The following is a 57671-nucleotide window of genomic DNA, read 5'->3' on the forward strand; positions in this document are numbered from 1 at the left end:
CCGGGAACGACCCCGGCAGCCATCGCCAGTGAGTTGATTCCGTCGACCGGGCCGGGAAGTCCGTTGCCGGTCGAGACGAACAGTGCTGTGCCGCGCAGTTTCTCGGCGTTGATCAGCGGGTCGTGCGCAGCCCACTGCGGGCTACCCCACGGCCCCCACATGTTGCCTGCGTTTCCGCCGCCGAGGATCTCGACCATCGAACGCACCGCTGCCTGACCGAGCGGGTCGCCGGCGCGCGGGCAGCCGCTGTACGAGCCGACGGCGCGGTAGGTGCCGGGCGACTGGATCGCGAGGTCCAGGACCGGCCCACCAGCCATCGACACACCACCGAGCGCGTTGACGCCGGTCGTGTTGTACCGAGCGTTGACTGCAGCCGGTAGTTCCTTGGTGAGGTACGTCTGCCATTTGTTGCGCCCGAGTACCGGATCGTCGGCGTTCCAGTCGGTGTACATGCTGAACTTGCCGCCGACCGGCATGACCACGTTGACGTGCTTGTCGTTGAAGAAGTCACGGACTCCGGTGTTGTTGAACCACGAGATTCCGTCCTCACCGCCGCCGACGCCGGTCAACAGATAGAACGTCGGGGCAGCGCCGCCGCCGGCCGGGGAGATCACGTCGTTGGCGATCCAACGGTCCATCGAGGGTGAGTAGACGTCGATGCGACTGACCACGGAATCCGCGCTCGCAGTCGGCGCACTGAGGCCGAGAAAGCCGGCAGCCATTGCCACCGCCATCGTCAGCCGAACCGTGAAACGACGTGTCTTCATATTTCCCCCCAGGCGCAAGCCGGACAGCGTATTCGTGCCTTCCAACAGTGGCACAATGCGAAGAAGAGTGACGAATGTCCGGGTAACAGTCCGATAAGAAGATGGAGACAATTGCGTGGGATCGCAGTCGCACCACCCCGAATCCGACGTGATTCGGCTGGCCTTCGGGCTGGCTGCGATCACGGCCGGTGCGGCGCGCAGAACCGCTGGTCTCGCCCTTGATTCGGTGCAGCGGATCCCCGTAGTCGGTGGCACTCTCGACGATGCGATCACCCAGGTCACCACCCGCGGCACGGACGCGATTCGCTCGACCGCGGAGTTCGCCGACTCCACCCTGCGGACGGTGATCAAAGCTGTCGTCGACGCTGCTCTGGCCGAAGTCGACATCACGAAAATCGTCGTCGACCACGTGGACATCGACAAGATCGCCGAAAACATCGACGTGGACAAGATTGCCGAGCGGGTCTCGCTCGAACCGATCATCGACCGGGTCGACGTGGACGAGATCGCAAGTCGCCTCGACGTCAAAGCGGTGATCGATCGCCTCGATCTCGACGGGATAGTCGACACCGTCGACCTCGAACGCCAGGTCAACCGCATCGACCTCGTCAAGATCGCCGACCAGGTCATCGAGGGCGTCGACCTCCCACAGATGATTCGCGAATCGACCGGCTCACTCTCCACGGAAGCCGTGCACGGAGCTCGGGTGCAGGGCATGCAGGCGGACGACGCCGTAGCCGGGTTCGTCGGGCGACTTTTCGGCCGCGATAACGCACCGTCACCAGAAAAGCCGTCACCAGAAAAACCGTCACCAGAGACCGATCCGGACACGAACGCAGGCGAACGCTAGTGGCCCAGGAGAGTTCCGGCCCCGCCGGCATCGTCACCCGTGGACTTGCCGGACTGATCGATCTGGGCGTCGTCCTGCTCCTGATGGGTTCCGTGTACGTGGGCTTCGCCTTCGTCCGACTGCTCTTCTCACCGCAGAGTTTCACGTTCGCGGAACCGGGAATCTTTCTGTCCACGACGGCATTTCTCGGTGTCTCGGTGGCGTATCTGACTGCCTGCTGGGCGACCACCGGTCGAACCGTCGGCTCCCTCGTGATGGGGCTCAGGGTGATCACGTCCGGGCATCGCCTCGTGCGCTGGCCGTTGGCGTTCGTCCGCGCGGTGCTCTGCGTACTCTTCGCCTTCGGGTTGCTGTGGTCGGCGGTCGATCGACGACGACGATCGTTGCAGGACATCGTTCTACGCACCGAGGTCGTCTACGACTGGCGTCAGGACCCGGATCTGGTGGCACCGCACGGAGGTGAGCACGCATGAGCGAACCCAACCGCCCGGACGAGCGCTTCACTCTCGCCAGTGAACGCACCTTTCTCGCCTGGATGCGCAGCTCACTTGCCTTGCTGGCGGGCGGCATCGCCGTCGTCCAGTTGGTGCCGGAGTGGAGCACAGGGTGGGTCCGCACGGCGCTCGGTCTGATCTTGATCGCACTCTCGGCGGCAGCCGCACTGGTAGGTATGCGACGCTGGCTACAGGTGAAGAAGGCGCTCGAGGACGGAGCCGCGATGCCGGAACCGCACGCACTGTGGCTGTTTGCCCTGGCATTGGCGGGGGTTGCCGTGGCAGCCGGTATCGCGACGGTGGTCACCAGCCTCGCTCGCTGAGATACGCAGAGAAGTCCTTGCGGTGTCTGGATAGTCTGCAAAGAACGAGAAGCATGTCAGAGAAGTAAACGAAACAGACGACAAGGGAGTGCACGGTGGCGCAGGAACTCAAGCTCGGATACAAGGCTTCGGCTGAGCAATTCGGCCCTCGCGAACTGGTAGAGCTGGCAGTTCTGGCAGAGCAGCACGGCATGGATTCCGTTGCGGTGAGCGATCATTTCCAGCCGTGGCGCCACAACGGTGGACACGCGCCGTTCTCGCTCGCCTGGATGACGGCCGTCGGTGAGCGCACCGAGCGCGTGCAGATCGGCACGTCCGTGATGACGCCGACGTTCCGCTACAACCCGGCGGTCATCGCTCAGGCGTTCGCGACGATGGGATGTCTCTACCCGGGCCGCATCATGCTCGGCGTCGGCAGCGGCGAGGCACTCAACGAGATCGCGACCGGCTTCCAGGGTGAGTGGCCCGAGTTCAAGGAACGGTTCGCGCGCCTGCGTGAGTCCGTGCGGTTGATGCGTGAGCTGTGGCTCGGCGATCGCGTCGACTTCGAAGGTGAATACTTCACCACTCGCGGCGCCTCGATCTACGACGTTCCCGAGGGTGGGATTCCCGTCTACATCGCGGCCGGTGGACCGGTTGTCGCCCGGTACGCGGGACGGGCCGGCGACGGCTTCATCTGCACCTCGGGCAAGGGCATGGAGCTCTACACCGAGAAGCTGCTTCCGGCGGTCGCCGAGGGTGCAGCCAAGGCCGAGCGCGACGTCGCAGACATCGACAAGATGATCGAGATCAAGATCAGCTACGACACCGATCCGGAGGCTGCGCTCGAGAACACGCGCTTCTGGGCGCCGCTGTCCCTGACTCCGGAGCAGAAGCACAGCATCGAAGATCCGATCGAAATGGAAGCTGCTGCCGACGCTCTGCCCATCGAGCAGGTGGCCAAGCGCTGGATCGTCGCTTCCGATCCCGACGACGCTGTCGAGCAGGTCAAGGCCTACGTCGACGCCGGCCTGAACCACCTGGTGTTCCACGCACCGGGCCATGATCAGCGCCGGTTCCTCGAACTGTTCGAGCGCGACCTCGCGCCGCGCCTGCGCGCTCTGGGCTGATCCTCGAGATCAACTGAACGGTGTCTGCCACTCGACGTGTGGCAGGCACCGTTCGACTTTCTCGTAGCTGCCGGTTATCGGCACGAGCGTGAGCGTGGCCACGATCAGTGGCAAGGTGGGCGGCGGCCCACACTAGGCTGTTGGGCATGCCAGAAGCGCCCGCTGCCGTGTCGAGTGTCTACGTCGCCTCTCCTGAAGGTGACACCGGAAAATCCACCATCGCGCTCGGCGTGCTGCAGATGCTGTGCGCGACCGTTGCTCGGGTCGGTGTCTTCCGCCCGATTGCTCGCTCGACCGAGGAAACCGACTACATCCTCGAACTGCTGCTCGAGCACACCACTGCCGATCTCTCCTACGCCGACGCACTCGGCGTCACCTACGAGCAGGTTCACGCCGACCCTGAAGCCGCGCTGGCCGACATCGTCGCGAAGTACCACACCGTGGCAGAGCAGTGCGACGCCGTCGTCATCATCGGCAGTGACTACACCGACGTCGCCAGCCCCAGCGAACTGAGCTTCAACGCCCGCATCGCCGTGAACCTCGGCGCCCCGGTTCTATTGGCGGTACGCGGCGCCCGGCGCAGCGTCGAGGAGGTCGCTCAGCTCGCGCACCTGTGCGCCGCCGAGTTGGCCGCCAACCACGCTCATCTGCTCGCCGTCGTCGCCAACCGTTGCGATCCCGACAAGCTCGACCAGGTCACCGCAGCGCTGTCCGACATCGGTGTTCCGACGTGGAGCCTGCCGGAGATTCCGCTACTCGTCTCACCCACGATGGCCGAGTTGATGGAAGCCACCGGCGGCGAGTTGTATTCGGGTGACCCGGAACTGCTGCACCGTGAGGCACTGAAGGTGATGGTGGGCGGCATGACCGCCGAGCACATCCTCGAGCGTCTCGTCGAGGGCATGGTCGTGATCGCACCGGGTGACCGCTCGGACGTCCTGCTCGCGTTGCTCAATGCTCATGAGGCGGAGGGTTTTCCGTCGCTCGCGGGCATCATCATGAACGGCGGGATCACACCGCACCCGGCCATCGCGGCGTTGATGGCCGGCCTCAAACAGCGTCTTCCGATCTTGACGACAACCCTCGGAACTTTCGACACAGCAAGCGCTGCAGCCCAAACCCGCGGACGCGTGGCAGTCGGTTCGCAGCGCAAGGTCGACACTGCCCTGAGCTTGATGGAACAGCGCGTTGACGCCGACGTCCTGATGGACCGACTGGCGCTGCCGATCCCGTCGGTCGTGACCCCACAGATGTTCGAGTACAAGCTGATCGACCGCGCTCGACGCGACCGCAAGCACATCGTCCTCCCGGAGGGTGACGACGACCGGATCCTGCGCGCTGCCGGTCGACTGCTGCAACGCCAGGTTGCCGACCTGACGATCCTCGGCGACGAACCCAGTGTGCGTCGACGCGCAGCGGAACTCGGTGTGGACATCAGCGGCGCACAGGTACTCGCACCGGCGCAGTCCGAGTACACCGAGCGATTCGCACAGGAATACACCGCGCTGCGTGCACACAAGGGCATGACCATCGAGCGAGCCCGCGAGGTGATCGCCGACATCTCGTACTTCGGAACGATGATGGTGCACTTGGGTATTGCCGACGGCATGGTCTCCGGCGCCGCCCACACCACCGCACACACGATCCGACCCTCCTTCGAAATCATCAAGACTGCCCCCGGCGTCTCGACGGTCTCGAGCATCTTCCTGATGTGCCTGGCCGACCGCGTTCTCTCCTACGGCGACTGCGCCGTGGTTCCGGATCCGACGTCGGAGCAGTTGGCGGACATCGCGATCTCGTCGGCGCAGACGGCGTCGCAGTTCGGGATCGATCCTCGTATCGCGATGCTCTCGTACTCCACCGGCGATTCGGGCAGCGGAGCAGACGTCGACAAGGTTCGTAGCGCGACGGCGCTGGTGCGCGAGCGTCGCCCGGACCTGTTGGTGGAAGGTCCCATTCAGTACGACGCCGCTGTCGAGCAGAGTGTCGCCGACAAGAAGATGCCGGATTCGTTGGTGGCGGGCAAAGCCACGGTGTTCGTGTTCCCGGACCTGAACACCGGCAACAACACCTACAAGGCAGTGCAGCGCAGCGCCGGTGCTATCGCCGTCGGCCCGGTACTGCAGGGACTGAACAAGCCGGTCAACGACCTCTCGCGTGGAGCGTTGGTCCAGGACATCGTCAACACCGTGGCTATCACGGCAATTCAGGCACAGGGAGCGTAAGAGTGAGCGACGGCACCGTACTGGTCATCAATTCCGGCTCGTCATCCATCAAATTTCAACTCGTGCATCCGGATACCGCGGAATCGGTGGCGCATGGCCTGATCGAACGCATCGGTGAACCCGACGGACACATCGTCTACAACCACCGCACCGGAGTCGAAGATCGAAGCCTTCCCATCGCCGATCACCGCGCGGGCCTGAAGATGGTGCTCGACATCGTCGCCGAGGTCGGGCGGCCGCTCAGCGAGGCCGGAATCATCGCCGTCGGTCACCGCGTCGTGCACGGTGGTGACATCTTCTATTCGCCGACGCTCATCGACGACGGCGTCGTGAAAGCTATCGCGGATCTGTCGAACCTTGCGCCGCTGCACAATCCGGCCAACGTGATCGGTATCGAGGTGGCACGCGAAGAACTGCCCGACGTTCCGCACGTAGCCGTCTTCGACACCGCGTTCTTCCATACGCTGCCCGCGGCAGCATCGACCTACGCGATCGATCGGGACGTGGCCAAGGCCAACCAGATTCGCCGGTACGGCTTCCACGGGACCTCACACGAATACGTGTCGGGCCGCGTCGCGGACTTCCTCGGCAAGGATCCGGCCGAACTGAATCAGATAGTTCTGCACCTCGGAAACGGCGCTTCGGCCTCGGCGATCAAGGGCGGCAAGGCGATCGACACCACGATGGGCCTCACCCCGCTCGAGGGTCTTGTCATGGGCACTCGCAGCGGCGACATCGATCCAGGCATCATCTTGCACCTCAACCGCAACTCGGGAATGAAGGTCGACGAGATCGACGACCTCCTCAACCGTCGTTCCGGTTTGAAGGGACTCTCCGGAGTCAACGATTTCCGCGCTCTGCTCGCACTGATCGAGGGCGGCGACGAAGACGCAAAACTCGCGTACGACGTCTACGTGCACATGCTCCGTAAGTACATCGGTGCCTTCATCGTTCAACTCGGCGGCGTCGACGTCATCACTTTCACCGGCGGCGTCGGGGAGAACAACATCGACGTGCGACGCGACAGCCTGGCCGGCCTTTCCCGTCTCGGTATCGAGGTCGACACGGCTCTCAACGAGGCGAAGAGTCGCAACGAGCGTCGTATCTCCGCATCGTCCTCGGCCGTCGAGGTACTCGTGGTTCCCACGAACGAGGAATTGGCGATCGCCCGTGCGGCAAAGGCTTTGGTGGCCGCACTGTAATTCTTGGGCGTCCGTCAGAAATTGCTGCGTGGACGTACCGCATTCGCCCGGTCCACGAGGGCGTAGCGGTGCGTGCGGGAAGTCGTTGCGCGGGCAAGGGCGCGAAGGCAGGCCTCGGCTCCCGTACGCAGACCCTGCTCGGTGAAGGGTAGATCGAGGATGGGTTCGAGTTCGGTGTGCGAGCGGTTGCCGTAGCGAATCCAGTCGAGTGCCGTGCCCAACACCAGCGTTCGCATTTGCAGGCTTCGGCTCTCCTCGGCCGGTAGCGCCCGAACGCGACGGGCGGCTTCCCGCAGAGTCGATTCGTCGAGTTCGGCGATCGGAACGCCGGACAGCATCGTCAACGCGCTCGACATCCGTGCGACGTTGTAGTGCCGGGAGGATGTGGGCACTTCGTCGAGGGCGGCGATGGCGGCCTTCTTGTTGCCGTGATCGGCGAGTTGGCGAGCGAGCCCGAATGCTGCGCTCACGTAGTTCCGTTCGGTCCGCCAGACGGTGCGGTAGTACTTCTCGGAGAAGCGGCACCATTGGTCCGGGTCGTCGCTCTCCCAGTGCTGGAGAATCAGTTCAGCCGTCGCTGCCAACGCCAGCTTGGGGGCAGCCTCGCCGGGCAGTGCGGTGAGAACTGTCTCGAAGTGACTGAAAGCGGGCTCGAATCGGCCTGATTGCAACGCCGCAAGTCCTCGATACCACTCGATCTTCCAGTGGTCCCCGATGTTCTGCTGGAGTTCGCCCAGAACTGTCAGTGCGGTTTCCGGATCACCGAGATCGAGATGAGCCTTGGCCTCCGCCAGTCGAACCTCGCCCGAGACGGAGGCCGCGGGTGTGCCCGATGTTCGGTCGATTCCGTTCTCACGGGCGTGTTTCAACGCATCGAGAGTCTGCGACGGCTCACTGTGAACGGCTGCCGCCAACAACGGCGCACTGGGATCGGTGGGGTCCACCAGCGGAATAGGAAGTGCATGCGCGACTTCGCGCGGATCGAGAGCGGCGTCGTGGCTGACGCCGTCGACGTACACATCGGTTTGCCCGACCAACTCGTCAGTGCCGAAAGACGTTCGCTGCCTGCTGAACACGAGCGAGAGTCCGGGGTTCTCCTGCCCGGTCTGTTCCGCGAGGATTTCTCGCAGAACGCCGGTGAGCTGGCCCGCGATCTCCTCGGCGGACTGAAATCGCTTCTTCGGGTCCGGGTCGGTGGCGCGCAACAGTAGGCGATGGAAGAACTCGTGGTCTCGGAGCAGTGGTTCGTCCTCGGGTTCGGGGAGGCCGTCGAGATACCGTCCGTGCTTCGCGGGCATGTCGAGGGTGAGAACCGCGAGTGTTCTTCCGACGGTGAAGATGTCGGACGCGATGGTCGGACCGGTCTCGATGATCTCCGGTGCTTGATATCCGGCAGTGCCGTACAGGTATCCGTAGTCTTCGATTCCGGACACGGCGCCGAGGTCGATCAGCTTCAACTGATCCTCTGTGACCATCACGTTCTCGGGTTTGAGGTCGTTGTACGCCAGGCCGGTGGAATGCAGATAGCTCAGCGCCGGAAGGATTTCCAACACGTAGCCGATCGCCTGCTCGATCGGCATGTGCTTGCCGTCCGGGAATTCGGCCAGCACCTCGCGCAACGATCGCCCACCCACGTACTCCATGACGATGTACCCCATGGGTGTCCCGTCCGGGCGCGGATGCTCGACGAAATTGAAGATCTTGACGATGCTGGGGTTGGCGACCTCGGCGAGGAACTGACGCTCGGCCACCGCGACGGCTTGCGCTTCGGAATCACCGAAATGCAAGAGTCCCTTGAGAACAACCCACCTGTCGCTGACATTGCGATCGATCGCGAGGTAGATCCATCCCAGGCCGCCGTGCGCGATCGGTCCCTGGACCTCGTACTGACCCGACACCAGTTCGCCCTCTTCGAGCAGTGGGCGGAAGTCGAAGGTGGAACCACACTTCGGGCAGGTTCCGTGCTGAGTTGCCTTGGTGCTTGCACTCTTACGGCCGACCGGCTCGTTGCACTTCCAACAGAAGCGTTTGCGCTCGGGGACCGTCGGGTCACTCATCACCGCGGATGCCGGGTCGATCTGCGGGACGGGGGGAACCTCGACCAGGCCGCCGCCGAGGCGCAGCTTGCGCCCCGACCTGCTGCGGCGGGATCGAGTGGAGCGGCCGGTGGGGGAGGAGGACGCGGACGGCGTGGTTCCCCGTATCTGCGCCGACGTCGGTTCTAGGCGCTCGTAGGCGCCGGTGGCTTCAGGTTCGGGACGCTCGTAGGCGCCGGTGGCTTCGGGCTCGGGACGTAGGGCCGCCTGGGTGGCGTCGGGCTCGGGGCCGGTTTCTTCGGTCATGTCGGCCTCAATCCCGGTAGACGGCCGGCGGGGGACCGGGTGACGGACCGAGGACACTGAGCCAGCGGTCGTAGATGCGGTTCCAGGTCCCGTCGCCCCTGATCCGATCCAGTGTTCCGTTGACGAATCGGACCAGATCGGGGTTGTCCTTGTTGACGCCGATTCCGTAGGGTTCGACGCCCAGTGATCCGCCGACCATCATCAGGTAGGGATCTTGCGAGGCGAGCCCGGCGAGAATCGTGTCGTCGGTGCTGATCGCGTCCACCTGCCCCTGCTGCAGGACGACCAGGCAGTCGGACCACATCGGGACGGTCACGACGGTGGCTTCCGGTTGGAGTTGCTGGATGCGAGTGGCCGACGTCGTTCCCCGGGCAGCGCAGACCCGTTTGCCTGCGAGGTCGTCGATGCCGCGGACGGGAGACCCCTGCAAGACCTGAATTCGTTGTTCAGCGGAGAAGTACTGCGTCGAGAAGTCGACCTTCTCGCGCCGGTCACACGTGATGGTCATGGTTTTGACGACCACGTCGACCATCGATTCCTGCAGCGCAGCGATCCGGTCGTCCGACGTCAGGATCCGATACTCGATCTTCTCCGGGTCGCCGAGCAGATCACGGGCGATCTCGCGGGCGATGTCGACGTCGAAACCTTCGAGGCGTCCGGTGGCCGGATCGCGAAAGCTCATGAGATTGGAGCCGGTGTCCAGGCCCACGATCAGACGTCCGCGCGCTCGGATGGCGTCGAGGCTCGGGGTGGGTGGCCGCGGAGATGCGTCCGCGGGGGTCGGCCGCAGGCTTGCGGTGAGGTTGGTGCACGAGGTGGTGGTCGTCGGCGTCGGACTGGGAGCGATCGTGGCTTCGGCGGGTAGCGGCGGTTCCGTGTACGACGTCACGGCTGCGTTGTTCAGGTCTTCGACTCGTCCCGCACCGCACCCAGCGAGGAGCAGCACGGCCGCCGCGAGCATCGCGATGCACGCAACCGAGTGCTTCCGCTGTAACCCTGTTCTTCCAGTCACTGGTACTCCCGCAGTCGGGGCCAGAATCCGATGAAAATTCCGGCTACACCGAGAACTGCCAATACAGTCATGCCCGGTGCGGAGGCCGCCAACACACGTGAGGCGTACGAGACGTCCGATCGAAGATTTGTACGCGAATCCACGATTCCCTGCCAGAGTTCGTGGTCGAGCCTTCCGTACTCCGCGGCCGAATCCTGTTCTCCGGCGCCGATGGTGATGGCTGCGGCGGACGTGAAGTCGCCGTTTCCGAGACGGTCGTACATGCGCGTGTGCGCAGCCACCCACTGCTGGCGCGAGTCGAGTGCGGCGGTCAGCACTTCGCTGTTCACTCGGGCGCGATCATCGTCTTGCAGGCGCTCGAGAATGTCGCGCAAAGCGTCGACCTTGCGGGTGAACGTCACGTTGTCCTCGGCGGTTGAATCCCGCCTCGCCAAGGTGAGAGTTTCGACGGTGCGTGCTTGCTGCGCCATGATTCGTGCTTCGGTCAGTTCGTGCAGTGGCTCGGCGCCCGCGTCGAGAGCGCGCCCGGTTGCCAGCGCGGAGACCAGTCCGACTGTGAGCAGCCACAGCAGCGCTGCCGCGACCGCGAGCGAGGCGAGGATCAACCCGAGATTGAAGCGTCGGCGACTCTTGCGGGAGAAGTACACCTGCACCGCGACCAACGCACACAGGACAAGGACGAACGCCACGATCGGCCACCACGGTGGAGTCTCGAAATCGCGCTGTACCTGGGAAACCAAAGTCTCCTGCGACGCGTGCAGTTGCTGAGCCATCGGCAACAACGAGGTTTGCATCAACTGCGAGGCCTCGCTCAAATACGCTGCCCCGACGGGGTTTCCGACACGATTGTTTGCCCGTGCGGTTTCGACCAGCCCGGTGTAGACGGACAGGTCGGTCGAGATGGTGGTCAACGCGCTGTGGCCGGCAAGATCCGTCGAGTCGAGGCCGGCCGATGCCTGCACGATCTCCGCCGACGCTTCACCGATCGACTGCGTGTATCGGTCACGTACGTCGGCGGGTTCGAGGCCGCCGGAGATGAAGGCAGTGGCCGCGGCGGCGTCTGCCAACGACAGCGCGCTGTAGAGATTCTGGGCAGAGTTGGCGAGAGGTTCGGTTTCGACGAGGAGGAGGTCGAGATTTGCCTGACGGTTCTCGATCGCTGCAGTGGCGAGAAGTCCGGCGATCAGGGTGATCGCGATCAGGATCAGTCCGACGACGGTCAGCCGACCAGGTGTGGACGACATGAATGCCTGGAGTTCGCGCCGCAGAAGTGCCCGCTCGTCCTCCGCCGACACTGTCGTGGCCTCGGAGGGCGGCAGCGACCGGGGTTCGATGGACGGGACGACACGGTCGACCATCGAGCACCTCACTTCGCTGCTGTACGCGGGCTACCGAGAAATGATGTCGCCGAGAAATGATTCAGGGCATCTTCGCGAGCATATAAGCATCACCTACACCTGGAGCAGATTGAAACGGTTAGTGTGGGACAACGGCGAGAGCAGGCGGAGCGAGGTAGTCGATGCGTGGTGACGGTGACGGTTGGTCCATCGGGTCGGACGGTACGCGGCATTGGGGTAAACACGGTGCCGCCGGGCTGCTCTTGCGCGCCCCCGATTCGGACGGATCGCCCATGGTCCTGCTGCAGCATCGTGCGGCGTGGAGCCATCAGGGCGGAACGTGGGCACTGCCCGGCGGAGCGCGGGACTCACACGAGAGCACGACGCACGCCGCGGTCCGGGAGGCTCACGAAGAAGCAGGTATCGCCGAGGACGCCGTCCGCGTTCGCGGAGAGGTAGTCACCATGCGCGCCGAGAGCGGGTGGACTTACACCACCGTCGTAGCTGACGCGGCGCATCCACTCTCGACGGTTGCCAACGGTGAGAGCACCGAGTTGCGGTGGGTCCGTGAAGCCGACGTCGACTCGCTGCCACTGCATCCGGGATTCGGTTCCTCGTGGCCCGAACTCCGGACTGCGCCGGTTGTGTCGGTGGACGCCGATCCGCACACCGTCGTGCTCGAGGACGGCGGATTCGGATGGTTGTCGGGTAGTTCCCCCGAAGACAGCGCCCACGAAGACAGCGACCAGAACCTGTCCGAGGCGAGCAGGACGGCGAGCAGTACCCAGTCGTAACAACTCGAGTATTGACAGTTCGTACACAGCAGAAGGGCCGGACTCCTCGGGAGTCCGGCCCTTCTGTGTTTCGGTCGTCGACCGAAACGAGGCTCAGCTGAGCGAGTTCAGCGCCGTGATGAAGCTGACCGCGGTGATACCGAGCTTGAGCAGCTCGCTGATCTTGCCGAGATTCAGGTCTTCGAGCGATTCGGTGCTGAGCGAGCCGGTGTCGAGGGATCCCATTTAGTGCTCCTAGGTTTCAGTTAGTAACTGGGAGTAAACTACAACAAACCGAATGGGATGCGACACGCAATCGAACTAACTGTGATGAAGATCACTTAATCCGACTTTTCGGACATCCAATCGCACCTAGGAACTGGGGATTTGTTGTCTAATTGGACAACTTCCATTCACGTTTCGCGTCAGGCGTGCTGACCCGTAACTGTGTGGGAACGGCCCGGCTAACAGTCGACGGTCGCCAGTTACCGGTTTTCAGCGCCCGGCGACGGCCGCGGCAAGGCGTTGCGCGGCGGCCTGGGGATCCGATGCTTGCGTGATTGCACGCACGACGACGATGCGAGTGGCACCGGCATCGAGAAGCTCTGGCAGGCGTTCCTCGTCGATGCCGCCGATCGCGAACCAGGGTCGCGGCGGTGCGGCGTCGGCAGTCGATCGAACAAGTTCCAGGCCGGAAGCACTTCGATTCGGTTTGGTCGGTGTAGCCCAGACCGGCCCGGTGCAGAAGTAGTCGACGCCCTCTTCGATGGCGGCAAGACTCGCCTGCGCGCGGCTGCTCGTCGAACGGCCGATGACGACGTCTTCGCCGACGACAGTTCGCGCGTAGGGGACGGGGATGTCGTTCTGGCCGAGGTGGAGGATGTCGGCACCGGAAGCCATTGCGAGATCCGCGCGGTCGTTGACGGCCAACAATGCGCCGTGACGCCGCGCTGCAGTTGCGAGAATGCCCAGCGCTACCAGTTCGTCTTTGGCCTCGAGCGGGCCGAACTCGCGCTCACCGGCAGAGCCCTTGTCGCGCAATTGGATGATGTCGACTCCGCCGGACAATGCTGCCTCGGCGAACTGCGCGAGGTCGCCTTTCTCGCGGCGCGCGTCGGTGCACAGGTACAGCCGTGCTGCTGCCAGGCGCTCGCGCCGGTCGATGACGTTACTGGGATGTGTGGGGTGCACGGAGCAAACGGTAGCCTCTAGGGAGCAAGGTTCGACACGGGAGTCCTGAAACGTCGTCGTCACTTTTTGTCGTGACTGCGAGGTTCGTAGGGCTGAGAGGGGATCGCGACCAGATCCCGACCGTCAGACCTGACCCGGATCATGCCGGCGCAGGAAGTGGAGGTGGAGTTTCGTGAATACACACGCTCGTACGGTGTCGGTGGTCGGCGGCGGTGTCATCGGTCTCGCCATAGCGTGGCGCGCAGCCCGCGACGGTTGGACTGTTCGGTTGTACGACCCGTCCATCGGATCAGGGGCTTCGTGGGTGGCGGGCGGAATGCTTGCCCCAATGTCCGAAGGCTGGCCGGGCGAGGAAACAGCGTTGACCGTCGGCGCGGCCTCCCTGGAGCGGTGGCCGACGTTCGGTGAAGAGCTCGGAAAATTCGGTCCCTCGGTCTTCACTGCGGACAGCTCGCTGACGGTCGCTCTCGATGCTGCCGACGCGCAGGACCTGCAGACCATCGCCGAATGGGTGAGCTCGCAGGGCCATGAACTCGAAATCCTCGGTCGCGCCCGCATCCGTGAACTCGAACCGATGCTCGGCCGCGGCATCCGGTCGGGACTCATGGCTGTCGGTGAGTCCGCCGTCGACAACAGACTTCTGCTGGAGGCCTTGCAGAAGGCTTGTGCGGAATCCGGCGTCGAATTGATCGCGCGTGCCGTCGACGACCTTGCCGAACTCGATACCGATCAGATAGTGCTCACCGCCGGTATCGCGTCACCCAAGCTGTGGCCCGGACTGCCGGTGCGGCCGGTCAAGGGTGAGATCCTTCGCCTGCGCGGCAGGCCGGGAGTCACCCCGGCGCCCAGTCGCACAATCCGCGGAAGCGTCCACGGGCGACCCGCGTATCTCGTCCCGCGCGGCGACGGAATCGTTGTCGGCGCAACACAATACGAGTCCGGTGAAGACACACAGGTCACCATGGCGGGAGTGCGGGACCTGATCAACGACGCCGAGGCGCTGATGCCCGCGATCGGCGAATACGAACTCTATGAATGCGCGGCAGGTCTGCGTCCGATGACGCCGGACAACCTGCCGTTGATCGGGCGCGTGTCCGATCGTGTTGTCGTCTCCACCGGGCACGGCCGCAACGGCGTTCTACTGACGCCCGTCACCGCCGATGCAACGCTCGCGTTGTTGAACGGCACATCTTTGGTCGAGGTAAAAGGAACCGAACCCGAGCGGTTCGCAGTAGTTAAGGAAAATTCATGAGTGAGCAGATCCCGATCGGGATCACCGTCAACGGCGAAGATCTCGAGTTCGATCGAGCAGTCACGGTGACCGAACTACTGACGCACCTCGAGTTGCCCAGCAAGGGCATCGCCGTCGCCGTCGACGGTGCACTGTTTCCGCGCGGGCGTTGGGACGAATCCGTCGGACGTGGTTGGGAAATCGAGATCCTCACGGCGGTGCAGGGTGGCTGAGCAGGATCTTCTCACCATTGCGGGCCGTAGTTTCGGTTCCCGGCTCATCACCGGCACAGGTGGCGCCGCCAACCTCGCGGTGCTCGAAGAAGCTCTGGTGGCCTCGGGCACCGAACTGACCACCGTCGCGATGCGGCGAGTCGACGCGGCCGGCGGCACCGGGGTACTGGACCTGCTCCGCCGCCTCGGAATCGAACCGCTCCCGAACACCGCCGGTTGTCGCGGCGCCGCCGAAGCAGTGCTGACGGCGCAGCTGGCACGGGAAGCGCTCGAGACGAACTGGGTGAAACTCGAAGTCATCGCCGACGAGCGGACCCTGCTGCCCGATGCGATCGAACTGGTCTCCGCCGCAGAACAATTGGTGGACGACGGCTTCACCGTCCTGCCGTACACCACGGACGATCCGGTTCTGGCGCTTCGCCTCGAAGAGGTCGGCTGCGCGGCAGTCATGCCGCTCGGTTCACCCATCGGCACCGGGCTTGGTATCGCGAATCCGCACAACATCGAGATGATCGTCGAGCGCGCCGGCGTGCCCGTCATCCTCGACGCCGGAATCGGAACGGCCAGCGACGCCACCCTTGCCATGGAGTTGGGCTGCGACGCAGTCCTACTTGCGACAGCAGTGACGCGCGCCAAGAATCCCGCACTGATGGCGTCGGCGATGCGGCACGCAGTTGTAGCCGGTTTCGAGGCGCGTCACGCCGGCCGGATTCCCAAGCGGTTCTGGGCCCAAGCATCGTCCTGACGGACCATTTCCGGGTGTTTTCTCAGGGTTATGCCCGGATTGTCTGGCTTGGTGTCCTACCTGAGTACCACTCGGAACTAGACCTGTGGCCGATGTGCTGGTCATTGCCGGTAGGGCAAAGTTCTCCTCATGATTGAACTGAGGGGATTGACCAAGGTTTACGGACCGACGAAAGCGGTGGACGATTTGTCGTTCACGGTCAAGCCGGGCATCGTGACGGGCTTTCTGGGCCCGAACGGTGCGGGCAAGTCGACGACGATGCGGATGATCCTGGGTTTGGATCAGCCGACGTCGGGTGCGGCGTTGATCGACGGCAAGCCGTACCGCGAGCTCAAGACGCCGTTGCGGACGGTGGGCGCGTTGCTGGATGCGAAGTGGGTGCACCCCAATCGCAGTGCGCGGGCGCATCTGCAGTGGATGGCTGCCTCGAACGGGATCCCGAAGTCCCGCGTCGACGAGGTGCTCGGGTTGGTCGGGTTGTCCGAGGTGGCGGGCAAGAAGGCCGGCGGGTTCTCGCTCGGTATGTCGCAGCGTCTCGGGTTGGCGGGAGCGTTGTTGGGTGATCCGAAGGTGTTGTTGTTCGACGAGCCGGTCAACGGTCTCGATCCGGAGGGCATCGTCTGGATTCGTAAGTTCATGCAGCGGTTGGCGGCGGAGGGCCGCACGGTGCTGGTGTCGAGTCACCTTCTGTCGGAGATGGCGTTGACGGCGGAGCAGTTGGTGGTGATCGGTCGGGGTCGGTTGATTTCGGATTCGACGGTGGCGGAGTTCGTGGATCGTTCGTCGGAGTCGACGGTGCGGGTGCGTAGTCCTCAGCTCGATGCGTTGCGCAGTGTGTTGCTCTCGCAGGGGCTGACGGTGCGTGAAGACGGTTCCGGTGTTGCGCCGGCATTGGTGGTGGTGGATTCGACCACTGATGTGATCGGTGGTTTGGCTGGTTCACAGGGAATCGTGTTGTACGAGTTGGCGTCTCAGCAGGGGTCGCTCGAGGATGCGTTCATGAAGTTGACCGGAGACGATGTCCAATACCACGCGTCCGGTATCGATCCGGGCGCTGGAGCCCACCAAGCAAATGCACACCAGGCAAACACACAGCAGGCTATGGGAGGTGCACTGTAATGGCTGTTCTCAGTGCTGAACGAATCAAGATCACCACGACCAAGTCGCCGCTGTGGTGCTCGGTCATCATCATCGTGCTCGCTCTCGGCTTCGCGGCCATCATGGGCGCCGTTGCCAAGTCGGCTCTGACGTCTTCGGACGTCCAGGGGGCACCCGACCTCGACACCGCCGTCGCCACGGCCGGCATCTCCGGTTTCGGAATCATGGTTCTCATGATCATGGCGGCCCTCGCGGTCACCAGTGAGTACCGCTTCGGGACCATCCGCACCACCTTCCAGGCAGTTCCGAACCGCGCCTCGGTGCTCATCGCCAAAGCCGGCCTCATCGGTGCCTTCGGGGCGGTGCTGACGTTTGTCCTCGCTTTCGGGTCCTACGCGGTGGCCAAGGCCATGGCCGGTTCCGAGGCCAGCACGGGTCTGACCCTGTCGACCGGCGATGACTGGCGTGCGATCTACGGCATCCCGGTTTACGCCTTCCTGTGTGTGATCCTCGCCGTCGGCGTCGGATCGATCATCCGTCAGTCGGCCGGCGCTATTGCGTTGCTCCTGCTCTGGCCGCTGCTCATCGAGAGCCTGTTCGGACTGTTCGGCAGTGTCGGCGAGAAGATCACTCCGTTCCTGCCGTTCGCGAATGCAAACCACTTCCTCAGCCCTGGCGGCGGAAGCCTTGATTTCCACTGGGGACCCTGGGGCAGCCTGATTTACTTCGCGGCCTTCGTTCTGGTGATTTTCGGAGCAAGTATCGTCATCGTGAATCGTCGCGACGCCTGATCTTGTCGCTCCCTCGGTAGGTGTTGTCGGGAGACCTACCGAGAACCAGGAGTGACAGCAGAGTAGGGACCCAGTACGAAAAACCATTCGTACTGGGTCCCTTTCCTGTGCTTCGGCCGATATCCTCCGAAGATGAGACTCTTCGGTGTGGTTGTGGTCGCAATGGCTGGAGCACTCGTGGTGAGTGGATGCTCGTCGGGAAGTGAAGCGGCCGTCCCGACAGACCCGGTCGCATTCTCCGAGACCGTCACGGTCGACGCCGTGACCGGGCATCTGGAGCAACTCGAGAAGATCGCCGCTAACAACGACGGCAATCGATCGGCCGGAACCCCCGGTTACGACGCCAGTGTCGACTACGTGGCAAACCTGCTCGAAGACAAGGGTTTCGACGTCAGCACCCCGGAATTCGATTTCAGCTCCTTCGATCCCGGGACCGAATCCCTGAAAGCCGCTGACGGCTCCGATGTTCCGGTGCGGGCGTTGACGTATTCGACGTCCACGGGACCGACCGGAATCACGGCGCGTCTGGTGGCGATTCCCGCCGACGAGACCCCCGGTTGCGAGGCCACCGACTACGACGGCCGCGACGTGAACGGTGCCATCGTGCTGGTCACCCGTGGAGTGTGCCCGTTCGGCGACAAGCAGAAGATCGCCGCAGAGCGCGGCGCGGCAGCGTTGCTGGTTGCGAACAACGAGGACGCAATGCTGGGCGGGGCTACCTTGGGTGAACCCGAAGACGCCCGCATCCCGACGGGCGGGGTGAGTAAGGCGTCGGGCGAGGCTCTTGCCGCAGCGCCCGGAGACCTCACGCTGATTCTCGACACGTCGACGGAAACGACGAAGTCGCGCAACGTGATTGCGCAGACCAAGACCGGCGCGACCGACAACGTGGTTGTCGTGGGCGCCCACCTCGACAGCGTGCCGGAAGGTCCCGGAATCAACGACAACGGAAGCGGTACCGCAGCCGTACTGGAAACCGCGTTGCAGATGGGCAGCTCACCGAGCATCGAAAATGCCGTGCGCTTCGCATTCTGGGGAGCGGAAGAAGTGGGATTGGTCGGCTCCACTCGCTACGTCGAGGGCCTGAGCGATCAGGAACGGGCCGACATCGCCCTGTACCTGAATTTCGACATGCTCGGTTCGCCCAACGCCGGATACCTGGCTTACGACGGCGACAACTCGGATGCCGTGGGGGAGGGGCCCGGGCCCGAGGGCTCGGCAGGCATTGAGCGCACTTTCGTCGATTTTCTCGCCGGGCGGGGGATTGCGGCGGACGGAACGGACTTCGACGGGCGCTCCGACTACGGCCCGTTCATCGAGATCGGGATCCCGGCGGGTGGAGTGTTCAGCGGCGCCGACGAGCGCAAGACGCCGGCACAGGCGGAGAAGTGGGGCGGAGAAGCGGAGGAGACCTTCGACCCGAATTACCACAGTGCCCAGGACAACCTCGCGAACATCGATCGCGAAGCGCTCGCTGCCAATGCTTCTGCAGTAGCCTTCGGAGTTGCGACGTATGCCCAGGACTTGAGCGGGCCCAACGGAGTGCCCGTCGGCGATGCCCGGACACAGGCCAGAACCGAATGATCGACTGACCGAATGATCGACTACTCGATTGCGCGAGCGACCAGGAGGCCACTGTGCGAGAACCGCGGCAGCACACTGTCTGTAACTCTGAGTTACGCTTGAGTTATGGCTGATCTGTCCCCGGAGAGCACCGACACGACAGGTGCTTCTTCCTCCTCGGTTCGAGGCGTCGTCGACGTCGTCTTGAACTCTGCGGCAGAACTGAACCGTCGGCAGCAGCTCATCGACGCGCTACGGCGGCTCAGGCGGGCATTACCCGGCGATCCGGGGTTCGGGGATCCGCTCTCGCTCGCCGGCCCAGGTGGTGCTCGCGCCGTGGCCCGCGTCGCTGACAGATTGCTCGATCAGAAGCCGGCAGCCACTCGCGAAGTGAGCCTCGGAGCACTGCAGGTATGGCAGGCAGCGCTGGAAAAGATGGGCCGCGGCCGCGGAGATCAAGAACTGACCATCGTCTTCACCGATCTGGTCGGCTTCTCCACGTGGTCGCTCGAAGCCGGTGACGGCGCCACGCTGACACTTCTGCGCGCGGTGGCGCAGGCCGTGGAAACCCCGATCACCGACAACGGCGGACACGTCGTCAAACGGATGGGCGACGGCCTGATGGCGGTGTTCATTCGCCCGGATGCGGCCTTGAAAGCGGTGTTCAACGCACAGGACGCGCTCGCGGGAGTCGATCTCGACGGATACACCCCACGCATGCGCGTCGGCCTCCACACGGGAACTCCGCGTCAGATCGGCGACGACTGGCTCGGTGTCGACGTAACCATTGCCGCCCGGATGATGGGCTTGGGCGGCGACGGCAACATCATGATGTCGGCGACCACCCTCGAGGAACTCGAAGCCGGCACCCTCGAGGATCTCGATCTCACGATCCGGCCGTGGCGGCGAGGGTTTTTCGCCACCACGCCCAACGGAGTTCCCGTCGATCTGGGAATCTGGCGCGTACGACGGAACTAGCTAAACCTCGAAGGCTAGACCTGGAGTCGCCAGAGAGGGGACACCGGACCGTGGCCGGCGCCCAGGTCGTACGACGCCTCGAGGCACTTGGTCACCCACTCCTTGCCGAATGCCACTGCATCCGGAACGGAATAGCCGTGTGCGAGTGCGCAAGTGATCGCAGCAGCCAGTGTGTCGCCACCGCCGTGATCGTTGCCGGTGTCGATCCGGGCACTGCTGAATTCGAGGAAACGGTCGCCGTCGAACAGCAGGTCGGTGGACAACTCCGACGTACGAAGGTGACCGCCCTTGACGATGGACCACTGAGCGCCGAGGGCATGCAGCGCTTCTGCCGCCTGGCGGGCGCTCTTGTCGTCGACGACCTCGATACCAGTGATCAAGCGGACCTCGTCGAGGTTCGGAGTGACCACAGTGGCGGCCGGAATCAAGGTGTTGCGGACCGCGTCGAGCGCTTCTTCGTGCAGCAGCGGATCGCCGTGCATCGATGCGCACACCGGGTCGACCACGAGCGGAATCGGTCGATCGCGCCCGATCCCCACCTCGGCGGCCACCGCGGCCACGGCTTCGATGATCGTCGTCGATGCCAGCATTCCCGTCTTCGCCGCGCCGACACCGATGTCCGAGACCACGACGCGTACCTGGTCGGCGACGATCTCGGGCGGAATCTCGTGGAAACCGCTGACGCCCACCGAATTCTGGACCGTCACAGCGGCGACGGCCACGCAGGCGTGCACTCCGCACATCGCCATCGTGCGGGAATCGGCTTGAATGCCGGCTCCGCCACCGGAGTCGGTTCCGGCGATGGTCAATGCCCGAATCGGGGTCTGTCCGGCGGGGGTCAGGGGCAGCAGCTTCACGACGACGAGCCTACCGATCGGACCTGGGGAAACGGCAGCTCGGTCCACCCCTTGCACGAACGACGGTACAAACGACCGCACGAACGGCCGCGCGAACTGCGATTGCCATCCGGTCGCTTCCGGTGCAAAAATTGGTCGAATCCGGGACAGCGTCGTCGGTAGCTGATTCTATGAGTGGCATGGATCACAGTTATGGAGAGCGTGCGAACGCAGCTGTCGCCGATCGCGCAGGTGCACATCGTGCCGTGGAGGTCGCCGCAATGAACGACATCGAAAACTCGAAAACCGGAACCTCACCGGAAGTGACGCTCGTGGACAATCCGTCGCACGATCGATTCGAACTGCTCTCCGGTGACGAGTTGGTCGGCATCCTCGGATACCGCGACGAGGACGAGATTTCGGGCAACGGAGCCGAAGCCGGCGACGTGGTCGCGTACATGCACACCGTGGTCAAGGAAGAGTACGGCGGGCAGGGGCTGGCAGCGGTACTCGTGCAGTTCGCGATGGACTGTGCCCGTGACCGTGAATGGTCGGTACGGCCCGTGTGCACCTACGTTCAGCGGTACCTCGGCGAGCATCCCGAGTATCTGGAACTGCTCGTCGAAGACTGACCGCCGGCAACTACGTACAGACGATCAGGCTCCGAGATCGACGCTTACCCGAGATTTACGATCACCGGAGCGTGATCGCTGGCGCCCTTGCCTTTTCGCTCGTTCCGATCGATCTCGGCCGCCTCGACGCGCGCTGCGAATGCCGGTGAACCGAGGATGAAGTCGATGCGCATGCCCTGCTTCTTCGGGAAGCGAAGCTGCGTGTAGTCCCAGTACGTGTACACACCGGGGCCGGGGGTGTACGGGCGGACTACGTCCGCGAACCCGGACTCGGTGAAGGCGGTGAACGCAGCTCGTTCCGGCTCCGACGTGTGGGTCTTGCCCTCGAAGAAAGCGGGATCCCACACGTCGTCGTCCGTGGGAGCGACGTTCCAGTCGCCGACCAGGGCGATTTGCGCGTCGGGATCCTGCTTGAGCCAGCCCTCCGCGTCGTCGCGCAGCTTGGCCAGCCAATCCAGCTTGTAGGCGTAATGCGGGTCTTCGAGCTCACGGCCGTTGGGGACGTACAGGCTCCACACCCGCACACCGCCGCAGGTCGCACCGATCGCACGTGCCTCGCGGACCGGATCGGCCTCCGGGTCCTTGTCGAAGCCGGGCTGATCCTCGAAGCCGATCTGCACGTCTTCCAGGCCGACGCGGGAAGCGATCGCGACACCGTTCCACTGGCTCAACCCGACGTGGGCGACCTCGTAGCCGATCTCCTTGAAACGCTCGTACGGAAACTGCTCGTCCTTGCACTTGGTTTCCTGCATTGCCAGGACGTCGACGTCGGATCGACCGAGCCAGTCGATGATCCGGTCGGTACGGGCACGGACGGAGTTGACGTTCCAAGTAGCGATGCGCACGAGGGCAAGCCTAGCGTCAGCCGCCGACAGGATCGGTGGCGTATCGGTAGCGGTGGTGTTCGACGAACCCGAGCCGCTCGTAGAGCGCGATCGCCGCGGAGTTCCCGGCCGAAACCTGAAGGTACGCGTGCGTCGCACCGTTCTCGCGACCCCAGGAGAGTAGATCCCCGCAGATCAGCGACCCGATTCCGTGACGACGGTGTTCAGGGGCGACGTGAATGCCGGTCAGCCCTACCCAGCGTCTGTGGTCGGGTGCCTCGGTGAGCGCAGCGCGCCCGATGGCAAGCGTGGTGTCTGTGTTTCCGATCGCGCCGAAAGTTGCAGTGCCCACGACAGCCGTGAGGACCGCCTCGACGTACGCCGGGTTGCCGTGGGCGTCGTGAATCGACAGCCAGATGTGGTCGGGGCGGTCGGCGAACGAGGTGACCGGAGGACCGAGCGGCAGCGTGACATTGCCCAGATCGGCGGCCATCACGATGGTTTCCTTCTCGCTGGTCCACCCGTCCGGAGCGGTGCCGAGTCGATCGGGGAGGAGCAGCAGGGTCGGCAGTCCGCGGTCACCGAACCACTGGCGTATCCGCTCGATTGTGCTCGCGTCGAAGCCGGCAACCGCCCCCGCACCGCCGAGCGGCAAAGCGGAATTGGCGCGGCCGGTGACACCGTGACCGGCGCGCAGCAACCAACCGTCGATCCACGCCTGCTCGACCCCCGGCCACGCCGCCGCAGCAGCCGTTTCGAGGTTTCGAATCTCGCCGATGCGAATCGGGCGGGCCGAGAGACTCTTGAGCGCGATCACCTGATCGGCGGAGACCTGGACCAGCCGACCGTCGCCGGCGCGGACGGCGATGGGATCGGCGCCCTCGAGGATGCCGATGACGTCGGTCATGGGATGCGAATAGCCGGGTGGGAGCTTGTATCGCAAAACCACCCGGCTACCGATCGAAATGTTGCCGTTCAGAGCAGAATTCTCAGTCTTCGTAATCGTCGTCGTCGTGACCGAACGGATCGTCGACGGTCCCCGGCGTCCACGTCAGACCGGGCTTGCCCCAACCGGAACGCTTGATGATCTTCTTGGCGGCGCGCGCGTTGCGGCCGATCAGCACGTCTGTGTAGAGGAAGCCGTCGAGATGGCCCGTCTCGTGTTGGAGCATCCGTGCGAAGAATCCGGTGCCCTCGACCTCGATCGGGTTGCCGTCGGCGTCGGTGCCGGTGACCTTCGCCCAATCGGCGCGGCCCGTCGGGAACTGCTCGCCGGGGACGGACAGGCAACCCTCGAAGTCTTCGTCCGGGTCGGGCATCGTCTGGGGGATTTCGGAGGTCTCGAGTACCGGATTGACGACGACACCGCGTCGACGCTCGCTGGTGCGGTCGTCACCGGGGCAGTCGTAGACGAAGACTCGGAGTGAAACACCGACCTGATTGGCCGCCAGACCGACGCCGTTGGCGGCGTCCATCGTCTCGTACATGTCTGCGATCAGTTCGGCGATCTCGGCCGGGGACTGAGTGACCGGCTCTGTCGCCTTGTGCAGTACCGGGTCGCCGACGATTCGGATGGGGAGGATAGCCATGCGGACAAGGATAGTGCGGCGCGCCCGCGTAGTTATCACGGCCCGCACACTCGATCATGGTTCAATGGTTGCTGAAGAACAGCGATGTAATTCGTTGCTCGGTCGGAACGTGGGCCGCGGGGGAAATTGTGAGTTACCTTCGGGCCAGGGGACCGGGAAACTCACGGCCGCGAGAATTCGGTCAGAAAAAGAACACCGGGCATACGAGTCTCGCTGACGCCGAGCACAGCAGTCGAGGAGTGACATGGACGGCGCAACCGCGCGTAGTCGGAACCAGTCCGAAGGCACTGGCGCCGACGATTCGGTAGTAGATACAGCAGGCATGCACGAGGTCGGCGACGACGGCCTCACCCGCCGGGAACACGACATCCTCTCCTTCGAGCGCCAGTGGTGGAAGTACGCCGGTGCGAAGGAAGAGGCCATCAAGGAGTTGTTCGACATGTCGGCAACCCGCTACTACCAGGTTCTCAATGCCTTGGTCGATCGCCCCGAATCCTTGGCGGCTGATCCCATGCTGGTCAAGCGCTTGCGTCGTCTGCGTGCCAGCCGTCAGAAGGCCAGGGCCGCCCGTCGCCTCGGCTTCGAGGTCACCTGAATCACGCGCACATATGAGCGGGCTGTCCACGTACTGGCGATAAGGTCGACATCGTGAGTACCCCGAAAGAGCAGCCGTCCGGACCTCCGCTTCGCGCAATCGCCATGGTGTTGATCGCTCTCGCGATCGTGTTCATCGGTCTCGGAGCAGCCTCGCTCGGTGGATCGGGCGACGGTGGATCGGGCGACGAGAACACTGCAGCAGAGCAGACCGAATCTTCGGCGCCTGCCACGACGAGTGCTCCCGCGGCGGCCCCTGCCACCTCCAAGCCGGCAGCGACGACGCAACCCGCTTCGGGCGATACCACCACCACGTCGCGACCTTCGGGAACTGCGACGACCACGACTTCCGGCTCCGCGAGCGGCACCGACACGTCGAATGTCAGCGTGCGAGTTCTCAACAACAGCACCGTCTCCGGTCTGGCAGCAGGCACTGCCGAGGAGTTGACGGCAGCAGGTTGGAACGTCGAGGAGACGGGTAACTACAGCGAGGGCACCGTCAGTACGACGACGGTGTACTACGGATCGTCCGCGGCGGAGAAGGCAGCGGCGCAGAAGATCGCAGCTGAACTCGGAGTCACCGCAGAACCTCGATTCGCCGGCATCGCGAACGCGTCACCTGGCGTGATCGTGATCGTGACCTCCAACTGACCGGTCGTGAAGGTGGAACTGACCCGTCGGTTCCAGCTACTACACGCGCCGTTATGATCAGAAGCACTTTCTCGCCACCTCAAAGGAGCGGTTCGATGGCCCCCAGCAGCACCCGGCGTATGTCCTGGCGCGTCGTTGCCCCTGTAGTCGCGATTGCCGCTTTCGGCTTGACCGCTTGCAGTAACAGCGAAGAGCCCAGCAGCGTCCCCGGCACGACTCCTCCGGTGTGGACCGGTGCAGCCGATCCCAGCGCGCACGAAAGCGCGGGCGGCCACGGTTCCGAGACGGCTCACGCCGGCGCGTCTGCCGAGACGGTCACCGCAACGCTGAACGGCACCGACGGCGCCAAGGTCGGAACGGTCACGTTCGCGCAGGAAGGTAGCGACGTCAAGGTCACCCTCGACGCCAAGGGCCTGACCCCCGGGTTCCACGGATTCCACGTCCACCAGGTTGCCAAGTGCGAGACCAATTCCGTAGCTCCCAGCGGTGGAGAGCCGGGTAACTTCCTCTCGGCAGGCGGACACTTCCAGGCCGAGGGCCACACGGGCCATCCGGCCAGCGGCGACCTCACTTCGGTTCAGGTCCTCGAAGACGGCACTGCCACGCTGGTCACCACGACAGACGCATTCACCGTCGACGAACTGATCGCGAACGGCGGAACTTCCGTCATGATCCATGCCGGTGCGGACAACTTCGGCAACATCCCGACGCGTTACGCGCCGGCACCGGATCAGCAGACCCTCGACACCGGTGACGCAGGCGGACGCGTTGCTTGCGGTGTCATCACCAAGAGCTGAACAACTCACCTGAGTTTTGCATCACTTCCGGCGACTACCACGCAGTAGCCAGCACGGTGTTTTTACCGACACTGTGATTGGATTCTCTGCGTGGTAGTTCCATTTCCAGGTTCGCCGCGCCCGACGCTGGGCGTGGAGTGGGAGATCGCGCTGGTCGATCGCAAGACCAGAGATCTCTCCAATACAGCAGCCGAGGTGTTTTCGGCGGTCGAAGAGCTTGCCGGCTCCGAGACCCCGCACATCACCAAGGAACTACTGCGAAATACCGTCGAACTCGTCACGGGTATTCACTCGACGGTCGGCGAGGCGATGAGTGATCTCGACAGGTCACTGGATCTGCTGCGTCGCGCGGCGAATCCGCTCGGCGTCGACCTCATCAGTGCGGGCACGCACCCGTTCGCGCAATGGTCGACGCAGTTGGTCACGCGGACGCCCGACTACGACGAACTCATCGAACGCACGCAGTGGTGGGGCCGGCAGATGCTGATCTGGGGCGTGCACGTTCACGTGGGTGTCTCGTCCGCGGACCGCGTGTTCCCCATCATCAACGCACTGCTGCAGCGCTATCCGCACCTGCTGGCACTGTCGGCTTCCTCGCCGATGTGGGCCGGTGTGGATACGGGATATGCGTCCAATCGCGCATTGATGTTCCAGCAGCTGCCCACCGCAGGCCTTCCGTACCAGTTCGAGAACTGGGCCGAATACGAGTCGTTCATCGACGACCAGATGAAGACCGGTGTGATCACCAAGATCGGTGGCATGCACTGGGACATCCGCCCCGCACCGAAGTGGGGAACCATCGAGGTCCGGGTGTTTGACGGCGTCTCGACGCGCGCAGAACTGGGTGCACTGGTTGCTCTGGTCCACTGCCTCATCGTCGACCTGGACCGCAGACTGAGCGCCGGTGAGACTCTGCCGAACATGCAGCCGTGGCACGTCAAGGAAAACAAGTGGCGCGCAGCGAGATACGGGCTGGACGCCGAGATCATCCTCGACTCCGACGCGAACGAGTGCCTCGTCACTGACGATCTGGATCGCCTGCTCGACGACCTGGCGCCGATTGCGGTCTCACTCGGGTGCGCGGACGAGCTGGCGTCGGTAGCGGACATTCCCCGTCGTGGCGCGTCCTACCAGCGTCAACGCCGTGTCGCGGAAGCGACGGGCGGCGATCTGGTGGCGGTCGTCGACGCCCTGGTCGCAGAGTTGGGCACCTAGCAGGCTCAACGCGCGAGGGGCTGTTTCGTGGGCTGGAAATTCGGGCATACCAACCGTTTGTCCAGTGGGTGTCCATATTCGGTTCACACGCCGTTTACTATTGTCCGGTGTTGATAGACAGTTGGTCCCAACGAGGGGACGCACCCGGACAGTCGGATCGTTCGTGGTCGAGTTCTCATCGAGTCCTTCTGATCGGCACAGCAGCATTGACCGTGCTGGTCCTGGGCGTGCAGGCGTTCGCGTCGTACAAGGGCTATCTCGGTCCGGTGGAAAGCCTGTTCGGTGACTACTTCCTCGTTCCCCGCTCCGCGACGATGCCCTGGGTTGGCCTCGCTCTCGCACTGGTCGGACTGAACAACAAGGAGCGCATCTACGCGGTATCCGCGGCCGTCGTGATCGACGTGGTCGTCGGCGCGATCCGCTGGTTCTCCGGTGGGCCGCTGACGATGGGCACCGGCGGCACCTGGGTGCTGACGGCCATCGCGGTGTACGCGGTGTGGAAGTTGTCCGGTGAGCGTCGACTCAGCGTTCTGCACGGCGTTGCGCTGGGCGCGTTGCTCATCATCGCGGCCAAGGTTGCCGAGACGTGGCTGGAGATCACCATTCTCGTCGGCACCGATGTGTGGGACGAGTACGTCTTCCTCGCAGACCAGGCTCTCGGGAACCCGTCGTGGGTGATGGGCCAGATCGTCGACGCCATGGGCCCCGTCGGCGCCGCAGCGCTCGACTGGATCTACGTCGAACTGCCGGTAGCGGTGATCGTGGTCGCGCTCTATCAAGTACGCAAGGGATGGCCGTCGCATCACCTGCTGCGTACGTTCCTGCTCATCGGGTTGATCGGCCCGATCTTCTACGTCCTGTTCCCGGTGGTCGGTCCGGTGTTCGCCTTCGGTCCGCGTGGTTTCGGATTCCAGATCGGTGACTACTGGCCGAACATCGTGCCCAACTTCGACTTCGCGTCACCGTCGTCGCTGCCGTTCGACGACGCCGCGCCACGAAACTGCATGCCGAGCCTGCACACCGCGTGGGCAGTCGCGTTGTTCATCCACTCTCGCAGCGGGCCGTGGTGGATTCGCAGCCTGGGATCGTTCTGGCTCGTCGCGACCCTGACGGCGACGCTCGGTTTCGGATTCCACTACGGCGTCGACCTCATTGCCGGTGCGGTTCTGTGCTTGACCCTCGATGCGGCGCTGCGGGATCCGGAGCGCGGCTGGGGTTGGTTCCGAGTACGTCTGTTGCTCGGTGGCTCGGCACTGCTCGCGGGGTTGTTGCTCTCCTACAGATTCGCTTCGGTGCAGATGGCCGAGTACCCGGCGATCTTCGGTCCGCTCCTGCTCGCCGTTCTGGTTCTCATGTCGGTGGCGTACTTCGCCACCTTCTTCGCCCGCCCCGGCACCGCTCTTGCAGTGTGGGGCGAGCGCGACGATGGGTGGGATGTCGCTACCGGAGAGAGTCCGGGTCTTCCAGTTCGTTGATCTTCATGAGGTCGTCCTCCTCGCGCTGTTCGCGGTAGGCGACCCGTCCGACGCTGTGTGCGATGACCGGCGCGGTCAGCAACGTGAAGATGCCGACCAGTACCAGCATCCAGATGTCGACGCTCCCACGAAGCAGGAACACGGCACCCATCAGAACAAGGATGAGCCCGACCACCTGAGGCTTGGTGGCCGCGTGCATACGGCGCAGGGTGTCGGGGAAGCGAACGATTCCCACTGCGGCGGTCAGCGCGAGCAGCGCGCCCAGGAAGATGGAGATTGCCCCGATCGTGTCGAGGATGTTGCCGATCACTGGTCACTCACCCGGAAGCGTGCAACGGACACCGAACCGATGAAGCCGACCAGTGCCAGCGCGACGATCGCGGGAACGATGGTCGTGTCTTTGCTGTACGCGGCCCAGACCGCGAGCCCACACATCGAGACCGCAATGATCGTGTCCAGGGCGACGAGGCGGTCGAGTGAGCTCGGCCCGTCGAGCAATCGGAACGTGGTCAGTACGGCGGCGATCAGGAGAATCACTCCCGAAATGATCAAGATCGTGGTGATGAACCCGTTCATGGTCGGTCCTCCTGCCGGGGTGCATCGAATTCGTAGTCGCGCTGGTGCCACGGGCTGGGCTGCCAGTCCGAATCACGTTCGAACGACGCGATGAACAACCGCTCGAGATCCTCCACCGAGCGGTAGAACGCGCTGACGGCTTTCTGCGAACCGACGTCGAGCACGTGGACGTAGACGATGCGCCGGTTCTGGTCGATCTCGAGAACCATCGTGCCCGGGATCAGGTTCAGAACGTCGATGCACAGCGTGAGAACCAGGTCCGACTTGATCCCGAGTTGGTACCGCAGAACTCCGGTGACCGGCGGCGGCGACGGACGGATCGCCAGCCAGGCGACCTGGATACTCGACTGGATCGCGTAGTACACGATCATCCACAGCAGACGCAGGATCGAGAGCAGATGGACCCGGCCCTCCACCGGTACGCGGGGGAGGGGAAGCAGGACCATGATGATCAGGCCGACGGCGAGTCCGCCGAAGATGTTGCCGAAGCTGATGTTGCCCCACAACAGGATCCACACGACCATCAGCCACAGCAGGATCCCGACGCGGAGTACCTGTTCGCGTTTCATCGCGGAGCCTCCTCGGTGTTCGGGGCCTCGGTGTTCGGGGCATCGGTACTGGGCGCTTTTGCCGGGTCGTCTGCAGCGACGGGGGCTTCGTCGACCGGAACGGGTCGGTGGTTGCCGAGAACCGCGTCGATGTAGATGGACCGGTCCTGCAGATCCTTCGCCGCTCGGTCGCTGATGTCGATGATCCGGCCCGCGAACACAGTCAGCCCCAGGCCGACGATGACGAGCCCGACCGTCGGAATCAGCATGAAGATCGGAATCTTGCCGACGTCTTCGCGGTCGACGAACGCGATGTCCTCTTCGGATTCGTCGATCAACGCTGACGGGCTGACGTCGGCGAGGTCACCTTCGGGCGCGTCGGCGCGGGCTCGCCAGAATGCCTTTGTCCACACGCGGGCGACCGCGTAGAGCGTCAGCAAGCTGGTGATCGTGCCGCCGGCGACGAGGATCCAGGCCAGCGCGCTCGCGTCGGACGCACCGGCTTGCAGGAGTGCGACCTTGCCGATGAAGCCCGAGAACGGTGGGATACCACCGAGGTTCAGGGCCGGGATCAGGAAGACGATTGCGAGGATCGGGCTGGCCGCCGCGAGACCACCGAGACGACGCAGCGACGACGACCCGGCTTGTCGTTCGATCAGACCCACCACGAGGAAGAGCGTCGTCTGCACGATGATGTGGTGGGCGACGTAGTAGATCGCGCCGGACAGCCCGGACGTCGTGGACAACGCGATACCGAAGATCATGTAACCGATATGGCTGACCAGGGTGAACGAGAGCAGACGTTTGATGTCGCTCTGCGCGATGGCACCCATGATGCCGACCACCATCGTCAGCAGGCCACACACCATCAATACGTTGTCGAGTTCTCCTTGCGGGAACAGCAGCGAGTGCGCCCGGATGATCGCGTACACACCGACCTTGGTGAGCAACCCCGCGAAGACGGCGGTAATCGGTGCGGGCGCGGTCGGATACGAGTCCGGGAGCCACGCCGACAGCGGGAAGACCGCAGCCTTGATGCCGAACGCCACGAGGAGGACACCGAAGATGGCGGTGCGTGTTCCTGGCGGAATGTTGTCGAAGCGCAGGGCCATGTCGGCCATGTTGAGGGTGCCGGTCGCCGCGTAGGCGAAGGCGATGCCTGCCAGGAAGATCAGCGAAGACACCATCGAGACCATCACGTACGAGATGCCGGCCCGGACGCGGTCGGCGCTGGCACCGAGCGTCAGGAGAACGAAACTCGCGGCGAGCAGGACCTCGAAACCGACGTACAGGTTGAAGAGGTCACCGGCGAGGAACGCGTTGGAGATACCAGCAGTCAACGCCAGATAGGTCGGCAGGAAGATCGAGACCGGCTGGGCCTCGCTGCCGTCGCGAATACCCTGACCGATCGCGTAGATCATGACGGCGAGCAGTACCACCGACGAGACCACGAGCATCATCGCCGAGAGACGGTCGACCACGAGTGTGATGCCGATGGGCGAATCCCAGCCGCCGACCTGAACCGCGGTCGTACCGTCGCGGTCTGCGAGGTAGAGAAGCAGGCCCGACACCGCGACGACGCCGACGAGCGCGATCAGTGTGATCACACGCTGGAAGCGCGGGCGTCGGCCGACGACCAGCGTCGCGGCTGCGGCCAGCATCGGGATCAGGACAGGCAGGGGCGCAAGGGCTCCCATCAGGTTGTCCGAGATGGTCATGCGCCTCCACCTCCCTCGATCTTGGTCTGGCGAGCGTCTTTGCGCCGCTTCTCGGATTCCTTCTTACGAGCAAGGTCGGTGGCCCAGTCGGGTACCGGTTCGTCCTCGAAGTCGCCGTCGTGGAGGTCGTCGTAGCATTCGATGTCCTCGAGGTTGACCAGTTGTTCGAGGGGAATGGGGTTGCCGTCCTTGTCGAATGCGTCGCCGCCGATGCTCGGGGCACCGGTGAGCGGGTCGTCGGAGCGGTCGTGGTCGGGAGCGTCGGCGGGCAGGCGACGCTTGAGAACCTTGGTGTCCTCGGGATCGTCCTCGACGGCGTCGGCGGTGTTGATCTTGTAAGACCGGTACGCCAGTGCCAGAACGAAGCCGGCGATACCCATCGTGATCACGATCGCCGTCAGGATCATGCCCTGGGCGAGCGGATCCGCTATCTCCTCGTGGACCGAATCTCGGCCGACGATGGGCGGATTCCCGTCCGATCCACCGACGGTCAGGATCAAGAGGTTGATGGCGTTACCGAACAGGAGCAAGCCGAGGAGCATCCGGGTGATGCTTCGTTCGATCAGGAGGTAGACACCGGCCGACGTGAGGACGCCGATCAGGATCAGCATTCCGATGTTTGCGCTCATGGTGCTTTCACCTCGATTTCTGCGTCGAGGCGGGCGCCGAGACTTCGGAGTACGTCCAGGACCAGGCCGACCACGATGAGGTAGACGCCCAGGTCGAAGAACAGTGCGGTGACCAGTTTGACGTGGCCGATGAGCGGGAGGGTGAACTCGAAGACGGCCGACGAGAGTGCCGGGGCGCCGAGGAACAGCGACACCAGGGCGGTGCCCGCGGCCAGCGCCAAACCGAGGCCGAGAATCTTGCCCGCGTCGATGGGTACGGCTTCACCGAGTTCGTAGCGGCCACCGGCGAGGTAGCGAAGTACCAGTGCCAGGCCCGCCGTCAGGCCGCCGGCGAAACCGCCGCCGGGGGCATTGTGGCCGGAGAAGAAGAAGTAGATCGACAACACCATGATGGTCGGGAAGATCAACCTCGTGGTGACCTCCAGAACCAGCGAACGGTGTCGCGGATCGATCAGGTCTCCGCCGCGCAACCACGTCGTGTCAGAGTTGGCGGCCGCCTTGTCGACGATGACGGAGGGTGCGTCTGCGACGCGAGGCGCAATGCCGAAGCGGCGGTTGCGGAACACGAGGCTGGCGACGCCGGTTGCCGCGACCAGCAGCACCGAGATCTCACCGAGGGTGTCCCATGCGCGGATGTCGACGAGTAGGACGTTGACGACGTTCTTGCCGTTGCCCAGGTCGTAGGCCGCGTCGGGAAGCAGTTCGTAGATCGGACGAGTGTTTCGGGCATTGGTCGCGAAGGCCGCGATGGTGGTGACGGTGATACCGACGGCGACGGCGAGTGCGGCACGCGGCCACTTGAAGCCGATCGCCTTGCTCTCGTCGACTTCGGCGGGGAACTTCCGGAGCACGAGCACGAAGATCACCAGTGTCAGCGTCTCGACGAGGAACTGGGTCAGCGCGAGGTCGGGTGCACCGTGCAGCGCGAACAACACGCCGCAGCCGTAACCGGTGAGTCCGACCAGGATGACGCTGGCGAGGCGGTTGCGCATCAGCGTCGCGGCGATGGCGGCCGAGATCATCATCAGCGCGATCGTGAACTGGATGGGCGAATCCCACATCCGAAGGTCGACTCCGCCACCCTTGGTGTCGATGATCAGCAGGAACAGCGGCACCACGACCAGCGTCGCGAGAATCGTCGACTGCGTGCGGGGGAGCGAACCACGCTGAGTGGCGCCGGTCAGGCGCATCGAGATCGTGTCCATGCCGCGCAGGGTCGCGTCGTAGATACGGTCGGCGTTGCCGAGCGGCGGGTGCTCGAAGTGCAGTCGGCTGATCTGACGCTGCGCGATGTAGAGCGCGACACCGCCGGCGATGACGATGCAGGTGAGCAGCAGCGGAGTGTTGAATCCGTGCCACAGCGCGAGGTGGTAATCGGCGTGCGGTCCGGGAGCCAGCGTGGTGGAGTACGGCGTCAGCAGCTTCTCGAGTTGGGGCGAGAGAATGCCTGCGGCCAGACCGAGAACAGCGAGCAGGCCGGGCGCGAACAAGAACAGCCAACCAGGCTTGTGCATCTTGCTCACGGCCGGACTTGGCTTGCTCAGGGTCTTGCGTCCGAAGGCGCCCCAGATGAAGCGGACGCTGTAGCCGACCGTCAGGATCGAGCCCAACACGATCACCGTGACGACGGCGATGGACGACCAGTGGCCGAGCGCGTTCGTTTCGAGCACCGATTCGAGTGCGGCTTCCTTGCCGACGAATCCGAGGAGTGGTGGCAGACCGGCCATGCTGGCGGCAGCGAGGCTCGCGATGATCGCGAGAGCGGGTGCCGCTTTACCCAGGTGAGCAAGTTTGCGCAGGTCACGGGTGCCGGTCGTGTGATCGATGATGCCAACGACCATGAAGAGTGCGGCCTTGAACATCGCGTGCGCCACGACCATCGTCATGCCGGCCAGGGCGGCGTCACGCGTGCCGATGCCGACCAGGACCATCATGAAGCCGAGTTGGCTGACCGTTCCGAAGGCGAGGACGAGTTTGAGGTCGTACGCGCGCATGGCTCGCCAACCGGCGAGGATCATCGACAGCAGACCCAAACTGATGATGGTGATGCGCCACGGCGGCGAATCGGCGTACCCGGGAGCCAGGCGCGCGACGAGGTAGATACCGGCCTTGACCATTGCAGCAGCGTGAAGATAACCGCTGACAGGGGTTGGCGCGGCCATTGCACCGGGAAGCCAGAAGTGCAGGGGCACGATTGCCGATTTGGAGAGCGCACCGATCAGGATCAGGACGATCGCGACGGACGGGAGCCACCCCGTCGGCGGGTTCGCGACCAGTTCGGACAGGTTGTAGCTGCCGCCGACCTGGCCGAGGATGATCATGCCGACCAACATCGCCAGACCACCCGCGGTGGTGACCAGCAGTGCCTGGGTCGCGGCGCGGCGGCTGGTGGCGCGTTCGGCGTAGTGACCCACGAGCAGGAACGACAGGACCGTCGTCAGTTCCCAGAACACGTAGAGAAGCAGCATGTTGTCGCTGGTCACTAGCCCGAACATGGCACCCGCGAAGGCGACCATCTCGGCGGCGAAGATACCGAGTCGAGGTTCGTCGTCGGTGAAATAGCGGGCGCAGTAGACCAGGATGAGCGTGCCGACACCCAGGACGAGCACGGCCATGATGGCCGAAAGCGCGTCGAACCTGAAGTCGATGTCCATCGACAGCCCTGGAACCCAGGTGATGTGCAGCGTCTCGACGGTGCCCCATTTGTCGATGACCCAGCCGAGGCCGGCGAGGGGGACTATCGCGAGGGGGAAGAAGCCGTTTCGCCCTAACCTGCGCACCACAAGCGGAGCCAAGAGGGCGGCAACGGCATGGGCAAGCAAGATAGCGAGCAAAAGGCACTCCGTCGTGTTGTCAGCGGGCGGCGGGGTGTCCGAACAAAATCGAACCTATCGGATTAACGAGACAATTCACCTTGTCGGAGAGGTTGTCTTTGCGTACATATTACCGGGCGTGGCAGTTTCGATGTGCAGCGAGTCGATTCGGACATCTTCAGCACTCGCTGATACACGTAGGTTGGACGACGTGAATTCGTCCACTCCCTCCACGATCATCCGTACCGCTGCCCTCGCGCACATTCGCGATCGCAAGCTGATCCAGACCCGCTCCGTGGGCAAGACCGCGTTCTACATGGCCGGCGGAAAGATCGACCCGGGTGAGACACCCGAGCAGGCGCTGCACCGCGAAATTCGGGAGGAACTCGACGTCGATCTGGTCGACGGAACGGTGAAGTTCCTCGACGTCTTCGAGGCTCACGCTTTCGGTCATTCCGCGGACACCGGGCTGCACATGAGTTGCTATCTGGCGGAGATGGCCGGAGACCCGCACCCGACCAGTGAGATCGCCGAGTTCCGATACTTCACGCTCTCCGAGTACGCGGCGATGGACGAGGTGGCGCCGGGATCGCTCAAAGTGTTCCATCGCCTGGCGTCGATGGATCTGATCGACTGATCGACGGAGGAACGGATCGTGTTATCCGGCCCAATCGCAGACTTGTGTAGGCGCAGACGGCCACGATGATCAGCGCGACGGCGTCGAGTATCAGGATGTCGGTCGAGATCTCGAACGGGCCGACCGTAGTGATGCCGTTGAAGGGCTTGTTCTCGTCCAGCGGGGTGTACGCCGTCCATCCGTAGTCGAACTGCGGATAGACGAGCAGGGCCAGCGCCGTCGGGCCGAAGATGACACCGAGTCCGACGAGGGCTCGTGACGCTCCGGTCCGCGGTGGTTCCCGGTACATCGCGCTGGCGATCGCGTAGGTGACGACCGCTGCGGTCAGGGCGACAAGAAGATCGCTGATCGTGAGAAGGTCACCGATCTTCGGCGAAGGCGACGTGGCATAGCTGACGATCCCGGCGACCGTCACCGTCAGGAGCAATCCGTAGCCGACGACGCGGGACGGTGCGAGAGCGCCGACGGCTGCCGCGGCAACGATGACGACGCCGATCACGACGGCGGTCGAGGCCGGGGTTTTCGACCACTCCATCGCCTCGGTTGCCGGACGATTCGCCGAGACCGCCGCCAGAGTTGCGACGGCAGCGGTACACATCAGCAGGATCCGACTGCCGTCGCCCAACACCCGCGCACAGATCACCGTGATCACCAGCGCGACGAGTAGCAGGGGCACCGCCGCCGTGACGGTGGTGATGTCGAACCACCAATTTGCCGCGACGCCGAAGAGGGTGAGCACCGCTGCGATCGTCACCGGCCGAACGGCCATCCGTTCCTTGGGGTGGTCCTTGTCGAAATCGTGGAACCAGAACGCGGCGACACATGCGGCGGTCAATGCCAGTGCGATCAGTGTTGCCGCCAGCACTGGTGGTTGAAACTGGTTGGTGTTGTCGGCGATGTAGTCCGCGTACCGCCGAGGAATTGCATCCTCGTCCAGGAGCGAATCCGAGACATGTACGGCAACAATCGTTCCCGCGACCGAAGCGGCTCGGACCCGGGGAGCGGCAGCAACCGTGACCGCGCCGACAGCGACTCCCGCCCCGACGGGCGAGAGTGCCTCGAAGTTGTGATCGTAGAGTCCGGGCAGTTCGAGGAGGAGCCCACCGAATGCCGTCATGGCAGCGGTCCGTAACCGGCAACGGGCCATCATCGCGGCTGTCCCGACCGCGACGACAGCCAAGACGCCGGCGCCGATGGTCGAAATCGACCAGAATCGGTCGCCGGTCGAAATCGACGTCGACTGGCTGTTGACGAAGGGCGCCAAAGCGACGACGGTGACGACGAATGCCGTCACACCACTCAGTGCGACGAGCAGCGTCCTGCGGGCGATGGGCACTGCTCCAAAATAGTCAATCCGGTACCAGTTGCACCGCAATAGGAGGTCTCAGTCCGGTGACGGTGTGTCAACGCGGTTGCGGCGGCGGAGCGCGATACCGGTGGCGACGACAACTACACACATCAGGAGTGCGGTACCGACGGAACGAGGTGGCGCCTCGTACGCGTAGGCAATCGTCGAGGCTTCTGCCCGATACGCTGCGCCGGGTTCGATCGCGTCGATGTAGCCGCGCAGTGCGGAGTCCTGCTGGAAGTACGTCGAGGGTGGATCGGGCCGGAGGTACGTTGACGACACAGTCTCGATGTCGTGCTGCCCGATCGACATGAAGACCAGGGCAGTGAAAGGAATGGTCAACCCCAGCGCCCCGATGACGGGATTCGAGGGCAAGACGGATCCGAGCAGCAATCCCGACCCGACGCCTAGCGCGACAATGCGGAGCAGTAGAGCAAGTTCGTGTTCGCCGTCGAAGATCCACTCCGACAACGGGATCGCGGCCAGCAGTGCCAGACCTGAAATCGTGCGATCTCGGTGTCGGGAACGCGTCAACCCGAAGACAACTGCGATGATCGCGAGGGCAGTGATCACCAACGGCGAGGTTCGGTCACCGTCGAGAAAGAAGCGGTCAGTCAGATCGGCGAACACCGTCGCGGCGGCGGCAGCAACGGCGGTTGCAGCCCAGAGGAATCCGCCGCTGTCTGAAGTTGCGTCGAGTTTCCTCGTACAGAACCAGGTCAGGGTGAGGACTGCGACGGTGGACGCGATCATGACCAGCCAACCCGAATACGTCGACGGGCGCTCTTGCCGGTCGACGACCGAACTCAGAATCCGTTGAGTGACGGCGAGCCCGGTGACAACCGCCAGAGTGGCTGCGGCAACGCCCGGTTCGCTTTCACCTAGCCGAGATTCGGAGTCAACCGTGATGGCGCACGCTACTGCGCAGATCGACGTCAGCCACAGAAGTGCCCAGGCGGGTTCACCGATGGACGACGTGCTGATGGGTATCAAATCTCCGGTGGACGATTGCGCGGCCAACCACGTCGACACCAAGCCCACGATCAGCAGGTTGCGACCGATGCGACTGTCCCACGAGGCGGCGACCGCGCCACCCAGGATGAGTCCTGCTGCAATGGTTTTGGCAAAACCCAGAACGCTCAGCAGATCAAGACCAAGTTCTTCGGGGACGACGTATCTGATCAGAATCAGCACGACGACGCCCACGTACACAAATGCCCACGCGCGCCTGCGGGAACCGCGGTGCTGGAGATAGGCGCAGGCCGCCACCGCGACGATGGCGCCGACCACGACGCTGGTGGATTGGCTGCTGATCCATTGGTCGATCTTCGACTGCGGTTCGGTAACAGGCCATCTCATTCGCACCGGGTTCGTCAGCGCCACGGCGGCAAGGATTCCCGCGAGAAAGGCCGCAAGGGCGCCGGTGGTTGATCTGACGTCGATGGTCATCGGTCTGTCCTGATCAGGCGGTCTCGGTGGGTTCCGGTACCTCGACGGGCGGATGTGAAGGTCGTCGGAGGATCGCCGCGCCGCAGAAGCCGATGATCAGGGTGAAGAGTACCGCTGCGCCGACGGTCTGAGCGGTGACGTAGTCGACGGTGATGCCGATGCCGCGTCCGAATAATCCTCCGTCGCCGTGGGGAGAGACCGCGTCGATGTCGAGCTGGCCTTGGATGTATATCGACGTCATCATCGGTGGGAAAGAGAGCTGATCGGTAAGGATGGCGATCGACGAGAAGGTCATCGCGGCAAAGGGAATGGCGAGTCCGAGTGTGGCGTCGACCAAGCTGCCGGGAGCCAGGGAACCGAACAGCAATCCGGCGGCGAATCCCAGTGCGGCGATCTTCAGCGCGATTGACCAGACACCGTGCGCAGAGTCGAAGGGCAGTAGTTCTGACAGTGGTACCGCAACGAGAACGGCGATGGGAACGAGGTTTGGCACCTGCTTGTGCAGTCTCAATCCGACGGCGACCGGCAGGGCTGCGAAAAGCACCAGTACCCAAAGGGACTTCAGGTCTCCCCAGTGACCGGAACCCTTCGCGATGTCGACGAACAGCGGAGCCGAAGCAGCTGCCAACGCGGTTGCCGCCCAGAGGAACTTGCCACCAGTGCCGGAGGTGTCGCCGAGACGGTAGGCGGCGATCCACGTCAACGCGAGCGCAGCACCTGCCGCCAAAACCATGACGATCCAGGCGGTTGCCTCGGACGCGTATTGCTGGCGGTCGATCACGGCGCCGAGCACGCGATGCCCGATCGCCAGCGCGGCGATCACCACAAGCGCGATGCGGATTTCGCCCGCGTCGGGCTTGCGGATTCGGAAGCCGGCCTGCGCGGTCACTGCGCAGGCGATTGCTGCTGCGGCCGTGGCGCCGATCAGCCACCATGACGGCTCACCCACCGAAGACGTCGTCATCCTGGCTGTCCCACCGGCGAACGTGCGGATCGCGAGGAAGGTGGCGAGTACTCCGAGTAGTGTCGCGTTCTTCGTGGCAGTGCGGTCCCAACTGACGGCAACCACACAGCCCAGAATAGTGCCGGCTGCAACACTTTTGACGATGATCAAGGCGATCAGCAGGTCCAGTGACGCAACCTCGGGTACGACTGCACGAATGATCGCGATGACGGCGACCCCGACAGCGATCGCGATCCAGGCTGCCCGACGGGACCCGCGACGCTGTGAAAGGGCGCAGGCAAGCACGGCAACTACGGCGCCGAGTCCGACAGCAGTGGGTCCACTGCTGATCCAGCGATCCACTTCCGATGGGGAGGCGACGATGGCCCAGTCACGAAGAACCGGATTGGTCAGGGCCAGCGCAGCGAGTATCGCGGACAGGAGCGCAGCGACGGTGGTGAGGATCGCTCGAAGATCGAGTGGCATCGGGCCAACCTATCGCGGCGCCGCAACATCGGTAGCGGGCGGCGTGAGTGCCGGAAACCAGATGTCGGTGAGAACGTCTGCTGCGACGTCCGCACCCGCGGTGATTGCGCCCTGCTCGGCCCAGCGAATGAAGAAACGCTCGATTTGTGTGAGCAGGAGCTCTACTCGGAGTTTTGCTTCGTCATGTCGGTCCTGCGGCCACCGGGCCAGGTACGACGGCATCGCGTTGGGCAGTGCGGAGATGCCTTCGCGGGCCAGTGTGCGGAACTCTGGTTCGAGGACCATGGCCTCGTCCCACGCCCGCATCATGTGGTGGTGATCGCGGCACCAGTCGAGAGCGCGGTTGATCCAGCCGGCGAATTCTTCGCGCGAACCGGAATCGAGTACATGGTCGAGATCCTGGAATATGGCGAGGGTGCTGGATACGACAGTGTTCGAGCCGAGGGCCTTGAGAATGTCGATCTTTCCGGGAAAGTGCAGGTAGAAGGTGGCTCGGCTGCAGCCGACCCGGCCCGCGATGTCTTCCACGGTGACAGCCGCGTATCCGCGTTCGGTGAAGAGCGCACCGGCGGCGTCCACGAGGTCTGCGCGGGTTCGCTGCTTCTGCTTCTCTCGCAGAGTCAGTCTGCCGGAGGTATCTGTCATTACCGGGATCCTAGTGCCGCGGGGGCTCTTGCGGGACGGTTGCACGAGACTCCCCGTCTTTCACTTGACAGGCCGTTAGTGAAAGCTACTCTGTGGTGTAGCGCACATTCGACCGATCAGAGGACGCCATGACCATCTCGGATACAACACGCACGCCTGACCTGCCGGCCGGATTCGACGTCACCGATCCTGCTGTCCTCGGGGAGCGGATCCCTTTCGAGGAGTTCGCCGAACTGCGTCGCAACGCACCCGTGTGGTGGTGTGAGCAGCCGCCGACGGTCGGCGGATTCCAGGACGAGGGTTACTGGGTGGTCTCGCGTCACGCTGACGTCAAAGAGGTCAGCCAGCGCAGCGATGTGTTCTCGAGCTGGGAGAACACCGCGATCGCGCGTTTCGCCGACGACATGCCCCGCGAGGCCGTCGAGATGCTCCGCCATCTTCTGCTCAACAAGGATGCGCCGGAGCACACCAAGCTCCGCAAGCTGATTTCGAAGCTGTTCACGCCTCGCGCTATCAACGGCATGCGCGACGAGTTGGATCGTCGTGCGCGGAGCATCGTCGACACCGCTGTGAGCGAGGGCCCGGGCGACTTCGTGAAGCAGGTTGCCAGCGAGCTGCCGCTCCAGGCGATCGCGGATCTGATCGGTGTGCCGCAGGACGATCGAGACAAGCTGTTCAAGTGGTCCAACGAGATGATGGGCTACGACGACCCGGAATACCAGGGTGATCCGGCAGTCGCGTCCACCGAGGTCCTCGGATACGCGTACCAAATGGCAGACGCGCGTCGTACCTGCCCGGCAGACGACATCGTCACCACACTGGTCCAGGCGGATATCGACGGCGACTCTTTGAGCCCGGAAGAGTTCGGGTTCTTCGTGTTGATCCTGGCGGTGGCGGGCAACGAGACCACCCGCAACGCCATCACGCACGGAATGATCGCGTTCCTGGACAACCCCGAGCAGTGGGAGCTGTACAAGAAGGAACGTCCCAAGACGACCGCCGACGAGATCGTTCGTTGGGCGACACCCGTCACCGCATTCCAGCGCACCGCGCTCGAGGACACGGAATTGGCAGGAGTATCGATCAAGAAGGGGCAGCGCGTGGTGATGCTGTACAGCTCCGCGAACTTCGACGAGGACGTGTTCGAGAACCCGATGACGTTCGACATCACTCGTAACCCCAATCCGCACTTGGGCTTCGGTGGAACGGGCGCGCACTTCTGCATCGGTGCCAACCTCGCTCGCATGGAGATCGACTTGATGTTCAACGCGATTGCCGACAACGTCCCGGACATCACCAAGATCGGTGATCCGCGCCGTCTGCGTTCGGGTTGGATCAACGGCATCAAGGAGTTCCAGGTCGATTACAAGAGCACAGGCTGCCCGGTCGCTCACTAGAGTCGGTAGGTGAGAGGTACACCCCACGATCTCGAGGAGCCACCGCATGACTTCGATCAACGACAAGGCAACAGCTCTACTGGCGTTGCACCAGCCAGGTAACCCGGTCATTCTCCCGACGGTCTGGGACGCGTGGTCGGCGAATCTTGCGGTGGCTGCAGGTTTTGCAGCCCTGACGGTGGGCAGCCACCCGGTTTCCGATTCCATCGGCAAGCCGGACAACGAAGGCATTACCTTCGACGAACTTCTGCACCGGATCAAGCAGATCACCGGTGCGGTCGACGCCCCGATCTCGGTGGACATCGAGGGTGGCTACGGGCTCGAGCCGGCAGTTCTCATCGACGGGCTGATCGATGCCGGCGCTGTCGGACTCAACATCGAGGACACCGTTCACAGTGAAGGCGGACGCTTGCGAGAGGCGCAAGAGCACGCCGACTTCGTGGGTGGGCTTCGCCAGGCCGCCGACGCCGCCGGAGTTCACGTTGTCGTCAACGCACGTACCGACCTGTTCGTGAAGCAGGTCGGTGACGAGTCCGATCGCGTCGATCGCGCCATTGCACGCCTCAAGTTGGCAGCCGATGCCGGTGCCGATGTTCTCTACCCCGTCGGGCGTCACGACGACGCGACCCAGCGCCGCTTGACGTCCGAACTCCCACTTCCGATCAATGCGATCGGAATCCCGGATCAGGACGACCCGGCAAGTTTCGGTCCGCTCGGAGTGGCGCGTGTGAGCTTCGGTCCGTTCTTCCAGATGGCCTTGGCCAACCGCGCAAACGAGATCTTGGGACGCTGGAAGTAAGAATGCAGACACTGATGTCGCCCGGCCCGCTTCTCGACGATCGCGGACATCTGGTCGAGACGGGTTGGGCTTCATCGGAGATTCGCAAGTATCGACGCTCTGCGATCACCGCCCCGAAGTTCCGGATCAAGGAGTGGGATTACTACTGCGTTCCCACGGCGGATTACGGCATCGCGCTGACCGTCGCCGACAACGGGTACATGGGCTTGCTCGGGGTTTCCTGGCTCGATTTCCGAACGCCGCACGAGATCACCGAAAACGTGATGCTGCCGTTCCCGATGGGAAGGCTCGGTCTGCCCGAAAGTGCGGACGACGGTGATGTGGTGGTGTCGAAAGGTAAGGCTCGGTTCGAGTTTCGCCATGTAGACGCCGGGCGACACCTGATCGTCGACTATCCGGCTTTCGACGGTGGACGAGGTCTACATGCCGATTTGTTTCTGGCGAGTCCTGCCGATGACCGGATGGTGATCGCCACGCCGTTTCCGAAGGCGCCCCGATCGTTCTATTACAACCAGAAGATCAACTGCCTTCCCGCAGCCGGGGCCGTGCGAATCGGGAGCGACGACTTCTCATTTCACTCGGAAGACTCGTTCGGCGTTCTCGATTGGGGCAGGGGAGTCTGGACTTACGACAACACCTGGTACTGGGGTTCTGCATCCGGACTGGTGAGCGGCGAGCGGTTCGGATTCAACATCGGTTACGGCTTCGGGGACACTACGGCGGCCAGTGAGAACATCGTGTTTGTCGGCGGGCGGGCGCACAAACTGGACAGGATCGACTTCGATATCCCGCAGGGAACGTACGACGGCGCCCCGTGGACCTTCTCGAGCAACGATGGTCGCTTCGAGATGACTTTCGAGCCGATTATCGACCGTGCCGCGACTTTCGATGTCGGGGTGTTGCGTTCGATTCAGCATCAGGTGTTCGGAAAGTTCACCGGCACAGTGATCCTCGATGACGGTTCGCCTCTGGTGGTTCGAGATCTCCTCGGATTTGCCGAGGAGGTTCGGAACCGCTGGTAAGCCGTACGTCTCCGCGAAGATGTCGGAACGCAGCACGAGCACCGAGGCATGGCGGTGCCCCGGTGCTCGCGTCTTCAGTTGTCGCGGTTCACGCCGCTGTTGGTGGACTGTTCCCACCGATCGGATGCTGGAACGGGTCGATCGACATCGGCGGATAGAACACCGTTTTCCGGTCGGGGCCGATCTCGACTCGCCATTCGGTGTGGTGCATCGTCCGATGATGGTGACCGCACAACAAGATCAGATTGTCGAGATCCGTTGGGCCACCATCATTCCAGTGAACGATATGGTGGGCATCGCACCACCCCGACGGTGTCCCGCACCCCGGAAACGCACACCCACCATCACGGACGGCCAACGCTCGCCGTTGGGGTACCGTCGCGGTTCTTGCTTCCTTGCCGCAGTCGAGCGGAACACCATTCTCGTCCAGGAGGATTCGGGTGACCGTGCAATCGCACGCCAGCATCCGGGCGGTGTCGATACTGATCGGACCTATCCAATCCGTCCACGCGAACCCGAGTTCCTCGGTTGACGGCAGTAAATCCTTCAATGTTTTGAGGTCGGTCATGTCTTTCGCCGACGCGGTGACCGTGATGTGCGGTTTCACTCCACCCTCGATCGGACCCAGTCCCGCCCGCTCGTACCGTCGCAACAGTTCGCAGAACCCGTCCGCCCGTCGTAGCGCCGGAGTGCGGGTGTCTTTGACGCCGTCTTTCTCCGGCGTCGGAGCGGACAGGCTCGACAGCAACGTGATCAGACGGGCCCCGTTGACCGCATCCAGATCACCCTTCACAGTTACTCTGCCGTACAGGCCTTTCGAGGCGTAGAACTCGTTGCGCTCCGAATCCTCCCCGACCGGGACACCGTCCTCGCGTTTGCCGTACTGCTTCTCGATCCGCCGGATCGCCGCCCGCACCGCATCACAATCGGCAATGTTCTTCGACGCCAACCCCAACAGGATCCCGCGGGCCTTGTCGACGTCCGCCGGGGTCATGTTCTTGGGTGGATGCTGACAAAACGACGCCACCTGACGGGCCTTCAACGCATCCACATCGCCCCGGTGAAAAGCATCCGCGACTACAGGTTCGAGCAGAAGCAACCGAGCCAAGCTGACCAGCAGGCTGCACTCACCGATCTCCAAATTCGTCGAACCGTGCAGCCATTGCGCGATCGCCCGAAAACCCTTCCCGACCACAGTTTCCCGGGAAAACATTTCCACGATCAGCAGCACCATGCGCGACTGCAACTCGTGCCGGACGCGCACCAGATCCAGAACCTCATTCTTGAGGTCCTCGCCATCCAGCTGCCACGCTTCCCGACTGTCCATGCTCAAAGTTTAATCGAACATACTTTCGATAACCAGGGACATATCGGACGACTTTTGAGTTCGAGATCAGCCGATCGCGCTCAGGTCCCCGTACACCGTCCGGCCCTCCAGGACGGTGGCGAGCACCGTGATTTCGGCCAGCCTGGTCGGCTCGACGACGAGGGGATTCGCCGACAGCACAACAAGATCCGCGTAGGCGCCGGGAAAGATGGACCCGATGTGATCTTCGCTGAACAGCTGCCATGCGGCGTTGACCGTGTGGGCGCGAACAGCGGCGTCCACGGGGATCCGCTCCTGGGGCGCCACGACGCGGCCGCTGGGTGAAAGTCTGGTGACGGCATCCTGCATGTTCCGTAGCGGATTGGCAGGGGTGACGGGTCCGTCGTTGTGGAAGGTGAACCGTTGTCCGGCCGCGAGTGCAGATCCTGCTGCGGCCCAATCGGATCCGTATTCGGGGCCGAACAGGTCATCCACCAGAACGTCACCCCAGTAGTGCAGGTGGTCGATGAAGATGCTGACCGTGACGCCCAGTTCCGCTGCGCGGACGAACTGATCCGGACGCATTGCGCCGACGTGTTCGAGACGCAACCGGTGATCGGGCCGGGGGTGCTCCTTCAGAAGCTGCTCCCACGCGTCGAGAACCATGGTGATCGCGTCGTCACCGTGGGCGTGGCACGCCATCTGCCACCCGTTGGCGAAGTAAGCGGAACTGATGTCGTGGATCTGTTCGCCGGTGTAGTTGGCATGCCCGTGTGTGCAGGCGATCCCGAGCGCGCGGGTGGCTTCGGTATCGAGATACGGGAAACTGGTGGCGATGTTGCCGACCCACGGCGAACCGTCGGACCAGACCTTGATCCCGATCTGGCGCACCAGGTCGTTTCCGTCGCCCGGCGATGCCTCGGTAGTGCGTGCTTCGTTGGACATTTCGTAGAGCCGCAAGCGGGTGGTGAGCAGTCCGGCGTCGGCTATCGCGGCCAGGGCGGGCCGCATCTTGGGGTCGAACGACAATTCGGCGATGGTGGTGATTCCGGCAGCGTTCAGCCGGGCGCATTCGGCCGCCACCAATGCGGGGAAGTCGTCGCCGATGGTGACTGCGTGGCCTGCGACTGCAAACACGGCAGGCATTTCGTACGCGGATCCGTCGAGTGCGCCCGTCGTGTCGTGGCCGTACGATCCGCCGATCGGATCGGGGGTATCGCGGGTGATGCCGGCCTGCACTGCTGCCGCCGTGTTGAAATACGCGACGTGGCCCGAGTTGTGCATGATCACGAGCGGGTGCTCTGGCGCGACGGAGTCCAGCCAGGCGATGGTCGGGTCGGGTAGGCCCTTCTGCAGCAACGGGTCCCAACCGTTCAGAGAAGCACCGGCAGCGCCTCGCGAACGAACCGTGTCGACGACGGCCGCAACTACTGAGTCTGCCTCGGCGATCGTCACAGGGCGGATGTCGACGACGTCAGGCCCGAGCACGATCGCTTCTTCCAAAGGGTGACCGTGCGGCTCGATGAACCCCGGCAGAACAGCGGCACCTCCGACGTCGACGACGCGGGTGTCCGGCCCCACCAGTTTCTCGACGTCCGTGCGCGCGCCGACGGCTGTGATCCGGCCTCCCGTCACGGCGAGTGCCTGGCCGCGTGTTGAGTCCTCGTGCATGGTCACGATATCGCCGTACAGAACCAGATCAGCAGCCATGGTCAGTCCTTATCGGTTGTCCGCGTACGCCTGTAGGTGTGCCACCTGCTCGGGATCGAGTGAGGGACGTACCTTCTCACGGGCGGTTGCCACGTCCGCGGCCGTCACGTCGGCCGCGTCCATGCTCCGACGCATGGCGGCGAGTGCAGCCTCACGCAGGAGAGCCGAGCAGTCTGCTGCCGAGTATCCCTCGAGATCGACGGCCAGAATGTCCAAATCGACATCTTCGGCGAGCGGTACCGACTTTCCGGAAGCACGCAGAATTGCTTTGCGAGCCTCCGCATCCGGCGGGGGTACGAATACGAGTCGTTCGAGTCTGCCGGGGCGCAGGAGAGCCGGGTCGATCAGATCCGGTCGGTTGGTGGCGCCCAACACCACGACGTCGCGTAGCGGCTCGACGCCGTCGAGTTCGGTCAACAACGCGGCTACGACGCGATCCGACACCCCCGAGTCGGAACTTTGACCGCGACGCGGGGCAAGGGCGTCGATTTCGTCGAGGAAGATCAACGAGGGCGCCGAATCGCGTGCGCGCTGGAACAACTCGCGTACGGCCTTTTCGGAGGCGCCGACCCACTTGTCCATCAGCTCAGCCCCTTTGACGGCGTGGACGCTGAGGTGACCTGAGCTGGCAAGGGCACGAACGAGATACGTCTTACCGCAGCCGGGAGGGCCGTAGAGGAGCACGCCGCGGGGTGGGTCGACACCGAGGCGTGCGAAGGAGTCGGGGTGCTGCAGCGGCCACAGGACCGCCTCGGTGAGCGCCTGTTTGGTTTCGACCATGTCGCCGACGTCGTCGAGGGTGACGCTGCCGATCGACAGTTCTTCGGTACTCGAACGAGACAGTGGCCGAATCACTTCGAGGGCACCGACAAGATCTTCCTGCGTGATCTCCGGAGAATCACCGGATTTGGAGGCCCGCGTCGCCGCTCGCAAAGCAGCTTCACGGCAGAGCGCCGCGAGGTCGGCGACCACGAATCCGGGTGCGCGCGAGGCGATGGCGTCGAGTTCGAGGGTTCCGGTGGGCACTCGGCGGAGCAGGAGTTCGAGCAATGCCTTTCGAGTTGCGCCGTCCGGCAGGGTAAGTGCGAGTTCTCGATCGCAGAGATCCTGGCCGCGAAGGCGCGCGTCGACGGTCTCCGGATGGGCGGAGGTCGCGACGAATGCCACGCCCGGGGTTGCGACGGCGCTGCGCAATTGTTCGAGGATCAGTGCGGACACCGGTTCCGCGGTGGCCGGAAGCAGAGCGTCGATGTCACTGATCAGCAGTACGCCACCGCCGCGCACGGCAGCAACGGCGTCGACGATTCGCTGCAGGCGGGTATTCGCCTCGGTGGCACCGACTCCCGGGCCGTCGAGTTCGACAAGTTTGCGCGAGGACAGGACCGAGCGGGCCAACGTGGCTTTGCCCACGCCGGCGGGGCCCGTGATGAGGACGCCGAGGTGCGGTGAGGCGCCGAGCGTACGGAGCAGTTCTGGTTCGTCGAGTGCCAGGCCGAGCCACTCGGTCAGCTTGGCTGCCTGCGCCTGCGCGCCGACGAGGTGATCCAGCGGAACCGACGGTGCGGGTTCGATCGCGACGGCAGCGGAACTGGAAACAAGCGCACTAGGCATCAGCGAACCCGCTGAGCCGGCACCCCAGTTGACTGCCGAATTCGGCTGGACGCTGACCGGACCACCGGCAGGTTCGACGGCCGTGACGGTGAGCAGTTCGGATGTCCACGCGACGCCGAAGGTACGGGAAAGCGCTTGGGTGGCTTCGGAAGTGCTCGTACCCGGACCGAGATCGCGGGGGAGGAGCGAGACCGTGTCGCCGACGCTGACGACCTTGCCCAGAAGGGCTTGTCGCAGAACCGTCGAGCTGATCGAATTTGTCGCCATGGACGAGCCGGTGACGGAGACGGATCGCGCTCCGTACACCGTCACCGGACCGACCACGACGGAAGAGTTCTCGGTCAAGCCGACGTTCGACATGGTGACGTCGTCGAGAAGGATCGTGCCTGCCGGGGTTCCGGTGGGCGCACGGCCCGCGACGGTCGCGGTGCCGCGGGCTCCCATGAGTGCGATGGCATCCCATTCGCGGATGCCCAACGCCGCCAACGCTTCGGGGTGCAAGCGCACGACCCCGCGGCGTAGGTCGGCGGCAGAGGTGTTGAGTCGAACGGTGAGGGCGAGTTCCGGCGAAGTCACCTCTCGAGAGTACGTCGTGGACTAGCGGGGTCGCCGCAATCCGAGACGAGCGGCCGAGCGGCGGCCACCGACGTTGGGTTGGCGTCGGATCGCGCGGCGTTCGGAAGGCTTGATGTCCCAGGTTTCGGGACGTGCTGCCACCCACCGCTTCGAGTGCACGGCAAACGGGATGTGCACCAGGTAGATCGCGATGAGAACGATCAGCAGGATGTACGGGTAGGTGATCAGTGCGGCCGCAGCCAACGTCACCAGGACGAGCAGGCCGGCCGCCATGTGCGGCGGCACGGATACCGACTTCATCGCCAGCGTCGGGATGCGGCTGACGATCAGTGCAGCCGAGAAGAGCGTCCACACGATGACGACGAAGTGCGAAGACCACCAGCCGTCACCCCACTGAGCCGTCGCGGCCAGGGGAGTGAGGGCGATGAGTGCGCCGGCCGGAGCCGGCACGCCGACGAAGTACTCACGTGCGTACGCGGGGACGTCGTCGTCGTCGAGCAGGGTGTTGAAACGTGCGAGTCGCAACACGATGCTGACCGCGTAGATCAACGCGATGATCCAGCCGATGCTGGTGCCGTCCAGCAAGGTCACGTACAGGACCAGGGCCGGGGCGACGCCGAAGGAGATGGAGTCGGCCAGTGAGTCGAGTTCGGCGCCGATCTTGCTGGTGGCGTCGAGCAGTCGCGCGATGCGGCCGTCGAGTGAATCGAGGACGGCTGCGGCGCCGATCATCGCGAGCGAGGTACCGGGCTGACCGTCGAGAGCGAACTTGACGGCGGACAGCCCGGCGCACAGCGCCAGGATGGTGATGACGGACGGCAGCAACCGCACCGCCTGGGTGCGTTTGGGCATCTTCGCGCCGGGTTGGGCTGCTCCCGGCTTCTTCACGGCTGACTTCATCTTCGGCGTCTTCACGGCAGTTGCGCGATAACTGTTTCAGCACCGATCGTGCGTTGTCCCGGCTCGACCAGGAGAGTGGTTCCGGCGGGGAAATACGTGTCGACGCGTGAGCCGAAACGGATCAGTCCGTACGTGTCGCCGATCGGCAGTACGTCACCGACACCGGCGTAGCAGACGATGCGGCGCGCGAGCAGTCCCGCGATCTGGACAACTGCCACGTCGTGACCGTCGGCGGTTTCGATGAGCATGCTGTTGCGCTCGTTGACCTCGCTGGCATCGGCGAGATCTGCGGAGAGGAACTTGCCTGCCTGGTGAACGACCTCTTTGACCGTTCCACCGACAGGGCTGCGCTGGACATGCACGTCGAGAACCGACAGGAAGATGCTGACGCGCGGGCGCGGTTCGCTTCCGAGATTGAGCTCGGCGGGCGGAACGGCGTTGTCGACCAGAGCCACCTCGCCGTCGGCGGGTGCGACGACGACGCCGATGCGGTTGGGCGGCACCCGGTGCGGGTGACGGAAGAACGTGGCGCATGCGGCGGCGGTGGTCAGACCGGCTCGGCGCACCCACTTACGGTTGCGGCCCAGTGCTGCAACTCCCAGCGGGGCCAGCACGAACGGCAGGCCGGCGGGATGAAGTGGCGGAATCGCATGGCGAACCAGATCGACGATATGTCCGATCCCGGTGGGTTGCGGGGTTCCGGGGGGTGTGGGTCGGCGTGCCACAGGCTCCTCTAACTACTCGGTAGGTCTTCTGCTGGTCGCACTGACAGTACGGGGTGGTAGAGCATCCATAGATTACGTGAACGCCTTCTCTCCTACAGGCTGTAGTGGCATCAAGTACGAGTAGTACCCGACACAGTCGCCGGTGCGTATCGCCAGCGGGAGCGTCGCACCGCTTACTCGGATCACCAGTTGCCGCCCCGGTTGGGCTGCGGCGGCGTCGCGCAGTCGCTGCCGGTCGACCAGTACGCGGAACCTCTCACGGGGATCCATTCCACCCGGATCCACCCGGGCACCACCGTCTTCGCCGACGCTGACGACGGCACTGTCCTCGGTGCCGTTGAGCAGGGCGGCAAGGTGGTCGCCGCTCAGTTCGACGGCGTCGTTGTGCTCGCGCAGGATTCGGTGATCGGGGAACTCTCCGTCCTCGATCAGGGGACTGGACACCGCGCCTCCTGGATACGACGCAGTCACCGTGCGCGCGGAGAAAGTCAGCGTCACGACGCCGGCGACATCGCGTAACAATCGCGCGAAGGCCACGGGAACGACGGCGGACACTGCCAGAGCGGAGTGAACTTTCACCTCGGCGACCGCGAGCCGGAACTGATCAGTGGTGACAAACGCAGCGACGCCGTCGTGAATGTCGAGGTGGACGCCGCGAAGTATCGGGAACTCCGATTCCTCGTTCACGGCGAACATCACGGCGTCGAGTGCGCGTCGTAGATCCCACGAGTCGATGTCCACGCCGCCGGAGGCAGGTAGCGAGTCGATCAGGCGGTGAATTCGCCCCAGTTCGGCGCGGGCGTCGGCGAGGCCGTCCTCGAGATTGCGCAGATGGGCGTTCAGGCACGAATGAGGTTCCGGTCCGGTCAGGACGGCCATCATGTCGCGGATCGGAACACCGACGCGTCGCATACCGGCGATCATGCGGGCGTCGCGGAGCTGGTCGTCGGTGTACCAGCGGTAACCGGTGTGCGGGTCGACGGAATGCGGGACGAGCACGCCTTCCTTGTCGTAGAACCGCAGCGCGCTGATCGGGAGCGCCGACGCTCGGGACATCTCACCGATCGTCAGGAGGGCGGAACTAGTGGTCACGGATCAATTCTGCCCGCAGTCGCTCGATACCGCCCCTGATCATCCGGCCGTAGCCGTCGTCGGCGAGTGTGCCGACCGACGCCTCGGCCTTCGTCAGATGCTCGACGGCCTCGGCGTCGCGCCCGAGTTTGCGGTAGTCGGCAGCCAGGTTGAGGTGCAGGGACGGATAGAAACCGGCAACCTGCAGTGACGCATGGTGTTCCTGGGCTCGCGCGTCGGTCAACGAATCGGCAGCGTCGAGGGCGCGCAGGTCCCAGCAGAGCTCCTGAGCGGGATCGTCTTGAACTCGGCCATGTAGTGCGCGAGGGAGACGATGTGGAGCGCATCGGGGGCGGCGCTGATCTCTTCCCACATCTTCTCGAACGCAGAGCGAGCCCCGGCTCGATTGCCGGAGCTCGCCAATTCTTGTGCCTGCGCTATCTGTGTCATCACGGGATCCATGGAACGGATCCTGATGCCTCGACCTGGTCGAGGGTCAAGCGGAGGTGCGTGCAGCCGCCTCGGCTTCGCTCTTCACACGCTTCAAGGTGGCGTTCATGCCTTCGACGAGTTCGACCTCGAAGTCGGCGTTTCCGCCCAGGACGGTCTTGACGAGGAACTGCGAGACCTTCGACGTTCCGGTGGGAGCCTCGCGACGCTCGGTCACTTTGGTGCCGGTAGCGGTCGGCTCGAGTTCGTAGGACCAGATCGTGCGGTTCTCGGCGATGCGGAACGCCACCGACTTGTTGGGTTCGAAGCGAACGACCTTCGACGACGTCGGCCAGACCAGCAGGCCCTTGCGGTTGACGTTGATCGTCTTGGCACCCTCACGCACGGTCCCGCCGATTACCTTCATCACCTTGCACTGGGGGCTCCATTCGCCCATGCGCTGCAGGTCGGCGACGATTGCCCACACGTCCTGCGGTGATGCGTCGATGTCGATGCTTGCTTCGAGCGTGTTGGACACAGTCTCTCCAGTCGAGTTGATGCTACGTAAAGTTACAAACACTTTTGTCGATCGTAAGCGATCCGTCAATGGACCATGTGTGTCAGGTCACTGTACGGCCGTCCAACAGGGTCGTGCGGGAACACGCGCGGTGGTAGCGGAGAATGGTTCGCGCACGTATGACGATCCATCCGACTGGAGTACCGAGAAGTGAACAGCGACGCCGCGACGCAGGATGGCCTCAAGCGAGGGCTGACAGCGCGCCATATCCGCTTCATCGCCCTCGGATCAGCCATCGGAACCGGACTGTTCTACGGCAGCGCCGAGGCCATCAAACGAGCCGGCCCGTCGGTGCTCCTGGCCTACCTGATCGGCGGTATCGCGGTCTACCTGGTGTTGCGAGCGCTCGGCGAGATGGCGGTCCGCAACCCGGTCTCGGGTTCGTTCAGCGAGTACGCGAACAAGCACCTCGGACCACTCGCCGGTTTCATGACCGGGTGGACGTACACGTTCGAGATGGTGATCGTGTGCCTCGCCGACGTCACGGCCTTCGGCCTTTACATGCAGTTCTGGTTCCCGGACGTACCGAGATGGATCTGGGTTCTGGCTGTCGTCTTCTTCATCGGTGCGATAAACCTGTTGAGCGTCAAGGTTTTCGGTGAACTGGAATTCTGGTTCACGCTCGTGAAGATCACTGCCATCATTGCGATGATCGCCGGTGGCATCGCGATCATCGTGTTCGGATTCGGCGTTCACGACACCGATGCCGGAATCAGCCACCTCTGGTCGGACGGCGGGTTCTTCGCGACGGGCTTCGGCGGATTCGTCGCGTGCTTTGCGATCGTGATGTTTGCGTTCGGTGGCACCGAGATCATCGGTATCACCGCGGGCGAAGCCGAGGATCCGGCGCAGACCATCAGGAAAGCCGTCAACACGGTCCCGGTGCGCATCATTCTCTTCTACATCTGCACCCTCGCCGTCATCATGGCGATCATTCCGTGGCAGACCATCAACTCCGACAACAGCCCGTTCGTCCAGATCTTCGAGAACCTCGGATTGGGAACGGCCGCATCGATCCTCAACATCGTCGTCATCACCGCGGCCCTGTCCGCCATCAACAGCGACGTTTTCGGTGCGGGTCGCATGATGTTCGGAATGTCGCATGCCGGCCAGGCCCCGCAGGTGATGAAGAGAGTCTCCGCCAACGGTGTTCCGTGGATGACCGTTGTCATCATGACCGGTGCCCTGTTGGTGGGAGTACTGCTCAACTACCTGATCCCGGACCAGGTGTTCCTCGTCATCGCCTCGCTGGCGACCTTCGCCACCATTTTCGTCTGGATCATGATCCTGCTCTCGCAGTTCCGTTCCCGCGCTCAGATGAGTGCAGACGAAACAGCGGCACTGAAGTTTCCAGTGCCGCTGTGGCCGTACGGTCAGATCTTCGCGATCGTGTTCCTGGCTTTTGTCATCGTGTTGCTCGGCGTCATCGCCGATACCCGAGTTGCGCTGCTCGTCGGTGCCGGATGGCTGGTTCTGCTGACGGGCGCGTACTACAAGTGGGTGAAACCGGCTGTCAGCGCAGCGGATCGAAGTGACGCATGACGGTTGGCGTCTGAGCGCCGGTCATCGAGTCGGCCACCATCTTTCCGGTCAACGGACCCAGGGCGATTCCCCACATCCCGTGACCACCGGCGACGTGCACGCGCGGCGAGCGCGTGGCTCCGATCAACGGCAAGCCGTCGGTAGTGCACGGTCGTGAGCCCACCCATTCCTCTTCCCGCGCAGTCCAGTCGATGCCGCTGAGCATCGGCTTGGCCGCATCGATGATCGCCTGCACGCGGCGCGGATCCAACGGCGCGTCGGGGCTGCGGAATTCCATCATCCCGGCCACTCGGAAGCGATCGTGCAACGGAGTGCACGCAACGCGCTGGGTGGGGAAATACACAGGATTCTTAGGGAGGTGCTCGGGCTTGACGCTGAAGCTGTAGCCGCGTCCGGCCTGCACCAGTTTGCGCACACCGAACGGTGCGGCGAGCTTGTTCAAGCGGGCACCGCTCGAGATGACCACGGCGTCACCGTCGCGTGAATCACCGTGTGCACTGCGAACACTGACTCCGCCGACCCGATCGTCGATCTGCGTGACGTCGAAACCGCTGACGATTTCTCCGCCGCGTTCACGGACTGCGTCCGCCAACGAGTTCACGAACAACGGGGGATCGATGAAACGCTGATTGCGCAGACGCAAACCGGCTTTCACGCCCTGGCCGAGTGAAGGCTCGAGCGAATGAATCGCGTCGTAGTCGAGGAGGTCGAAGTCGACTTCGCCGCCGGCAGCTTCGACGTGATGGAACTCGTCCACCAAAGTCTGTCGGTCCTTCTCGGACGCAAACGCGGCAAGGAAAGGATCGGCCAGGCGCGTCAGCTCTCGGACGCCACCGTCGGCGAGTTCGTCGTACGCGCCCAAGGCTGTTCGGTTGACCTCGGTGTAGACCGACATCGCTTCCTGCCACTTCGACGGCGTGCAGTGGCGCGCGAACCCGACCAGGAACCGAATCAGCTTCAGATCGGTGGTCAGTGGCACGTACACCGGGGACGACGGGCTGAGCATCGCGCGCAAGCCGTATTGGAGCACTGCGGGTTCGGGCAGCGGAAGCGTCAATGCGGGTGCTAGCCAACCGGCGTTGCCCCAGCTCGCGTCGGCTGCGACGCCGTCGCGATCGACGACGGTGACCTCGACTCCACGTTCCTGCAAGAACCAGGCCGTCGACAATCCGACAACACCCGCACCGACCACGACCACACGATCGGGGCTCTGACGAGTTCCCATGACGCACTCCTTCTACAGACTCTGCTCGAACCGAGACGCCGGTCACATCCGGGTCTGTCTCAAGCATGAATCGCGGGGCGGGCAAAAGGACTGGCCGTTCGGCCATCGTCGGAGCTACCTCGTTGTGGATTCGCACAACGCGCCGCCGCGCCTGCTCAGCGAGCGAGTTTGAACTGCAGCATCAGAATCAAGCGGGTGTCGGCGTCGGTCAGGTCGACGCCGCACATCTCCTTGCCTCGACGCAAGCGGTTGCGGAGCGTGTTGGGGTGAACATGCAGTGCGGCAGAAGAATTCGCTACGTCACCGCCGTGCTCGAGAAAGGCCTTTGCCGTCGCGACCAGATCGCTGCCGTGCTGAGAGTCGTGACGTTCGAGGCTTCCGAGTGGTGTGGCGTCGCCGAGTCCGTCGATGATGTCGGCGACGTGCAGGGCGAGTACGGAGGCCAACGTGTCCCTCATTCCCGCGACGGTTCCGCCGGACCGGCCATGCCGAAGCGCTCCGAGAACATGGTCGGCGTCCGAACGTGAAAGATGTGATTCGCTTGCAGACTTCACTGTCCGGCCGACGGCTACTGCCAGGAATTCGCGGCCACGGGCGCGGGTGAGGAAGTCGGCGGACAATCGGCGAGCGTTGGTCTCGTCGGCCGCGATGACAAGGTAGATGGTCTCGGACAGTTGAGCGGCAACGGCGTCGACGGCCAGAGTGTCGAGGTACAGGCTCAAGGACGCGACCAACCCCGCCGGCAGTGGTCCCGCGACTGTTCCGACGGCGACGACGGTGAGCGGGCCTGCCAACCGCAAGTCGTCTGCGGCGCGGAAAGCCGGTTCACCACCGCCGATCAGAGCTTGGACGCGCTGGGATTGGCGACGGCGTGTGCTGTCGACCCGGTCACGCTCCGAGGCGATTCTCTCGGCCACGACGGATACCGCGGAACGAAGTATCGATTCCTGTGTGGGCGTCGGTGTTCCGGCGAGTGCGACCCAGATCGAGCCGACGGGGTGATCGTTCTCGCGAACTGCGATGACCAGTCGCGGCGTGATCGCAGGGTCTTCGAGGTCGACGTAGATGGGATCGCTCTCTCGGTGGAGGCGATCGAATACTCCTGCGTCGGAGAGTAATTGGCGGAATCGGCTGGGTACCTGCCGGCCGAGGATCGTGCCGATGCGAGCTTCGTCCACGGCCTGCTCGCCGCCGGAGTACGCGAGGACAGTCGAGTTCTCGTCCTCGATCGTGACGGGAGCGCCGAGTAATTCGGCCAGAGAACCGGCAACGGAGAAGAGGTCGTCGTCGCGCAGGTCCATGGGTGGGAGCCTACTGAGCGATCGACGGATTTCGGGTTACGACGCCTCGGCAGGACCTCGATGGCGAATATAGGCTGGTGCAATGGCCGACATCGAAGGTGTTCTGTTCGATATCGACGGAGTCCTGCTCACGTCCTGGCAGCCGATCGAGGGAGCAGGAGAAGCAGTACGCGAAGTTCGGCGGCGGGGATTGGCCTGTGGGTTTCTGACCAACACCACCTCGCGCAGTTCGACGCTCATCGCGCAGGGGTTGTGCGACGCCGGTATCGAGGTCGAGGCGAGCCAGATAGTTACTGCCGCCAGGCTCACGGGGGAGTACGTGCGGGCGACGTACTCGGACGCGCGGGCGTGGGTCCTCAATCACGGTGACGTGTCTGCCGATCTCGAGGGAATCGAATTCGACGACGCCGATCCTGAGGTCGTGATTCTCGGCGGCGCCGGCCCGGAGTTCACCCACGAGGCGCTGAGCCGAGTGCTCGAACTTCTGCTCGCCGGTGTGCCCGTCGTCGCGATGCACCGCGGGATGATGTGGGAAACCGTAGACGGCCTTCGGATCGACACCGGAACGTACTTGCCGGGCTTCGAGGAAGTGGCAGGTGTAAATATCGCCGCAGTGGGTAAACCGTCTCTCACGGGGTTCCTGACAGCCACGGAGCTGATGCATGTCGAACCGGAGGCGACGGTGATGGTCGGGGACGATCTGATCGGGGACGTCCTTTCCTCACAACGAGTCGGTTTGACCGGAGTTCTGGTGCGCACAGGCAAGTTTCGGCAAACAGTGCTCGACCTCTCGGTTCAGAAGCCCGACCAC

General features: G+C 63.8%; 55 protein-coding genes, 1 pseudogene and 1 riboswitch (2 of these 57 running past the window's edge). Of the genes and pseudogenes, 26 read left to right on the forward strand and 30 right to left on the reverse strand.

From position 1 onward, the window contains the following. Positions 1 to 767: the 5' portion of an alpha/beta hydrolase gene (locus ACFQ6Y_RS23615; RefSeq protein ID WP_378548960.1), read on the reverse strand. Its footprint begins 175 nt before the window's first position; only the first 767 of its 942 coding nucleotides appear in the window; its start codon is at positions 765 to 767; the stop codon falls past the left edge of the window. Positions 768 to 882: 115 nt separating this feature from the next. On the opposite strand from ACFQ6Y_RS23615, the gene ACFQ6Y_RS23620 reads away from it, so the two are divergent. The 6 genes from ACFQ6Y_RS23620 (at position 883) to ACFQ6Y_RS23645 (ending at position 6970) form a co-directional block, all read left to right on the forward strand. Further along, positions 883 to 1617: a hypothetical protein gene (locus tag ACFQ6Y_RS23620; RefSeq protein WP_378637821.1), complete on the forward strand. Its 735-nt coding sequence runs from the start codon at positions 883 to 885 to the stop codon at positions 1615 to 1617. Then, the gene (locus tag ACFQ6Y_RS23625; RefSeq protein WP_378637826.1) at positions 1617 to 2090 is read left to right on the forward strand and encodes an RDD family protein; all 474 of its coding nucleotides are present in this window, start codon (positions 1617 to 1619) and stop codon (positions 2088 to 2090) included. Before ACFQ6Y_RS23620 ends, ACFQ6Y_RS23625 begins: the two co-directional genes overlap by 1 nt. Next, on the forward strand, positions 2087 to 2434 hold the full coding sequence (locus tag ACFQ6Y_RS23630) for a YidH family protein (RefSeq protein WP_230816265.1): 348 nt from the start codon (positions 2087 to 2089) through the stop codon (positions 2432 to 2434). Before ACFQ6Y_RS23625 ends, ACFQ6Y_RS23630 begins: the two co-directional genes overlap by 4 nt. Before the next feature lie 95 nt (positions 2435 to 2529). Then, the gene (fgd, locus tag ACFQ6Y_RS23635) at positions 2530 to 3543 is read left to right on the forward strand and encodes a glucose-6-phosphate dehydrogenase (coenzyme-F420) (protein WP_003944371.1); all 1014 of its coding nucleotides are present in this window, start codon (positions 2530 to 2532) and stop codon (positions 3541 to 3543) included. 146 nt (positions 3544 to 3689) lie between these two features. After that, entirely contained in the window at positions 3690 to 5768 is a 2079-nt protein-coding gene (gene pta / locus ACFQ6Y_RS23640) for a phosphate acetyltransferase (RefSeq protein ID WP_378637829.1), read from the forward strand. 2 nt (positions 5769 to 5770) lie between these two features. Beyond that, a complete protein-coding gene (locus ACFQ6Y_RS23645) occupies positions 5771 to 6970 on the forward strand; it encodes an acetate kinase (protein ID WP_378637834.1) in 1200 nt (399 codons plus the stop codon). A gap of 14 nt (positions 6971 to 6984) precedes the next feature. On the opposite strand, the gene ACFQ6Y_RS23650 is transcribed toward ACFQ6Y_RS23645, so the two are convergent. From ACFQ6Y_RS23650 to ACFQ6Y_RS23660, 3 genes are read right to left on the reverse strand one after another with little or no spacing between them, the layout of a single operon-like run. Then, positions 6985 to 9312 (reverse strand): tetratricopeptide repeat protein, encoded by a 2328-nt coding sequence (locus ACFQ6Y_RS23650; RefSeq protein WP_378637837.1) that lies wholly within the window; start codon positions 9310 to 9312, stop codon positions 6985 to 6987. Between the two features lie 7 nt (positions 9313 to 9319). After that, positions 9320 to 10273, reverse strand: coding sequence for a glutamate ABC transporter substrate-binding protein (locus ACFQ6Y_RS23655; protein ID WP_378638584.1), 954 nt, complete (start codon positions 10271 to 10273; stop codon positions 9320 to 9322). A gap of 47 nt (positions 10274 to 10320) precedes the next feature. Next, positions 10321 to 11682 carry a hypothetical protein gene (locus tag ACFQ6Y_RS23660; RefSeq protein ID WP_378637842.1) on the reverse strand — a complete coding sequence of 454 codons (1362 nt, stop codon included), beginning with the start codon at positions 11680 to 11682 and terminating at the stop codon, positions 10321 to 10323. A gap of 161 nt (positions 11683 to 11843) precedes the next feature. Between ACFQ6Y_RS23660 and ACFQ6Y_RS23665 the strand changes: the two genes are divergently transcribed. Beyond that, positions 11844 to 12455, forward strand: a complete 612-nt coding sequence (locus ACFQ6Y_RS23665) for an NUDIX domain-containing protein (protein ID WP_378537315.1) — start codon at positions 11844 to 11846, stop codon at positions 12453 to 12455. Positions 12456 to 12548: 93 nt separating this feature from the next. Here ACFQ6Y_RS23665 and ACFQ6Y_RS23670 read toward each other — a convergent pair whose 3' ends face one another. Next, on the reverse strand, positions 12549 to 12680 hold the full coding sequence (locus ACFQ6Y_RS23670; RefSeq protein WP_003944354.1) for a hypothetical protein: 132 nt from the start codon (positions 12678 to 12680) through the stop codon (positions 12549 to 12551). Positions 12681 to 12929: 249 nt separating this feature from the next. Continuing rightward, entirely contained in the window at positions 12930 to 13625 is a 696-nt protein-coding gene (gene thiE, locus ACFQ6Y_RS23675) for a thiamine phosphate synthase (RefSeq protein ID WP_230816258.1), read from the reverse strand. 26 nt (positions 13626 to 13651) lie between these two features. Beyond that, positions 13652 to 13798: riboswitch (TPP riboswitch) on the forward strand. Here thiE and thiO point away from each other — a divergent pair. From thiO to ACFQ6Y_RS23710, 7 genes are all read left to right on the forward strand, one after another. Continuing rightward, positions 13798 to 14877: a glycine oxidase ThiO gene (thiO, locus tag ACFQ6Y_RS23680; RefSeq protein ID WP_378637850.1), complete on the forward strand. Its 1080-nt coding sequence runs from the start codon at positions 13798 to 13800 to the stop codon at positions 14875 to 14877. (Overlaps the previous riboswitch by 1 nt.) Next, on the forward strand, positions 14874 to 15089 hold the full coding sequence (thiS, locus tag ACFQ6Y_RS23685) for a sulfur carrier protein ThiS (RefSeq protein ID WP_378447028.1): 216 nt from the start codon (positions 14874 to 14876) through the stop codon (positions 15087 to 15089). Before thiO ends, thiS begins: the two co-directional genes overlap by 4 nt. Continuing rightward, on the forward strand, positions 15082 to 15834 hold the full coding sequence (locus ACFQ6Y_RS23690; protein ID WP_007726857.1) for a thiazole synthase: 753 nt from the start codon (positions 15082 to 15084) through the stop codon (positions 15832 to 15834). The genes thiS and ACFQ6Y_RS23690 overlap by 8 nt, the downstream gene beginning before the upstream one ends. Before the next feature lie 129 nt (positions 15835 to 15963). Beyond that, positions 15964 to 16953, forward strand: a complete 990-nt coding sequence (locus ACFQ6Y_RS23695; protein WP_378537322.1) for an ABC transporter ATP-binding protein — start codon at positions 15964 to 15966, stop codon at positions 16951 to 16953. Then, positions 16953 to 17723: an ABC transporter permease gene (locus ACFQ6Y_RS23700; RefSeq protein WP_378548990.1), complete on the forward strand. Its 771-nt coding sequence runs from the start codon at positions 16953 to 16955 to the stop codon at positions 17721 to 17723. The genes ACFQ6Y_RS23695 and ACFQ6Y_RS23700 overlap by 1 nt, the downstream gene beginning before the upstream one ends. Before the next feature lie 132 nt (positions 17724 to 17855). After that, positions 17856 to 19307, forward strand: coding sequence for a M20/M25/M40 family metallo-hydrolase (locus ACFQ6Y_RS23705; protein ID WP_378637860.1), 1452 nt, complete (start codon positions 17856 to 17858; stop codon positions 19305 to 19307). Between the two features lie 105 nt (positions 19308 to 19412). Beyond that, positions 19413 to 20264: an adenylate/guanylate cyclase domain-containing protein gene (locus ACFQ6Y_RS23710; protein ID WP_378637865.1), complete on the forward strand. Its 852-nt coding sequence runs from the start codon at positions 19413 to 19415 to the stop codon at positions 20262 to 20264. Between the two features lie 14 nt (positions 20265 to 20278). Here the strand turns inward: ACFQ6Y_RS23710 and thiD are convergent, their stop codons facing one another. Beyond that, positions 20279 to 21121, reverse strand: coding sequence for a bifunctional hydroxymethylpyrimidine kinase/phosphomethylpyrimidine kinase (thiD, locus tag ACFQ6Y_RS23715; RefSeq protein ID WP_003945044.1), 843 nt, complete (start codon positions 21119 to 21121; stop codon positions 20279 to 20281). A 179-nt stretch (positions 21122 to 21300) separates the two neighbouring features. Between thiD and ACFQ6Y_RS23720 the strand changes: the two genes are divergently transcribed. Next, entirely contained in the window at positions 21301 to 21732 is a 432-nt protein-coding gene (locus ACFQ6Y_RS23720) for a GNAT family N-acetyltransferase (RefSeq protein WP_378548999.1), read from the forward strand. Positions 21733 to 21776: 44 nt separating this feature from the next. On the opposite strand, the gene ACFQ6Y_RS23725 is transcribed toward ACFQ6Y_RS23720, so the two are convergent. Genes ACFQ6Y_RS23725 through ACFQ6Y_RS23735 form a run of 3 tightly spaced genes read right to left on the reverse strand, consistent with a single transcriptional unit; the run spans position 21777 to position 24145 of the window. Next, a complete protein-coding gene (locus tag ACFQ6Y_RS23725; RefSeq protein WP_054186900.1) occupies positions 21777 to 22577 on the reverse strand; it encodes an exodeoxyribonuclease III in 801 nt (266 codons plus the stop codon). A 16-nt stretch (positions 22578 to 22593) separates the two neighbouring features. Further along, complete coding sequence (locus tag ACFQ6Y_RS23730) at positions 22594 to 23505, reverse strand: GNAT family N-acetyltransferase (protein ID WP_378637870.1); 912 nt, start codon at positions 23503 to 23505, stop codon at positions 22594 to 22596. Between the two features lie 40 nt (positions 23506 to 23545). Then, entirely contained in the window at positions 23546 to 24145 is a 600-nt protein-coding gene (locus ACFQ6Y_RS23735) for a peptide deformylase (protein ID WP_230816827.1), read from the reverse strand. Positions 24146 to 24389: 244 nt separating this feature from the next. On the opposite strand from ACFQ6Y_RS23735, the gene ACFQ6Y_RS23740 reads away from it, so the two are divergent. The 5 genes from ACFQ6Y_RS23740 to ACFQ6Y_RS23760 all read left to right on the forward strand — a co-directional run bounded on the left by ACFQ6Y_RS23740 (position 24390) and on the right by ACFQ6Y_RS23760 (position 28877). Beyond that, complete coding sequence (locus tag ACFQ6Y_RS23740; protein ID WP_378447035.1) at positions 24390 to 24740, forward strand: DUF3263 domain-containing protein; 351 nt, start codon at positions 24390 to 24392, stop codon at positions 24738 to 24740. Between the two features lie 53 nt (positions 24741 to 24793). Then, on the forward strand, positions 24794 to 25390 hold the full coding sequence (locus ACFQ6Y_RS23745; RefSeq protein WP_378637873.1) for a LytR C-terminal domain-containing protein: 597 nt from the start codon (positions 24794 to 24796) through the stop codon (positions 25388 to 25390). A gap of 95 nt (positions 25391 to 25485) precedes the next feature. Beyond that, positions 25486 to 26187 (forward strand): superoxide dismutase family protein, encoded by a 702-nt coding sequence (locus ACFQ6Y_RS23750; protein WP_378537338.1) that lies wholly within the window; start codon positions 25486 to 25488, stop codon positions 26185 to 26187. 90 nt (positions 26188 to 26277) lie between these two features. Next, the gene (locus ACFQ6Y_RS23755) at positions 26278 to 27402 is read left to right on the forward strand and encodes a glutamate--cysteine ligase (RefSeq protein ID WP_003945034.1); all 1125 of its coding nucleotides are present in this window, start codon (positions 26278 to 26280) and stop codon (positions 27400 to 27402) included. Between the two features lie 107 nt (positions 27403 to 27509). Next, positions 27510 to 28877 (forward strand): DUF5933 domain-containing protein, encoded by a 1368-nt coding sequence (locus ACFQ6Y_RS23760; RefSeq protein WP_378637878.1) that lies wholly within the window; start codon positions 27510 to 27512, stop codon positions 28875 to 28877. On the opposite strand, the gene mnhG is transcribed toward ACFQ6Y_RS23760, so the two are convergent. From mnhG to ACFQ6Y_RS23790, 6 genes are read right to left on the reverse strand one after another with little or no spacing between them, the layout of a single operon-like run. Then, positions 28843 to 29187, reverse strand: a complete 345-nt coding sequence (mnhG, locus tag ACFQ6Y_RS23765) for a monovalent cation/H(+) antiporter subunit G (RefSeq protein ID WP_058038511.1) — start codon at positions 29185 to 29187, stop codon at positions 28843 to 28845. The two genes, ACFQ6Y_RS23760 and mnhG, sit on opposite strands and share 35 nt — an antisense overlap. After that, complete coding sequence (locus ACFQ6Y_RS23770; RefSeq protein ID WP_003945061.1) at positions 29184 to 29453, reverse strand: monovalent cation/H+ antiporter complex subunit F; 270 nt, start codon at positions 29451 to 29453, stop codon at positions 29184 to 29186. The genes mnhG and ACFQ6Y_RS23770 overlap by 4 nt, the downstream gene beginning before the upstream one ends. Next, positions 29450 to 30022, reverse strand: a complete 573-nt coding sequence (locus ACFQ6Y_RS23775) for a Na+/H+ antiporter subunit E (RefSeq protein ID WP_050655100.1) — start codon at positions 30020 to 30022, stop codon at positions 29450 to 29452. Before ACFQ6Y_RS23775 ends, ACFQ6Y_RS23770 begins: the two co-directional genes overlap by 4 nt. Continuing rightward, positions 30019 to 31719, reverse strand: a complete 1701-nt coding sequence (locus ACFQ6Y_RS23780; RefSeq protein ID WP_378637880.1) for a Na+/H+ antiporter subunit D — start codon at positions 31717 to 31719, stop codon at positions 30019 to 30021. Before ACFQ6Y_RS23780 ends, ACFQ6Y_RS23775 begins: the two co-directional genes overlap by 4 nt. After that, positions 31716 to 32348: a Na(+)/H(+) antiporter subunit C gene (locus tag ACFQ6Y_RS23785; protein WP_378537348.1), complete on the reverse strand. Its 633-nt coding sequence runs from the start codon at positions 32346 to 32348 to the stop codon at positions 31716 to 31718. Before ACFQ6Y_RS23785 ends, ACFQ6Y_RS23780 begins: the two co-directional genes overlap by 4 nt. After that, a complete protein-coding gene (locus tag ACFQ6Y_RS23790; RefSeq protein WP_378637883.1) occupies positions 32345 to 35182 on the reverse strand; it encodes a Na+/H+ antiporter subunit A in 2838 nt (945 codons plus the stop codon). Before ACFQ6Y_RS23790 ends, ACFQ6Y_RS23785 begins: the two co-directional genes overlap by 4 nt. A 190-nt stretch (positions 35183 to 35372) precedes the next feature. On the opposite strand from ACFQ6Y_RS23790, the gene ACFQ6Y_RS23795 reads away from it, so the two are divergent. Then, entirely contained in the window at positions 35373 to 35798 is a 426-nt protein-coding gene (locus ACFQ6Y_RS23795; protein WP_378637886.1) for an NUDIX domain-containing protein, read from the forward strand. On the opposite strand, the gene ACFQ6Y_RS23800 is transcribed toward ACFQ6Y_RS23795, so the two are convergent. The 4 genes from ACFQ6Y_RS23800 to ACFQ6Y_RS23815 are packed head-to-tail and all read right to left on the reverse strand — an operon-like array spanning position 35755 to position 40669. Further along, on the reverse strand, positions 35755 to 37134 hold the full coding sequence (locus ACFQ6Y_RS23800; protein ID WP_378637889.1) for a hypothetical protein: 1380 nt from the start codon (positions 37132 to 37134) through the stop codon (positions 35755 to 35757). The genes ACFQ6Y_RS23795 and ACFQ6Y_RS23800 overlap by 44 nt on opposite strands. A 48-nt stretch (positions 37135 to 37182) precedes the next feature. Then, positions 37183 to 38595 (reverse strand): hypothetical protein, encoded by a 1413-nt coding sequence (locus ACFQ6Y_RS23805; RefSeq protein WP_378637893.1) that lies wholly within the window; start codon positions 38593 to 38595, stop codon positions 37183 to 37185. Positions 38596 to 38608: 13 nt separating this feature from the next. Next, entirely contained in the window at positions 38609 to 40024 is a 1416-nt protein-coding gene (locus ACFQ6Y_RS23810; protein ID WP_378637896.1) for a hypothetical protein, read from the reverse strand. A gap of 9 nt (positions 40025 to 40033) precedes the next feature. Beyond that, positions 40034 to 40669 carry a TetR/AcrR family transcriptional regulator gene (locus ACFQ6Y_RS23815; protein WP_378637899.1) on the reverse strand — a complete coding sequence of 212 codons (636 nt, stop codon included), beginning with the start codon at positions 40667 to 40669 and terminating at the stop codon, positions 40034 to 40036. Positions 40670 to 40797: 128 nt separating this feature from the next. Here ACFQ6Y_RS23815 and ACFQ6Y_RS23820 point away from each other — a divergent pair, with 128 nt between their 5' ends. Genes ACFQ6Y_RS23820 through ACFQ6Y_RS23830 form a run of 3 tightly spaced genes read left to right on the forward strand, consistent with a single transcriptional unit; the run spans position 40798 to position 43887 of the window. After that, on the forward strand, positions 40798 to 42066 hold the full coding sequence (locus tag ACFQ6Y_RS23820; RefSeq protein ID WP_003945041.1) for a cytochrome P450: 1269 nt from the start codon (positions 40798 to 40800) through the stop codon (positions 42064 to 42066). Positions 42067 to 42112: 46 nt separating this feature from the next. Beyond that, a complete protein-coding gene (locus tag ACFQ6Y_RS23825; protein WP_007730096.1) occupies positions 42113 to 42865 on the forward strand; it encodes an isocitrate lyase/phosphoenolpyruvate mutase family protein in 753 nt (250 codons plus the stop codon). Positions 42866 to 42867: 2 nt separating this feature from the next. Beyond that, positions 42868 to 43887 carry a DUF2804 domain-containing protein gene (locus ACFQ6Y_RS23830; protein WP_378637902.1) on the forward strand — a complete coding sequence of 340 codons (1020 nt, stop codon included), beginning with the start codon at positions 42868 to 42870 and terminating at the stop codon, positions 43885 to 43887. 88 nt (positions 43888 to 43975) lie between these two features. On the opposite strand, the gene ACFQ6Y_RS23835 is transcribed toward ACFQ6Y_RS23830, so the two are convergent. From ACFQ6Y_RS23835 to ACFQ6Y_RS23870, 8 genes and pseudogenes are all read right to left on the reverse strand, one after another. Further along, a complete protein-coding gene (locus ACFQ6Y_RS23835; protein WP_378637907.1) occupies positions 43976 to 45214 on the reverse strand; it encodes a DUF222 domain-containing protein in 1239 nt (412 codons plus the stop codon). Between the two features lie 66 nt (positions 45215 to 45280). Continuing rightward, complete coding sequence (locus tag ACFQ6Y_RS23840) at positions 45281 to 46903, reverse strand: amidohydrolase (RefSeq protein ID WP_378637912.1); 1623 nt, start codon at positions 46901 to 46903, stop codon at positions 45281 to 45283. 9 nt (positions 46904 to 46912) lie between these two features. Beyond that, positions 46913 to 49090: an AAA family ATPase gene (locus ACFQ6Y_RS23845; RefSeq protein ID WP_378637917.1), complete on the reverse strand. Its 2178-nt coding sequence runs from the start codon at positions 49088 to 49090 to the stop codon at positions 46913 to 46915. 21 nt (positions 49091 to 49111) lie between these two features. Then, positions 49112 to 49942 carry a phosphatidylcholine/phosphatidylserine synthase gene (locus ACFQ6Y_RS23850; protein ID WP_029254795.1) on the reverse strand — a complete coding sequence of 277 codons (831 nt, stop codon included), beginning with the start codon at positions 49940 to 49942 and terminating at the stop codon, positions 49112 to 49114. 59 nt (positions 49943 to 50001) lie between these two features. Next, entirely contained in the window at positions 50002 to 50715 is a 714-nt protein-coding gene (locus ACFQ6Y_RS23855) for a phosphatidylserine decarboxylase (RefSeq protein ID WP_003941540.1), read from the reverse strand. A gap of 72 nt (positions 50716 to 50787) precedes the next feature. Then, positions 50788 to 51807 (reverse strand): MerR family DNA-binding transcriptional regulator, encoded by a 1020-nt coding sequence (locus tag ACFQ6Y_RS23860; protein WP_378637922.1) that lies wholly within the window; start codon positions 51805 to 51807, stop codon positions 50788 to 50790. Continuing rightward, a pseudogene (locus ACFQ6Y_RS23865) lies at positions 51797 to 52248 on the reverse strand (hypothetical protein). Before ACFQ6Y_RS23865 ends, ACFQ6Y_RS23860 begins: the two are co-directional and overlap by 11 nt. A 34-nt stretch (positions 52249 to 52282) precedes the next feature. Beyond that, complete coding sequence (locus tag ACFQ6Y_RS23870) at positions 52283 to 52753, reverse strand: SRPBCC family protein (RefSeq protein ID WP_003941500.1); 471 nt, start codon at positions 52751 to 52753, stop codon at positions 52283 to 52285. Positions 52754 to 52942: 189 nt separating this feature from the next. Here ACFQ6Y_RS23870 and ACFQ6Y_RS23875 point away from each other — a divergent pair, with 189 nt between their 5' ends. Continuing rightward, the gene (locus tag ACFQ6Y_RS23875; protein WP_378637925.1) at positions 52943 to 54334 is read left to right on the forward strand and encodes an amino acid permease; all 1392 of its coding nucleotides are present in this window, start codon (positions 52943 to 52945) and stop codon (positions 54332 to 54334) included. Here ACFQ6Y_RS23875 and ACFQ6Y_RS23880 read toward each other — a convergent pair. After that, positions 54306 to 55559, reverse strand: coding sequence for an NAD(P)/FAD-dependent oxidoreductase (locus ACFQ6Y_RS23880; RefSeq protein WP_378537377.1), 1254 nt, complete (start codon positions 55557 to 55559; stop codon positions 54306 to 54308). The two genes, ACFQ6Y_RS23875 and ACFQ6Y_RS23880, sit on opposite strands and share 29 nt — an antisense overlap. A 155-nt stretch (positions 55560 to 55714) precedes the next feature. After that, positions 55715 to 56860, reverse strand: a complete 1146-nt coding sequence (locus ACFQ6Y_RS23885) for a PucR family transcriptional regulator (protein ID WP_378637928.1) — start codon at positions 56858 to 56860, stop codon at positions 55715 to 55717. An 82-nt stretch (positions 56861 to 56942) separates the two neighbouring features. On the opposite strand from ACFQ6Y_RS23885, the gene ACFQ6Y_RS23890 reads away from it, so the two are divergent. Then, a protein-coding gene (locus tag ACFQ6Y_RS23890) for an HAD-IIA family hydrolase (protein WP_378637932.1) crosses the window boundary here: on the forward strand, positions 56943 to 57671 show its 5' portion. Its footprint extends 57 nt past the window's final position; 729 of the gene's 786 nt are visible here — the first part of the coding sequence; its start codon is at positions 56943 to 56945; its stop codon lies off the right edge, out of view.

Origin of the sequence: Rhodococcus sp. NPDC056516 (assembly GCF_042794655.1) — a bacterium.
In the GTDB taxonomy this organism is placed as follows: Bacteria; Actinomycetota; Actinomycetes; order Mycobacteriales; family Mycobacteriaceae; genus Rhodococcus_F.

Coding starts and splice junctions, on each gene's coding strand:
- ACFQ6Y_RS23630 (WP_230816265.1), top strand. CDS start 2,087: ATGAGCGAACCCAACCGCCCGGACGAGCGCTTCACTCTCGCCAGTGAA.
- pta (WP_378637829.1), top strand. CDS start 3,690: ATGCCAGAAGCGCCCGCTGCCGTGTCGAGTGTCTACGTCGCCTCTCCT.
- ACFQ6Y_RS23650 (WP_378637837.1), bottom strand. CDS start 9,312: ATGACCGAAGAAACCGGCCCCGAGCCCGACGCCACCCAGGCGGCCCTA.
- ACFQ6Y_RS23655 (WP_378638584.1), bottom strand. CDS start 10,273: ATGCTCGCGGCGGCCGTGCTGCTCCTCGCTGGGTGCGGTGCGGGACGA.
- ACFQ6Y_RS23660 (WP_378637842.1), bottom strand. CDS start 11,682: ATGGTCGACCGTGTCGTCCCGTCCATCGAACCCCGGTCGCTGCCGCCC.
- ACFQ6Y_RS23665 (WP_378537315.1), top strand. CDS start 11,844: ATGCGTGGTGACGGTGACGGTTGGTCCATCGGGTCGGACGGTACGCGG.
- ACFQ6Y_RS23670 (WP_003944354.1), bottom strand. CDS start 12,680: ATGGGATCCCTCGACACCGGCTCGCTCAGCACCGAATCGCTCGAAGAC.
- thiS (WP_378447028.1), top strand. CDS start 14,874: ATGAGTGAGCAGATCCCGATCGGGATCACCGTCAACGGCGAAGATCTC.
- ACFQ6Y_RS23695 (WP_378537322.1), top strand. CDS start 15,964: ATGATTGAACTGAGGGGATTGACCAAGGTTTACGGACCGACGAAAGCG.
- ACFQ6Y_RS23700 (WP_378548990.1), top strand. CDS start 16,953: ATGGCTGTTCTCAGTGCTGAACGAATCAAGATCACCACGACCAAGTCG.
- ACFQ6Y_RS23705 (WP_378637860.1), top strand. CDS start 17,856: ATGAGACTCTTCGGTGTGGTTGTGGTCGCAATGGCTGGAGCACTCGTG.
- ACFQ6Y_RS23710 (WP_378637865.1), top strand. CDS start 19,413: ATGGCTGATCTGTCCCCGGAGAGCACCGACACGACAGGTGCTTCTTCC.
- ACFQ6Y_RS23720 (WP_378548999.1), top strand. CDS start 21,301: ATGGATCACAGTTATGGAGAGCGTGCGAACGCAGCTGTCGCCGATCGC.
- ACFQ6Y_RS23735 (WP_230816827.1), bottom strand. CDS start 24,145: ATGGCTATCCTCCCCATCCGAATCGTCGGCGACCCGGTACTGCACAAG.
- ACFQ6Y_RS23740 (WP_378447035.1), top strand. CDS start 24,390: ATGGACGGCGCAACCGCGCGTAGTCGGAACCAGTCCGAAGGCACTGGC.
- ACFQ6Y_RS23750 (WP_378537338.1), top strand. CDS start 25,486: ATGGCCCCCAGCAGCACCCGGCGTATGTCCTGGCGCGTCGTTGCCCCT.
- ACFQ6Y_RS23770 (WP_003945061.1), bottom strand. CDS start 29,453: ATGAACGGGTTCATCACCACGATCTTGATCATTTCGGGAGTGATTCTC.
- ACFQ6Y_RS23775 (WP_050655100.1), bottom strand. CDS start 30,022: ATGAAACGCGAACAGGTACTCCGCGTCGGGATCCTGCTGTGGCTGATG.
- ACFQ6Y_RS23780 (WP_378637880.1), bottom strand. CDS start 31,719: ATGACCATCTCGGACAACCTGATGGGAGCCCTTGCGCCCCTGCCTGTC.
- ACFQ6Y_RS23785 (WP_378537348.1), bottom strand. CDS start 32,348: ATGAGCGCAAACATCGGAATGCTGATCCTGATCGGCGTCCTCACGTCG.
- ACFQ6Y_RS23805 (WP_378637893.1), bottom strand. CDS start 38,595: ATGACCATCGACGTCAGATCAACCACCGGCGCCCTTGCGGCCTTTCTC.
- ACFQ6Y_RS23810 (WP_378637896.1), bottom strand. CDS start 40,024: ATGCCACTCGATCTTCGAGCGATCCTCACCACCGTCGCTGCGCTCCTG.
- ACFQ6Y_RS23815 (WP_378637899.1), bottom strand. CDS start 40,669: ATGACAGATACCTCCGGCAGACTGACTCTGCGAGAGAAGCAGAAGCAG.
- ACFQ6Y_RS23820 (WP_003945041.1), top strand. CDS start 40,798: ATGACCATCTCGGATACAACACGCACGCCTGACCTGCCGGCCGGATTC.
- ACFQ6Y_RS23825 (WP_007730096.1), top strand. CDS start 42,113: ATGACTTCGATCAACGACAAGGCAACAGCTCTACTGGCGTTGCACCAG.
- ACFQ6Y_RS23830 (WP_378637902.1), top strand. CDS start 42,868: ATGCAGACACTGATGTCGCCCGGCCCGCTTCTCGACGATCGCGGACAT.
- ACFQ6Y_RS23835 (WP_378637907.1), bottom strand. CDS start 45,214: ATGGACAGTCGGGAAGCGTGGCAGCTGGATGGCGAGGACCTCAAGAAT.
- ACFQ6Y_RS23840 (WP_378637912.1), bottom strand. CDS start 46,903: ATGGCTGCTGATCTGGTTCTGTACGGCGATATCGTGACCATGCACGAG.
- ACFQ6Y_RS23850 (WP_029254795.1), bottom strand. CDS start 49,942: ATGCCCAAACGCACCCAGGCGGTGCGGTTGCTGCCGTCCGTCATCACC.
- ACFQ6Y_RS23880 (WP_378537377.1), bottom strand. CDS start 55,559: ATGGGAACTCGTCAGAGCCCCGATCGTGTGGTCGTGGTCGGTGCGGGT.
- ACFQ6Y_RS23885 (WP_378637928.1), bottom strand. CDS start 56,860: ATGGACCTGCGCGACGACGACCTCTTCTCCGTTGCCGGTTCTCTGGCC.